The organism is Defluviimonas aquaemixtae, assembly GCF_900302475.1.
In the GTDB taxonomy this organism is placed as follows: domain Bacteria; phylum Pseudomonadota; class Alphaproteobacteria; order Rhodobacterales; family Rhodobacteraceae; genus Albidovulum; species Albidovulum aquaemixtae.
The window spans coordinates 1,387,690-1,441,164 of record NZ_OMOQ01000001.1 but is presented as its reverse complement, the minus strand read 5'-3'; the positions used below and the strand labels follow the sequence as shown (position 1 = coordinate 1,441,164).

60 protein-coding genes and 1 tRNA gene (2 of these 61 cut by a window edge) are annotated in these 53,475 nt (G+C 62.1%); 31 read left to right on the top strand and 30 right to left on the bottom strand.

Annotated elements, in window-relative coordinates:
- The 3 genes in view from DEA8626_RS07110 to DEA8626_RS07100 are tightly spaced (at most 7 nt apart) and all read right to left on the bottom strand, a layout consistent with a single transcriptional unit that may run on beyond the window.
- Nucleotides 1-399: the 5' portion of a hypothetical protein gene (locus DEA8626_RS07110; RefSeq protein WP_108852311.1), read on the bottom strand. Its footprint begins 351 nt before the window's first position; the window shows 399 of its 750 coding nt (coding positions 1-399); the start codon lies at nucleotides 397-399; the stop codon falls past the left edge of the window.
- 7 nt (nucleotides 400-406) lie between these two features.
- Nucleotides 407-1,690: a type II toxin-antitoxin system HipA family toxin gene (locus DEA8626_RS07105; protein WP_108852310.1), complete on the bottom strand. Its 1,284-nt coding sequence runs from the start codon at nucleotides 1,688-1,690 to the stop codon at nucleotides 407-409.
- Complete coding sequence (locus DEA8626_RS07100; RefSeq protein ID WP_108852309.1) at nucleotides 1,680-2,021, bottom strand: helix-turn-helix domain-containing protein; 342 nt, start codon at nucleotides 2,019-2,021, stop codon at nucleotides 1,680-1,682. Before DEA8626_RS07100 ends, DEA8626_RS07105 begins: the two co-directional genes overlap by 11 nt.
- Before the next feature lie 463 nt (nucleotides 2,022-2,484).
- Here DEA8626_RS07100 and DEA8626_RS07095 point away from each other — a divergent pair, with 463 nt between their 5' ends.
- Nucleotides 2,485-3,294 (top strand): type IV toxin-antitoxin system AbiEi family antitoxin domain-containing protein, encoded by an 810-nt coding sequence (locus DEA8626_RS07095; protein WP_108852308.1) that lies wholly within the window; start codon nucleotides 2,485-2,487, stop codon nucleotides 3,292-3,294.
- Nucleotides 3,287-4,744: a nucleotidyl transferase AbiEii/AbiGii toxin family protein gene (locus tag DEA8626_RS07090; protein ID WP_108852307.1), complete on the top strand. Its 1,458-nt coding sequence runs from the start codon at nucleotides 3,287-3,289 to the stop codon at nucleotides 4,742-4,744. The genes DEA8626_RS07095 and DEA8626_RS07090 overlap by 8 nt, the downstream gene beginning before the upstream one ends.
- A gap of 4 nt (nucleotides 4,745-4,748) precedes the next feature.
- Here the strand turns inward: DEA8626_RS07090 and DEA8626_RS07085 are convergent, their stop codons facing one another.
- Together DEA8626_RS07085 and DEA8626_RS07080 are read right to left on the bottom strand one after the other, a co-directional pair.
- The gene (locus tag DEA8626_RS07085; protein ID WP_108852306.1) at nucleotides 4,749-5,960 is read right to left on the bottom strand and encodes a toll/interleukin-1 receptor domain-containing protein; all 1,212 of its coding nucleotides are present in this window, start codon (nucleotides 5,958-5,960) and stop codon (nucleotides 4,749-4,751) included.
- Nucleotides 5,961-6,205: 245 nt separating this feature from the next.
- Entirely contained in the window at nucleotides 6,206-6,712 is a 507-nt protein-coding gene (locus DEA8626_RS07080; protein WP_108852305.1) for a nuclear transport factor 2 family protein, read from the bottom strand.
- A gap of 28 nt (nucleotides 6,713-6,740) precedes the next feature.
- Here DEA8626_RS07080 and DEA8626_RS07075 point away from each other — a divergent pair, with 28 nt between their 5' ends.
- The 3 genes from DEA8626_RS07075 (at nucleotide 6,741) to DEA8626_RS07065 (ending at nucleotide 8,592) form a co-directional block, all read left to right on the top strand.
- Nucleotides 6,741-7,292: a GNAT family N-acetyltransferase gene (locus DEA8626_RS07075; RefSeq protein ID WP_108852304.1), complete on the top strand. Its 552-nt coding sequence runs from the start codon at nucleotides 6,741-6,743 to the stop codon at nucleotides 7,290-7,292.
- A gap of 321 nt (nucleotides 7,293-7,613) precedes the next feature.
- Nucleotides 7,614-8,105, top strand: a complete 492-nt coding sequence (locus tag DEA8626_RS07070; protein WP_219929169.1) for a response regulator — start codon at nucleotides 7,614-7,616, stop codon at nucleotides 8,103-8,105.
- 253 nt (nucleotides 8,106-8,358) lie between these two features.
- Nucleotides 8,359-8,592 (top strand): hypothetical protein, encoded by a 234-nt coding sequence (locus DEA8626_RS07065; RefSeq protein ID WP_108852302.1) that lies wholly within the window; start codon nucleotides 8,359-8,361, stop codon nucleotides 8,590-8,592.
- 53 nt (nucleotides 8,593-8,645) lie between these two features.
- On the opposite strand, the gene DEA8626_RS07060 is transcribed toward DEA8626_RS07065, so the two are convergent.
- The 5 genes from DEA8626_RS07060 to DEA8626_RS07040 form a co-directional block, all read right to left on the bottom strand.
- Complete coding sequence (locus DEA8626_RS07060) at nucleotides 8,646-8,912, bottom strand: hypothetical protein (protein ID WP_108852301.1); 267 nt, start codon at nucleotides 8,910-8,912, stop codon at nucleotides 8,646-8,648.
- A gap of 3 nt (nucleotides 8,913-8,915) precedes the next feature.
- A complete protein-coding gene (locus DEA8626_RS07055) occupies nucleotides 8,916-9,158 on the bottom strand; it encodes a hypothetical protein (protein WP_108852300.1) in 243 nt (80 codons plus the stop codon).
- Between the two features lie 11 nt (nucleotides 9,159-9,169).
- Nucleotides 9,170-9,892 carry a vWA domain-containing protein gene (locus DEA8626_RS07050; RefSeq protein ID WP_146188843.1) on the bottom strand — a complete coding sequence of 241 codons (723 nt, stop codon included), beginning with the start codon at nucleotides 9,890-9,892 and terminating at the stop codon, nucleotides 9,170-9,172.
- 63 nt (nucleotides 9,893-9,955) lie between these two features.
- Nucleotides 9,956-10,471, bottom strand: a complete 516-nt coding sequence (locus tag DEA8626_RS07045; protein WP_108852298.1) for a J domain-containing protein — start codon at nucleotides 10,469-10,471, stop codon at nucleotides 9,956-9,958.
- Complete coding sequence (locus DEA8626_RS07040) at nucleotides 10,471-12,099, bottom strand: type IV secretory system conjugative DNA transfer family protein (RefSeq protein WP_108852297.1); 1,629 nt, start codon at nucleotides 12,097-12,099, stop codon at nucleotides 10,471-10,473. Before DEA8626_RS07040 ends, DEA8626_RS07045 begins: the two co-directional genes overlap by 1 nt.
- 207 nt (nucleotides 12,100-12,306) lie before the next feature.
- Here DEA8626_RS07040 and DEA8626_RS07035 point away from each other — a divergent pair, with 207 nt between their 5' ends.
- The 5 genes from DEA8626_RS07035 (at nucleotide 12,307) to DEA8626_RS07015 (ending at nucleotide 16,274) form a co-directional block, all read left to right on the top strand.
- Nucleotides 12,307-13,053, top strand: a complete 747-nt coding sequence (locus DEA8626_RS07035) for a hypothetical protein (protein WP_108852296.1) — start codon at nucleotides 12,307-12,309, stop codon at nucleotides 13,051-13,053.
- Nucleotides 13,040-13,408: an ankyrin repeat domain-containing protein gene (locus DEA8626_RS07030; protein ID WP_108852295.1), complete on the top strand. Its 369-nt coding sequence runs from the start codon at nucleotides 13,040-13,042 to the stop codon at nucleotides 13,406-13,408. Before DEA8626_RS07035 ends, DEA8626_RS07030 begins: the two co-directional genes overlap by 14 nt.
- A 42-nt stretch (nucleotides 13,409-13,450) precedes the next feature.
- The gene (locus DEA8626_RS07025) at nucleotides 13,451-13,639 is read left to right on the top strand and encodes a hypothetical protein (RefSeq protein WP_108852294.1); all 189 of its coding nucleotides are present in this window, start codon (nucleotides 13,451-13,453) and stop codon (nucleotides 13,637-13,639) included.
- Between the two features lie 691 nt (nucleotides 13,640-14,330).
- A complete protein-coding gene (locus tag DEA8626_RS07020) occupies nucleotides 14,331-14,681 on the top strand; it encodes a plasmid mobilization protein (RefSeq protein ID WP_108852293.1) in 351 nt (116 codons plus the stop codon).
- A 12-nt stretch (nucleotides 14,682-14,693) separates the two neighbouring features.
- Nucleotides 14,694-16,274, top strand: a complete 1,581-nt coding sequence (locus tag DEA8626_RS07015; RefSeq protein WP_108852292.1) for a relaxase/mobilization nuclease domain-containing protein — start codon at nucleotides 14,694-14,696, stop codon at nucleotides 16,272-16,274.
- Nucleotides 16,275-16,289: 15 nt separating this feature from the next.
- On the opposite strand, the gene DEA8626_RS21025 is transcribed toward DEA8626_RS07015, so the two are convergent.
- Nucleotides 16,290-16,442, bottom strand: coding sequence for a hypothetical protein (locus DEA8626_RS21025; RefSeq protein ID WP_181366377.1), 153 nt, complete (start codon nucleotides 16,440-16,442; stop codon nucleotides 16,290-16,292).
- Nucleotides 16,443-16,600: 158 nt separating this feature from the next.
- On the opposite strand from DEA8626_RS21025, the gene DEA8626_RS07010 reads away from it, so the two are divergent.
- Together DEA8626_RS07010 and DEA8626_RS21020 are read left to right on the top strand one after the other, a co-directional pair.
- On the top strand, nucleotides 16,601-16,909 hold the full coding sequence (locus tag DEA8626_RS07010; protein ID WP_108852291.1) for a cyclic-phosphate processing receiver domain-containing protein: 309 nt from the start codon (nucleotides 16,601-16,603) through the stop codon (nucleotides 16,907-16,909).
- Between the two features lie 68 nt (nucleotides 16,910-16,977).
- On the top strand, nucleotides 16,978-17,130 hold the full coding sequence (locus DEA8626_RS21020; protein ID WP_181366376.1) for a hypothetical protein: 153 nt from the start codon (nucleotides 16,978-16,980) through the stop codon (nucleotides 17,128-17,130).
- 110 nt (nucleotides 17,131-17,240) lie between these two features.
- Here the strand turns inward: DEA8626_RS21020 and DEA8626_RS21235 are convergent, their stop codons facing one another.
- The 4 genes from DEA8626_RS21235 to mepK form a co-directional block, all read right to left on the bottom strand.
- Complete coding sequence (locus tag DEA8626_RS21235) at nucleotides 17,241-18,011, bottom strand: hypothetical protein (protein WP_146188842.1); 771 nt, start codon at nucleotides 18,009-18,011, stop codon at nucleotides 17,241-17,243.
- Between the two features lie 19 nt (nucleotides 18,012-18,030).
- Nucleotides 18,031-18,951, bottom strand: a complete 921-nt coding sequence (locus DEA8626_RS07005; RefSeq protein ID WP_245890846.1) for a LamG domain-containing protein — start codon at nucleotides 18,949-18,951, stop codon at nucleotides 18,031-18,033.
- Nucleotides 18,935-19,219, bottom strand: a complete 285-nt coding sequence (locus tag DEA8626_RS20815) for a hypothetical protein (RefSeq protein ID WP_146188841.1) — start codon at nucleotides 19,217-19,219, stop codon at nucleotides 18,935-18,937. The genes DEA8626_RS07005 and DEA8626_RS20815 overlap by 17 nt, the downstream gene beginning before the upstream one ends.
- A gap of 599 nt (nucleotides 19,220-19,818) precedes the next feature.
- On the bottom strand, nucleotides 19,819-20,388 hold the full coding sequence (gene mepK / locus DEA8626_RS07000) for a peptidoglycan L,D-endopeptidase MepK (protein ID WP_108852289.1): 570 nt from the start codon (nucleotides 20,386-20,388) through the stop codon (nucleotides 19,819-19,821).
- A gap of 324 nt (nucleotides 20,389-20,712) precedes the next feature.
- Here mepK and DEA8626_RS06995 point away from each other — a divergent pair, with 324 nt between their 5' ends.
- Genes DEA8626_RS06995 through DEA8626_RS06980 form a run of 4 tightly spaced genes read left to right on the top strand, consistent with a single transcriptional unit; the run spans nucleotide 20,713 to nucleotide 24,950 of the window.
- Nucleotides 20,713-22,329 (top strand): L,D-transpeptidase family protein, encoded by a 1,617-nt coding sequence (locus DEA8626_RS06995; RefSeq protein ID WP_108852288.1) that lies wholly within the window; start codon nucleotides 20,713-20,715, stop codon nucleotides 22,327-22,329.
- A 47-nt stretch (nucleotides 22,330-22,376) separates the two neighbouring features.
- Nucleotides 22,377-23,498, top strand: coding sequence for a UDP-3-O-(3-hydroxymyristoyl)glucosamine N-acyltransferase (gene lpxD, locus DEA8626_RS06990; protein ID WP_108852287.1), 1,122 nt, complete (start codon nucleotides 22,377-22,379; stop codon nucleotides 23,496-23,498).
- Entirely contained in the window at nucleotides 23,482-23,745 is a 264-nt protein-coding gene (locus DEA8626_RS06985) for an acyl carrier protein (RefSeq protein ID WP_108853357.1), read from the top strand. Before lpxD ends, DEA8626_RS06985 begins: the two co-directional genes overlap by 17 nt.
- The gene (locus DEA8626_RS06980) at nucleotides 23,742-24,950 is read left to right on the top strand and encodes a beta-ketoacyl-[acyl-carrier-protein] synthase family protein (protein WP_108852286.1); all 1,209 of its coding nucleotides are present in this window, start codon (nucleotides 23,742-23,744) and stop codon (nucleotides 24,948-24,950) included. Before DEA8626_RS06985 ends, DEA8626_RS06980 begins: the two co-directional genes overlap by 4 nt.
- A 153-nt stretch (nucleotides 24,951-25,103) precedes the next feature.
- On the opposite strand, the gene DEA8626_RS06975 is transcribed toward DEA8626_RS06980, so the two are convergent.
- Nucleotides 25,104-25,739 carry an invasion associated locus B family protein gene (locus DEA8626_RS06975; protein WP_108852285.1) on the bottom strand — a complete coding sequence of 212 codons (636 nt, stop codon included), beginning with the start codon at nucleotides 25,737-25,739 and terminating at the stop codon, nucleotides 25,104-25,106.
- A 431-nt stretch (nucleotides 25,740-26,170) separates the two neighbouring features.
- On the opposite strand from DEA8626_RS06975, the gene DEA8626_RS06970 reads away from it, so the two are divergent.
- Both DEA8626_RS06970 and DEA8626_RS06965 read left to right on the top strand, forming a co-directional pair.
- Nucleotides 26,171-27,715, top strand: a complete 1,545-nt coding sequence (locus DEA8626_RS06970; protein WP_245890788.1) for a helicase HerA-like domain-containing protein — start codon at nucleotides 26,171-26,173, stop codon at nucleotides 27,713-27,715.
- Between the two features lie 175 nt (nucleotides 27,716-27,890).
- The gene (locus tag DEA8626_RS06965) at nucleotides 27,891-30,311 is read left to right on the top strand and encodes a CAP domain-containing protein (protein ID WP_108852284.1); all 2,421 of its coding nucleotides are present in this window, start codon (nucleotides 27,891-27,893) and stop codon (nucleotides 30,309-30,311) included.
- Between the two features lie 13 nt (nucleotides 30,312-30,324).
- Here DEA8626_RS06965 and DEA8626_RS06960 read toward each other — a convergent pair whose 3' ends face one another.
- The 4 genes from DEA8626_RS06960 to DEA8626_RS21570 all read right to left on the bottom strand — a co-directional run bounded on the left by DEA8626_RS06960 (nucleotide 30,325) and on the right by DEA8626_RS21570 (nucleotide 34,322).
- A complete protein-coding gene (locus tag DEA8626_RS06960; protein WP_108852283.1) occupies nucleotides 30,325-31,629 on the bottom strand; it encodes an HlyC/CorC family transporter in 1,305 nt (434 codons plus the stop codon).
- 63 nt (nucleotides 31,630-31,692) lie between these two features.
- On the bottom strand, nucleotides 31,693-32,634 hold the full coding sequence (locus DEA8626_RS06955) for a site-specific tyrosine recombinase XerD (RefSeq protein ID WP_108852282.1): 942 nt from the start codon (nucleotides 32,632-32,634) through the stop codon (nucleotides 31,693-31,695).
- Nucleotides 32,635-32,638: 4 nt separating this feature from the next.
- Nucleotides 32,639-34,201: a hypothetical protein gene (locus tag DEA8626_RS06950; RefSeq protein WP_245890787.1), complete on the bottom strand. Its 1,563-nt coding sequence runs from the start codon at nucleotides 34,199-34,201 to the stop codon at nucleotides 32,639-32,641.
- Complete coding sequence (locus tag DEA8626_RS21570; RefSeq protein ID WP_281261495.1) at nucleotides 34,188-34,322, bottom strand: hypothetical protein; 135 nt, start codon at nucleotides 34,320-34,322, stop codon at nucleotides 34,188-34,190. The genes DEA8626_RS06950 and DEA8626_RS21570 overlap by 14 nt, the downstream gene beginning before the upstream one ends.
- 195 nt (nucleotides 34,323-34,517) lie before the next feature.
- Between DEA8626_RS21570 and DEA8626_RS06945 the strand changes: the two genes are divergently transcribed.
- Both DEA8626_RS06945 and aroB read left to right on the top strand, forming a co-directional pair.
- Complete coding sequence (locus DEA8626_RS06945; protein ID WP_108852280.1) at nucleotides 34,518-35,066, top strand: shikimate kinase; 549 nt, start codon at nucleotides 34,518-34,520, stop codon at nucleotides 35,064-35,066.
- Nucleotides 35,063-36,178: a 3-dehydroquinate synthase gene (aroB, locus tag DEA8626_RS06940; protein WP_108852279.1), complete on the top strand. Its 1,116-nt coding sequence runs from the start codon at nucleotides 35,063-35,065 to the stop codon at nucleotides 36,176-36,178. The genes DEA8626_RS06945 and aroB overlap by 4 nt, the downstream gene beginning before the upstream one ends.
- A gap of 167 nt (nucleotides 36,179-36,345) precedes the next feature.
- Here aroB and DEA8626_RS06935 read toward each other — a convergent pair whose 3' ends face one another.
- Both DEA8626_RS06935 and ssb read right to left on the bottom strand, forming a co-directional pair.
- The gene (locus tag DEA8626_RS06935) at nucleotides 36,346-36,981 is read right to left on the bottom strand and encodes a cysteine hydrolase family protein (RefSeq protein WP_108852278.1); all 636 of its coding nucleotides are present in this window, start codon (nucleotides 36,979-36,981) and stop codon (nucleotides 36,346-36,348) included.
- Between the two features lie 36 nt (nucleotides 36,982-37,017).
- Nucleotides 37,018-37,482, bottom strand: a complete 465-nt coding sequence (gene ssb, locus DEA8626_RS06930) for a single-stranded DNA-binding protein (protein WP_108852277.1) — start codon at nucleotides 37,480-37,482, stop codon at nucleotides 37,018-37,020.
- A 251-nt stretch (nucleotides 37,483-37,733) separates the two neighbouring features.
- On the opposite strand from ssb, the gene DEA8626_RS06925 reads away from it, so the two are divergent.
- The 5 genes from DEA8626_RS06925 (at nucleotide 37,734) to DEA8626_RS06905 (ending at nucleotide 40,745) form a co-directional block, all read left to right on the top strand.
- On the top strand, nucleotides 37,734-37,988 hold the full coding sequence (locus DEA8626_RS06925; RefSeq protein WP_108852276.1) for a PepSY domain-containing protein: 255 nt from the start codon (nucleotides 37,734-37,736) through the stop codon (nucleotides 37,986-37,988).
- A gap of 52 nt (nucleotides 37,989-38,040) precedes the next feature.
- Nucleotides 38,041-38,628, top strand: a complete 588-nt coding sequence (locus tag DEA8626_RS06920; protein ID WP_108852275.1) for a cytochrome b/b6 domain-containing protein — start codon at nucleotides 38,041-38,043, stop codon at nucleotides 38,626-38,628.
- Nucleotides 38,628-39,116, top strand: a complete 489-nt coding sequence (locus tag DEA8626_RS06915; protein ID WP_245890786.1) for a helix-turn-helix transcriptional regulator — start codon at nucleotides 38,628-38,630, stop codon at nucleotides 39,114-39,116. The genes DEA8626_RS06920 and DEA8626_RS06915 overlap by 1 nt, the downstream gene beginning before the upstream one ends.
- Nucleotides 39,117-39,204: 88 nt before the next feature.
- A complete protein-coding gene (locus DEA8626_RS06910; protein ID WP_108852273.1) occupies nucleotides 39,205-39,813 on the top strand; it encodes a lytic transglycosylase domain-containing protein in 609 nt (202 codons plus the stop codon).
- Between the two features lie 98 nt (nucleotides 39,814-39,911).
- A complete protein-coding gene (locus DEA8626_RS06905) occupies nucleotides 39,912-40,745 on the top strand; it encodes a polyphosphate kinase 2 family protein (RefSeq protein WP_108852272.1) in 834 nt (277 codons plus the stop codon).
- Between the two features lie 5 nt (nucleotides 40,746-40,750).
- Here the strand turns inward: DEA8626_RS06905 and DEA8626_RS06900 are convergent, their stop codons facing one another.
- Complete coding sequence (locus tag DEA8626_RS06900; RefSeq protein WP_108853355.1) at nucleotides 40,751-41,047, bottom strand: putative quinol monooxygenase; 297 nt, start codon at nucleotides 41,045-41,047, stop codon at nucleotides 40,751-40,753.
- Nucleotides 41,048-41,282: 235 nt separating this feature from the next.
- Here DEA8626_RS06900 and DEA8626_RS06895 point away from each other — a divergent pair, with 235 nt between their 5' ends.
- Together DEA8626_RS06895 and DEA8626_RS06890 are read left to right on the top strand one after the other, a co-directional pair.
- Nucleotides 41,283-41,543, top strand: coding sequence for a hypothetical protein (locus DEA8626_RS06895; RefSeq protein ID WP_108852271.1), 261 nt, complete (start codon nucleotides 41,283-41,285; stop codon nucleotides 41,541-41,543).
- Nucleotides 41,544-41,664: 121 nt separating this feature from the next.
- Nucleotides 41,665-42,834 (top strand): M24 family metallopeptidase, encoded by a 1,170-nt coding sequence (locus DEA8626_RS06890; protein WP_108852270.1) that lies wholly within the window; start codon nucleotides 41,665-41,667, stop codon nucleotides 42,832-42,834.
- A gap of 189 nt (nucleotides 42,835-43,023) precedes the next feature.
- Here DEA8626_RS06890 and guaA read toward each other — a convergent pair whose 3' ends face one another.
- The 5 genes from guaA to DEA8626_RS06865 form a co-directional block, all read right to left on the bottom strand.
- Nucleotides 43,024-44,583, bottom strand: a complete 1,560-nt coding sequence (guaA, locus tag DEA8626_RS06885; RefSeq protein ID WP_108852269.1) for a glutamine-hydrolyzing GMP synthase — start codon at nucleotides 44,581-44,583, stop codon at nucleotides 43,024-43,026.
- A 109-nt stretch (nucleotides 44,584-44,692) separates the two neighbouring features.
- Entirely contained in the window at nucleotides 44,693-45,748 is a 1,056-nt protein-coding gene (gene ocd, locus DEA8626_RS06880; RefSeq protein WP_108852268.1) for an ornithine cyclodeaminase, read from the bottom strand.
- Nucleotides 45,745-46,671 (bottom strand): arginase, encoded by a 927-nt coding sequence (rocF, locus tag DEA8626_RS06875; RefSeq protein ID WP_108852267.1) that lies wholly within the window; start codon nucleotides 46,669-46,671, stop codon nucleotides 45,745-45,747. Before rocF ends, ocd begins: the two co-directional genes overlap by 4 nt.
- Nucleotides 46,672-46,808: 137 nt before the next feature.
- Nucleotides 46,809-47,273, bottom strand: coding sequence for a disulfide bond formation protein B (locus tag DEA8626_RS06870; protein ID WP_438502433.1), 465 nt, complete (start codon nucleotides 47,271-47,273; stop codon nucleotides 46,809-46,811).
- The gene (locus tag DEA8626_RS06865) at nucleotides 47,264-47,842 is read right to left on the bottom strand and encodes a YqaA family protein (RefSeq protein ID WP_108852265.1); all 579 of its coding nucleotides are present in this window, start codon (nucleotides 47,840-47,842) and stop codon (nucleotides 47,264-47,266) included. Before DEA8626_RS06865 ends, DEA8626_RS06870 begins: the two co-directional genes overlap by 10 nt.
- 139 nt (nucleotides 47,843-47,981) lie before the next feature.
- On the opposite strand from DEA8626_RS06865, the gene ypfJ reads away from it, so the two are divergent.
- The 4 genes from ypfJ to DEA8626_RS06845 all read left to right on the top strand — a co-directional run bounded on the left by ypfJ (nucleotide 47,982) and on the right by DEA8626_RS06845 (nucleotide 51,790).
- Entirely contained in the window at nucleotides 47,982-48,827 is an 846-nt protein-coding gene (gene ypfJ, locus DEA8626_RS06860) for a KPN_02809 family neutral zinc metallopeptidase (protein ID WP_108852264.1), read from the top strand.
- Nucleotides 48,828-48,878: 51 nt separating this feature from the next.
- Nucleotides 48,879-48,962 (top strand) — tRNA-Leu (locus DEA8626_RS06855).
- Nucleotides 48,963-50,222: 1,260 nt separating this feature from the next.
- Nucleotides 50,223-50,939: a Hint domain-containing protein gene (locus DEA8626_RS06850; protein WP_108852263.1), complete on the top strand. Its 717-nt coding sequence runs from the start codon at nucleotides 50,223-50,225 to the stop codon at nucleotides 50,937-50,939.
- A gap of 233 nt (nucleotides 50,940-51,172) precedes the next feature.
- A complete protein-coding gene (locus DEA8626_RS06845) occupies nucleotides 51,173-51,790 on the top strand; it encodes a Hint domain-containing protein (protein ID WP_245890785.1) in 618 nt (205 codons plus the stop codon).
- A 4-nt stretch (nucleotides 51,791-51,794) separates the two neighbouring features.
- Here the strand turns inward: DEA8626_RS06845 and DEA8626_RS06840 are convergent, their stop codons facing one another.
- Nucleotides 51,795-52,388, bottom strand: coding sequence for a nucleotidyltransferase family protein (locus tag DEA8626_RS06840; protein WP_108852261.1), 594 nt, complete (start codon nucleotides 52,386-52,388; stop codon nucleotides 51,795-51,797).
- A 112-nt stretch (nucleotides 52,389-52,500) separates the two neighbouring features.
- A protein-coding gene (locus DEA8626_RS06835) for a GcvT family protein (protein WP_108852260.1) crosses the window boundary here: on the bottom strand, nucleotides 52,501-53,475 show its end. The gene runs 1,452 nt beyond the window's last position; the window shows 975 of its 2,427 coding nt (coding positions 1,453-2,427); the start codon falls outside the window, past its right edge; its stop codon occupies nucleotides 52,501-52,503.

The following is a 53,475-nucleotide window of genomic DNA, read 5'->3' as shown; positions in this document are numbered from 1 at the left end:
TTTTTGACCATCCAACCAATGCCGCGTTTCTTCGATCAGCGTCTCGTTGATGTCCGAGGCGGGCGCACCGCCCGCGAATTGTGGATAGCGGGTGACAAGCCTGATCTTGAGTTCTTGCCTGTCCTTGTTTGGGACAGGCGAAAACGAGCTGTGATCGCACAGCTCCTTGATGATGCGATACTGCTGCGGGCCGTCGAACGCCATCAGGTTTTCGAGCAACGCCTGGCGCTTGCTCGACGATTCAGGCGGGTACATGGGGTGGGGCAGTTGTACATCATATTCAGCGGCGTAAGCTGCGGTCTCGTCGATGATGACACGCCCGGTCAAGCCGCGTTTAGTATCACCTAGGATCCTGGTTGCGTACTGCAGGAAGGTTGACGGGATTTTTTCGTCGAACATGGTTGGCCTATTGGTTTTTCTGGAGCTCTAGCCGGAAACCGGGATAGGCAAAAGCCGTGCTGATTGTCTCGCAGTCTATTTCGGGGACGCCTTCGCGGCGGGCGGTTTCGTACCAGGTTTCTTTGACCCGCTCCTCCATCGCGTCGATGATCGCAGCCGCCTCCTCGGGCTTGAGGTGGAAGCGCGCGCATTGCGAGAGCATGTTCTCTGCGTTTGCGTAGCGTCCGAAGTCACCGCACGTCATGGCGAGGTCGCGCCTCTCCAGGCTGATCGGCATTGAAGGTGTCAGGTCGTAGGCAGGCGAGAGCTTCCAGTCCTTGTCCCTGGCGATCACCGCATGGTTGCGCGGATGATCGTCGGTGTTCGAGATCAGCGAGTTGAATACCATACGTCTGAACAGTTCTGCGGCGTCGTCCTTCGGCTGTGAGCTGATGCGCCGCAACTCTTCCGCCAGCAGCACATATGACCAGCGTTCACGATGTTGGTGGGTGTCCTCGGTCCGCAGGATTGTGAGCCCGCTCATCATGCGGGCGCGCAAATATCCTTTGTCGCTTTGCTCTCGGTCAAAGCGCTTGACGAGAAGCACATCGCGTCCCGCCACAGTGACGATGCGGCTTTGCGCCGTTTGGACGTTGCTGGCGCGCGCAAGCTCCAGCATCGCGTGTTCGACACGTGCATAGTTCCATTTGTCATCAGGCCTGTTGAATTTAGCGATCCACAGGCCGTCCTCGTCTTCGACGACGGCCTTGGGACGGGCACCGCCCATCGATGTGCCGATCAACATCAGGTCTTCCACCTGTCCGGCCTCGGGGCCGTCCGGCACTTCTTCATCTGCGATAATCGCATCTGCGAGCCGGATCAGTTTTTCCAGATCGAGCGTCTTGTTGAACTTTCTCTGCGGGGCAGGCGGCTTTGGCCCCAGACCGAACCCGAGCGCGCCGGCCCGGTCATCGGGCGCATAGAGCAGGTAGTCGATCTCACCGAGCTGGGGCAGCCCTGCATGTTTTTCGATGACGCGTCGCCCCCAATAGTCCGGCCCGGCATCGCGCAAGGCTCCGAAGACGCCTTTGAGGGCCGTGGTCTGGTAAGTTATACCTGCAAGTTTGAGTTCGATCGGGTCAATCGGGACGGCGTCTGGGTTGTCCAGGTAGCTTTTTCCGTAGACGAAGCGCCCGACCGGCACCCCTGTCCAGTCCGGCTCCAGTACGAAGCGTCCGGCAGTTACGAAACTGTTTGTCCCGGACAGCGTAATGTAGACAAAGCACTCGGTCGCTCCGGACTTAGAAGTCATTGTCGAGCCCTTTGCCGCTTCGGGCGCGTTCACGGCCGCTTAGCTGATCGAGCGCAAGCCCCTCTCTGTCGGTTAGGGGATCGGCAAGGTCACGAAAAGGCCGTAGCAAGTCATAGGCCCAAAGCAAGGCGGCGTAGACAGCCATGCCGGTTGCCAGCTTGCCTTTCTCCGCATCCATGACGGCGCGCGGACCCGTGCCGATCTTTTCGGCGACCTGCTCGATCGTCATGTTGCGCCGGAGCCTTGCCGTGCGCAGGTTCCGACCCAGGCTATCGATTGCCTGTTCGACTTCGTAGGGCGGGGCTTCCACAAGAAGGTTCTTTCTCGCCATCTGCTTTGTATAACCTCTTATCGTTTTTAAAGTGCTTTCTAAAGCATACACAATATTGATGTCTCAGTCAACTCATATGCCTTATATAGCACGTTAAATGCATTTGACGGCTATATATGGCAGTAAAGGCGCTGCTGAAAGCATCTGGCGAGTAGAATCCCGATCCGCAAGCGCAAAGTAACGTTTTCTGATACCTTCTGCAGGTAAATCCGGCACGTCCTACAATGCTCTCCTGTTGAAGCCGGGGCGGTCGAGTCCTAGCTTTGCGTGGTTTTGGCCATGCAGCAGCCTGTTCTTGTGCAGGGGGCTTTGAACGTCGCCAGCTAGCAGCACGCTTGGTACATCGTATTATATAAAATTCGCGAAATTAATGAAATTCCCGGTATGTGAGCAACTATAGTGTGGATATACAAATCTACATTAAATTCCTGTTTTTCGCGAATTTATGTTATTATGTTATAGTATGAACGATTCGCGAACATCACTGCCGCGAGGCCGCGCGCGCCTATCTGCCGTTATTCAGGCGGCGGGCGATGTCGTGCGCATTGAAGACGCCGTTCAAGCCCTTGATATTACACGAACACAGGCGGCCAAGCTTCTCTCACGCTGGACGGAGCAGGGCTGGTTGCGCCGCGTCGGAGCCGGAGCCTATGTTCCCGTCCAGCTTGATCTTCTCGAAGCGCGCCAGGTCGTGCAGGACCCGTGGATTCTGGTGCCGACGCTGTTCAGTCCCTGCTACATCGGAGGCCGGACCGCAGCAGAGCACTGGGATTTGACCGAACAGATATTCCGCGATGTGCTGGTCTACACCGCCCGCGCGATACCCAGCCGCACTGTTGAACGCCAGGGTGCGATCTTCACGCTGCGGCATATCAAGGAAGAGCTGATCTTCGGCACCAAGACGGTGTGGCGCGGTCATACGCGGGTTGCCGTGTCCGATGTCCACCGCACGATCATCGATATGCTGGCCGATCCCACTGTCGGCGGCGGCATTCAGCATGTCTCGGAATGCTTTGCGAACTATCTCCAGCGCAAGGACGCCGATCCCCGCGCGCTCATTGAATACGCCTTGAAGAACGGCAACGGCGCGATATTCAAAAGGCTCGGTTTTCTGGCCGAGCGTCATGAGAAGGGGCGCTATATAGCGCGCGAAGCGGCGCGGCACCTGACCAAGGGTCATGCCAAACTCGACCCGTCCCTTTCCTGTCCGCGTCTTGTTACGCGCTGGCGGCTCAGGGTGCCGGAAAGCTGGGCGCAGGAAAAACATGATTGATCGCCGCGAAATCCTTGATCTCGCGGCAACGCTGAGCCTCACACCGCATGTCGTCGAAAAGGACTATGCGCTTGGCTGGGCGCTTGCGGGAATATATGCGCACCCCGAGCTTGCGCCGAGCTGGGTCTTCAAGGGCGGGACATGTCTTAAGAAATGCTATTTCGAGACTTACCGGTTCTCCGAAGATCTCGACTTCACGCTGAAAGACGAATCCCAGCTCGATGAGGCCTTTCTTCGGCGCGTGTTCGGCGAAATCGCAGAATGGATTTACGAACAATGCGGTCTTGAATTCCCAGCCGACCTGCAGCGATTTGATATCTTCACCAACCCGCGCGGGTCTATCAGCTGCCAGGGCAAGCTGGCCTATCGCGGGCCGGTATCGCCGCGCTCACCGCCGCGCATCAAACTCGATCTGACTGCAGATGAGCGGCTGGTGCTTCCGCCTGTGCAGATGCCGATCTTCCATCCATACAGTGATGCGCCGGATGGCGGCTTCACTGTATTGGCTTACGCCTATGAAGAAGCGTTCGGCGAGAAGGTGAGGGCGCTTGCCGAGCGTACCAGACCGCGCGATCTCTATGATGTCATTAACCTCTTTCGCAACACTGAGGCGCGGCCCGCCGCTGCTGTGTTGCTCGATGTGCTGCGCCAGAAATGCGAGTTTAAAGGGATACAGGTCCCGAAGCTTGGTGATCTTGCAGCGCACCGCGGCGATCTCGTAGGCGCATGGGGCCAGATGCTCGAACATCAGTTGCCGTCGCTGCCGCCGGTCGAGTCGTTCTGGGACGCGCTTCCGGCCTTCTTCGATTGGCTGCTTGGCGGCGCTGCGGCACCGGCACCTGCTGCCTACCAGCTTGGACGGGGCGAGACGGTCATTCGCGAGCGCACCCTGCGTATTCCGGTCGGCGGACGAGCACAAAGCCATCTTGAGGTCATTCGCTTTGCAGCAGCCAACCGTCTGTGCGTCGAGCTTGATTACATGGATGAGCGCGGACGGCGCAGATCCCGTTTGATCGAACCATACTCGCTGCGGCGCACGAGCGAAAACAACATTATCCTGCATGCCTGGAATATCGACAGCGACGGCCATCGCAGCTACCGCGTGGACCGGATTCAGGGCGCGCGCACAACAAACCAGACTTTTGCGCCGCGTTATGACGTGGAGCTGACGCCGAGCGGGCCGGTTTCTATTCCGCAGATCGAGCGGCGGTCCGGCGATAGCGCGGGTGGGGGCTGGGGCGCGACACCGGTGCGTCCGGCACGCGCGCCGCGCCGCGCCGTGCGAACGACCAGCAGTTTCAGCTCGGGTCCGACCTATGTCTATCAGTGCGGCATGTGCGGGAAGAAGTTTAATCGCAAGACGATGGACGGGCGGCTGAACAAGCACAAGGCCCCCGGCGGGTTCCCGTGCGGCGGTCGCATGGGATTTCTGGTTGATACGAAATATTAAAGCCTTAGCGCCTGCTTTTGAGAAAACGTCTTAGTTCATCCGGTTTGCCGACGATGCGGTGCAGCTCGAATTCACGATTGCCGATCACTTTGTAGTCAACGAGCATATCCCGCTCGAACAGGTACGTGGCCGCAGGATTGAGCCTGCGCGGTTCCCAGCCGTACAGCTCCGCGATCGCCTTACTTTCGGCAGGGAAATCATCGTCATTCATGACGTCTGCCGCGAGTTTCAGGGCATCCTCGCGCGGGTCCCAAGGTTTCCAGTGGCGGTCGAATTCCGTGAACAGCGATGCCTTCACCAGGGCATGAATCTTGGTGTCCTTGAAGAAGCCGGAAAGCTCATAGAGCGCGTCCCTGGTATCATCGATCGTCAGGCCGCTCGCTTCAGCCAGCGGTTCAACGTCGATCATCGGATCGGCGAAACGGCCATACTTGGTGTTTTCAACAAAGTAACGCGCAACAGTGTTGGCCGCCGCCGAGTAGCCGGTCTGTGTCGCTGCATCCGCCGCCTGAGCGTGCGGTGATGGGCCGAGCCGGGGCTTGCGGCTGATCCCGTGGATATCATTGATAAGCTGCGTGATGTCCTCATCAGCCTTGATCTCCGGCGCGTGCATGCCGGAAAGCAGCGGCGGCAGATCCAATGCCGCCAGCTTGTAGCGCACCGGCATGAAGCTGCATTCATTCCTGAGCCTGCGAACAAGACCGGCATCCATCTCCTGATTGACCCACGGCTTTCCAACTGATTGCGGGGTCAGCAGAACAAGGAAATGTGTGCATTCGCCGAGACCTTCATCGATCTTCTGGCGAAGGCTGTCGCCGGTACGGATGCACCAGCGGTCCCACCAGGTCTCAATCCCGCTTGACTGAAGCTTGTGCGCAATTCGCTCGGCCAGCTCGGAATCGTCCGAGGCATAGGACAGAAAGGCGCGCGGCGGTCCATCGGTTTGCCGGTCCTGCATCTCCTCATCTTCGCTCTCAAGGCCAAGGCGTTCGCGGACGAGTGCAATCACTTCCGGTGAGCCCTCGACATGGAATTGCAGGTTATCCAGGTCATCGCCGCGCACAACCACCGTCGGGAACTCGCCGGTCTGCGGGTCGCGTACCGCGCCGACCTTCTCCCTGATTTGTGCTTCAAGGCTTTCCAGTACGGCCTGCATGATCGCATCGCCGATATTGCCGGGACGAATCCGTTTTCCATTCAACTCGAAATGTATCATCTGCCCGCTTCCATGCGCCGCTTCTACCAAATAATCTAGCCTTCTGGCGGCGGACCACAAGATATCGCCCGGAGGTTATGCACGGAAATCCAGCCTCGTGTTCTGTGTTTCGTCGTTTTCGTGCATTGCGCGTCCTGCGTTCAGGACTGGGCTCTGGTAGACCAAGACCGCTTTTCACGGTCTCGGCCCTGCGGCTTCGATCCCTCGCGCTCGGCGAAGGCTACCAGCCTGATTTTCTTCAGAGTCTATTGCCGGTCGTAACCGCCACTGTGGTGATAGACGGCCAGCCAGCCATCGCCGTTATTCGCATACACGGTCGTGTTAATGGTGTCACCGGAGTGGGTTTCTCCCATAAGCAGGACTTCCGAAGCGGTCAGGTAGGTCAGGATGAGCACGTCATCCCCGACTGCTTTGAAGCGCGGGTCCTCAAGTGTTGCGCTCATAAGCTGGAAACCATCGCTCAGAACCGTCTCGCGCACATCGGCGATCGAGTGATAGCCGGAAGAGTCGACCGAGACACCTTCCGGGTCGATGGATTTTCCCCATTCCTCGCTATTGCCGTCCTTGAGCATCAGGCATTCGACCATCTCAAGTCTCAGAACTTGGCGTTCATCCTCATTGTAGTCCTCGGGGTTGAGCCCGAAGGCAGCAAAGACGCTGTTGATATCCTGAATGTCAGTTTGAGCGAGCGCGACGCCTGCGCTAAAATTGATGAGCGCACAAGCGGTTGCTGCGCAGAAGAGTTTAAACATTTCCTGTTCCTCCGGATAACGAGGCGCGATGGCCCGGCAACAAAAGAATACTACAAGCGGCGAGATGGAGACAGAACGACTCCGGCTCACACCGCTAATGATGTCCGATGCCGATGATCTGCACGCGATCTGGACGACGCCCGAGGTGCGGGAATATCTTTGGGACCACCGTGTGCTTACCCTCGCCGAAACGCGCGAGATTGTTCAGCGCAGTCAGAAACTGTTCGCCGGTCAAGAGTGCGGTCTTTGGACGATCCGCCAGCGCGGCGATGCCGCGCTTCTTGGCTTCTGCGGCCTATGGCCGTTCGAACAGGACCCGCTTCCGGAACTGCTCTTCGGACTTTCTTCCTCACAGTGGGGGAAGGGCATTGCCTTTGAAGCATCAAGCGCAATTCTTGATCACGCATTCCAAGTTCTCGGCTGGGAGTATGTCCCGTCAAGTGCCGATCCGGGCAATCAGCGATCACATCGGTTGCTCGCGCGTCTCGGGTTTTCACGTTGCGAGTGTGACCACGCTGAAAGCGGGGCCATCGCCTACAGCTTGAACAACCCTGCAATGGCGCATGCCGAGACCGCCTAGCACACTGCCTTTGTGCTGAGCGCTTCTAAGCCGTCTCCACTGTCCATTTTCGAAAGTTCTGGTTGCGAACCGGCGGGGACGGCGTCCGGTCAAGACGAGAGAACGTCTATGGACAGCATCGCTCTCTCGTTGCCCGCATCTTGCTCAAAGTGTTATAATGAAAGAGTAATTCTGTTTCGGGTCAGCCAAGAATTGGCTCGGCCTGACAAAAGGCCCGACGAGCAACGGCGTCACACGCGTGCTGGCAAGTGAATCGCCGGTATTGGGCCACGCAGCCGCCGACTCGTCGGGCTTGTGATTTTGAATGATCAGGAGCTTTGTGTGCCGTTTGATTTTAGAAACTTATCAGTGCTCGTCGTTGAAGATACCGCACCGTTGCGGAGAATGGTCGAGTCCATCCTCGACACGATGGGGGTCGGCACCATCTATTCAGCCGCTGACGGTCAGACAGGCTACGAGAAATTCAAAAGATGCAATCCCGACATTGTCCTCGCGGACTGGCATATGGCTCCGGTAAACGGGATCGAGCTCACCAGAGTAATCAGAAATGATCAGATGTCACCCAATCGCATGGTGCCGGTTATCCTGGTCACTGGATACAGTGCGATCGAGCGCGTTTCTGAGGCTCGCGATTCAGGCATTACCGAGTTCATGGTCAAGCCGTTCTCTGCAAACGATCTGGCAAAACGCCTTGCATATGTCATCAACAGGCCGAGAGATTTTATTGATTGCAGCGACTACTTTGGACCTGACAGACGGCGCAAGACCGATGCGGGATATAATGGACCGCTCCGACGGGAAGCCGACAATTAGCACTAATCGATTCCTTTGATCTGTGTTTTCGGTTTGTATTCGTGCTGTCGGTCTTCTCGGCTCTTCCCAAGGTTTCGTTTCAATAAGCCATGACGCTTACGCAGGGCGCGGCGTCATGCAACCGGCTGCCCGCTCCATTCGCTACGCTCCCGTGTTGCCAGTTCCCCGCCGTGGCGGTGCACGCCGCCTGACACGCCCTGACGTGCGGTGCAGGTCATCTTGAAACGAAGAAACCTTGAAAAGGAGAAGACCAATGAAACGCACGAACAAAAAACAGCAAACCCCCGAAGCCAAAGCCCCGGCCATGATCGCCTACCATGTTCCCGATCGCGAGAACGCTCCCTGGACCCGCATCGGAGCCGCTTGGGATCACAAAGACGAACGCGGCTTCACCCTGCAGCTCGATCTGGTCCCCGTCGCCGCTGGCCGCGTCGTCCTGCGGGAATACGATCCCAAGATGATCGAAGAAGAAGAGAGCGCTGAATAAGCGCTCTCCTAACCCACGCCGCAGCCGGTCGGTTTCGCCGACCGGCTGTACTGCTAGAGCGGGATGTCACCATCGACGGGCGGGATCCCGATTTTTCTTGTCCTGCCATCATCACCGCGCACATGGCGCGGATGGATGACCAGCGCGGGCAGGAGCTGCGGCAAATCTTCCGCATCCTTTTCGCGCGCCATCTCGTGATTGAGCGCGCCATTGAGCAGCGCCTGAAGATAGGCTTCGGCGCTCTTGATCTCGCAGCGCTCGGCTTGCTCTACGGCAAAGCCAAGCGCCCGATAGTCCAGATGAAAAGTCACAAGGGGCATGGCTCAGTCTCCCGGGTAGTCGTCTTCGTGCCAGACCCCGCCGCCGGGATCGGTCACGAATGTCGGGCTCAAATCTTCCTTCGGGCGGTCCTCTACGCGCCATCGCCTGTTGCGAAATTCCTGTGCAAGGTGCTGGCGTAACAGCTCATCGATCCAGGCTGCCGCGCTTTCGAAACCATTCGCCTGCGCGAGGCCAGTCATGGTTTCCATGTCTTTGTCGCTTAGGTCGATCACGATCTGCGCCATCACAATTCTCCTTATTTGTTCGGCGGACCGCTCAGCAGCAGCCGCACGTTCTTGTTCCGGATGCGTTTGACGCCCTTGCTCCCGCCGCTCGTCAGAAGCGCGACGCCCTCACAAAGATCGGAAAGCGGCAACTCGTCTCCGAACCGGGCAAACTTGCCATCCGTGATTTCGGCAAAGGCTGAGAAGGCCCGCGCCGCTTCCGTACCTTCTCCTTCGAGGAAGGCGAAGACTTTGATACCGGCGGACTTCAGCTGTTGCGCGAGCGGCTCGACGTCCCCCGGCCCCTCTTCATACGCATCACCGATCAGGATGATCGCTGATGCGGGCCCGGCTTCGTCCTTTTCCAGGAACCGGGCCAAAGAGGGAAGGATGTCTGTAAAGCCCGGCCTGCAGCTCACTTCGGCCATGCGCCGCGCTACGATATCGGCACTTTGTTCCCATCCGAGATCGGAGACCTCTCCGCCGCCGAAATAGACGATCCGCAGTTTCGTCGAGGGCGATCCCGCCAGTGACTCGAACATTCGGGCCTGAATTATTTGTGCTTCTTCCCAAGTTGCCGATCGACTGCCTGTCGCATCGATGACGAAGCCGATCTTCGCCGCAAGCCGTGCTTCACCATGTGAGCGCAGGCGCTGTATCGCACGCGCAAAAAGCTGAGCGCGGCTTTTTCTGTCTGGTTTTGGCCGGTAGTTTTGCCATTTGCGTGCTCCCGTATTTGTCTTGCGTTGCTGCATCCAACATCGGATCAGGCGGAGATTTCCGGAAGATCACGAGCTGGTCACGCGGGGGGGCGCCGCCTAGTTCCAGCCGCGAAAACCCCTGATGAGCTCCCGCGCCTCATTGACCGCAATAGTCTGCGCGGCGCTGCCGCCCGCATCGGGATGGGCGCGCCTGATCATTGCGCGGTAGGCGCGCTTCAACCCGTCCGGCGTGCCATCCGGATCGAAGCCAAGGAGCGCGCAGGCCGCGCCGTAGGCTGCGTCAATGTCTTCTGGCTCATCGGGATCTACGTCGTCCTCATCGTCTTCTTCTGACGGCGGACCGCGCGCGAGCTCAACGATCAGAAACCAGCCCAGAAGAATTGCGGATTTCATGACGTGCAGAATGAAGCGTAGCGGCGCGATGACGATCCGGAAGAACAGCCAGCCAAGAACGAAGAACACGCCCTTTAATATCGCCAGCAGCGCGATCACGATGCATTCGATCAGAAAGCACAGCAGGTAACCGATGAGCTCGATGATGATCGGGCCGAACTCTGCGATGACGAAGCAAAAGATCAGCCAGATCACAATGATGCCAAACAGCGTGTCCATCACACCGCTCCGCCGAACAGATGCCACAGGCCAAGACCCAGAGCGGCGGTGATCATGCAGGCGGCCAGCGGGTGCGGGGCCATCCACCAGGCCAGCATGTAATAGATGCGGCCCCACAGCGAAGCGAGCTCATCGAAACTGTTCGGATCAGGCGTCCGGCGAATTAAGTACGGGTTGTTGTGATAGCGTCCGCGAAAGCGCGGCTGCTTCCAGTAGGGCGTTTTCTTCAGGACCAGCGGCCACATCCTGCCCATCAGGACAATCTGCTCGCCGCCAGCGGTACGCAGCAGCTCTTCCGGCATGATCAGCGGCCTTGCTGTATGCGAGACCGAGATTTCACCGCGGGCGTTCCTGGTCTCGGTCTTGATCGTGCTCTGGCCGATCATCTGGCTCAGGATTCTTGCCGAGTAGTGATCCCCGACGCCAAGCACCTGCAAAAGCTCGCAGTTGCTAACAATCGCCTGCCAGTCGTTACCATAGATGCCGTAGACCTGGGCAAGGCTCTGCCAGATCGTCCAGAAGCGCACATTGTACTTGCGCAAAGTTGCAAGCCAGGTGGCAAGCCGCTTGATCTGCCCAAGAGCCGCCGCTTCGTCGATGAGAAAGAGCACTTTGTGCCGCGCGTAGGGCTTGCGCTGAAGCGTCAGGACCGCGCAGGCCATCGCAAGCCGCGTGATCGCCGCATGGCTCTCGATATATTGTAGTGGCATGACGACACTGATGACAGCGCCCTTACGGCCCGCGCCGGTGCCCTTGAGCATGCCAAAGTCAACATCATTGCCGCTCAGCGTTACCCGCACCTGCGGATCGGCAAGAAAGGCAAGGTCCTGCTGGATCGTGGACATAATCGCCGAAAACTCTTCGGGGGACTGTGCCTCGGTCCGCTCCAGCCTGTTCGCTTCAAAGGCGGTCAGCCTCCCGCAGGCAGGATTGGCCTTCATCGCGGCAATCAGCGCATCCCAGCCATCGGCATCCGCGTAGGCATAGTCATAGAGCGTGCCGATATTCTGGCGCTCTGCCGGTTCGCTCGTCTTGATATGGACGATCATCGCGCGCTTCGCGCTGGTCGCGGCGTCCTTGAAGTAGGAAGTATTGCCGCCTTCGTTCGCCTGACGCGGTGTCAGCATTTCTGCGATGAGCAGCGCATCGGCGGCAAAGCTCGGGGCGGCGGGATCGATCGCCGCAAGCGGATTGAAACCGTGCGCGGGCAGCGCATAGGGGGCTTCGGTGAACATGGCGAACGGATTGATGCACCGAAAGTTCATGCCTCCGCGCCGCCATGCCTTGCAGGCGGTTGCAGTGTTTTCGCCGCCGGGATCGACGACGAACAAAAATTTCTGCTCAAGAAGGTTGGGCAGGATCGCCGATGTACCCTTGCCGCAGCCGGTCACGCCCACGCTCAGCGCATGCGCGCCGTTGTAGCGGACGGCAAGGCGACCTTTCCAGTCGCCGACATAAAGCCCCTGCGATCCGAAAAGCTTTGCGCGAAAGGCTTCCCACACGGTGCACCAGCGGGCCGCGCCGTGCGTGTCTGCCTTCTTGCCATCAAAGCGCCAGGCCAGCAGCGCAGCCACTGTGACAAAGGCGGCTCCTGCGATGATCCAGCTTTCTACTTGCGAGAAGTCCATCACTATTCTCCTGCTTGCCCGCAGCGATGCGGGCCTTATGGAGAAACTGGCGGCGGCAGGGCTGGCGCTGAAGATCACGGACAGGTCACGCCCCGCCCAAGGCTGATGAGGCGCTGATCACAGGCTGGTCACGCCGTTCCTTTGGGTTGACCTGCGATGCTCACTTTCTGATCATGGAGGCGCGTATTTGCGGAGATAGCCGCTGTCATGGCTGAAGATGACATTCCGATCACTTTTGATGTCGAGCACCGGGCACAAATCCGGGCAGCAATCAAAGCCTATATGAAGGCGAACAGGATCGGCGTGCCGACCCTGTGGGATCGTCTCAGCATTGCCGATCCGAAGAAACGTGAAATTTCCTTGCCAACGTTGCAGCGCTTTGTACGCGGAACGCATCATACCGCCGACATGGTTGTCGAAATGTGCGTGCACTTACTGCGGGCAGAAGACTTCCCGGTCGCTCCCGAAAGCCCTGCTTTGAATTTTGGTCCCGCGCTCGCGCGGTTCCACGGTGCGGCGGAAACTGATCACGTGCCGATCAAGGCCGCGCTGCGTGAGGCTCTGACAGGCACGTATCTGGAAGTGCGCAGCCGGGAAGCAGCGCAGGACGGGATCAGGCTTGAATTGACGATCACAACATCAGAAGACGAGCGCTTCATGATCGCAGACGAGATCAACCGGACCGAAGCCGGCTTTTCCTTGTCCGAACATGAAGGCGCTTTGATCGTGAGTGGCGGGCTTGTCTACATCGCGCTGCGCGACAAGCTGACCGGCTCCCCGAAATCCTATTATCTGGAGCGGCTCAAGGCTCATGAGAGCTATCCTGGCACCTATCTGCGCGGACACGTTATCGCCGAAGCGGGCTTCCGCGTTGTGGATGATAAGGACAGCACGATCAGCAGGGCAGAACCGATCCTGATCGAATCCGGGAGGCCGAGCGATGCTGTGGATTGAGACCGACGAACAGAACAGGCCGATTGCCCTTGATCGACCGCGCTACGCCGCAGACGACATGCTCGCTGCGGCGCGCCGCGCCGACACCGGGAGTGTTCTCGCGGCGCTCGCACGCGGCGAAGACGTAAACATGACCGATGAGCAGACCGGGCTTTCGGCGCTTCACCTGGCGGTGGCTTCGAACAACATAGAGCTGACCAAAGCTCTGGTCGAAGAGCATGGCGCGGCATTCTTCGCCGATGGCTTCGGGCGCTGGCCGAGTGTGATTGCCGCTGAAATGGCAGGCGTCAGTGATGAGCTGTCAGACTACATCGTTCTTGCCGAAGCGCGATTCATTGACGCTCAGAGCAAATGACAAGCGTGATCCGGCGATCACAAAGAACAGAAGGCATTTGCCATGTCCGAGCCAGACAAATTTTCCTATCACGAAGCCCTGCACATGAGCAGCTTTTTTGCCCGTGCCGTGGAAGAAGAACTGGTCGATCATCCGGCTGTTCAGGCGCACCCCGAATGGCAGGCCCTCGCGGAAAAAGCGTGCGAAGCGCTTAATGATCTCTACCAGGCCATCGGGAAGAAAGAAGATTAAGAACCGCGAGCCGCGTGATAACGCGGCGAGCACGCCAGTGAGCGTGACCAGGATTTGACCAACGCACTGAAATCATGCACTATAACCCGCACTCACCGTGGGTTTAGGCCCATTGGTTAAGGCTTCGTTAATATCCCCAATGTCATAATGGAATGAGAGGCCGTTAAGGTCGAATACAAGATGTGCGCGGTGAGACCGCGCCATCTTGGCAAGGGGGCGCTACCGCCCCCCGTTGCATCCCCCAGCTCAGCGGCACCATCAGGCATCGAGCCTTTTCGTGCCGCTTGCGGCGTACCCGCCTGCAGCTCTGAGCAAACGGTCCGTGACCAGTTTGTGAGCTTCAGCATTTGCACGCCGCAGCCGATCTTCTTCGAGGGACTCAGAAGACCGGGCAGGGGGAGAAGTCTCTCTCCCCACCACACCGCGAAGCGCGAACAGCGCGTGCGGAACACGCGCCGCCCGCGGCGCGGTAGTGGCCCCCATAGACCAGGGTTTTCGCACCCTGGACCACGACCAAAGGGAGATTTCGCTCTCCCTTTAGAAACCCATCGACCAAAGAGCCTTCGCGCCCTTTGGAAACCTGATGAGGGGATGCCGATCCCCTTCAAACCCCGGCCACCGTTTCGCTGGTGGACCACGAGCAGGGAGGCTCCCTGCACGGCAAATGGTGAAAGGAGCGTGAGCGAACAGTATGGCGCGCAGCGGCAGCGAAAAAAGACAGCGCAAGACCACGCTCAGCGCGCGGTTCAATGACGCTGAAGCCGCTCTTGTCAAAGAGCGTGCCGCCCGTGCAGGCGTGCCTGTTGCCGCTCTGATCCGCCATGCCGTACTTGCCGAAAAGCCGCTCCGCAAATCCCGCACACCGCCGCTTGATCGCAAAATTGCGGCGCAGTTACTTGGTCAGCTAGGCGTTCTGGCGACGGCTTTGCGTGAGGCTTCTGTAGGAAACGATCGCACTGATGATGCGATCATCGACGCTGCCCATCAGGACCTTTCCGAAATGCGCGCCGTGCTCTTCGAAGCGCTTGGGCGCAGGCCGTGAGGAGGGCGCGTCATGATCCTCAAAGGCAGCCAGCGCGCGAACGGATCGGATCTCGCCATCCACCTGATGAACGGCTTTGATAACGAGCGCATCGAGATCGCCGAACTGCGCGGCAGTGTCGCCGATGATCTCTACGGCGCGTTTGCCGAGTTTGAAGCCGTTGCCGCTGGCACCAAAGCCGACAAATATCTCTACAGCCTGTCCATCAACCCGCCCGAGCCGTTAACGCGTGATCAATATCTCGAAGCGATCGCCACCATCGAAGACCGGCTCGGGCTCGGAGGGCAGCCACGGGCCGTCGTCTTTCACGTCAAGCCGGACGAAAATGGCATTGGCCGCGAGCACTGCCATGTCGTCTGGTCGCGGATAGACTTGGAGGCGATGAAAGCGATCCATATGAGCCATGACAAACGCAGGCTGATGGATTGCGCGGTTGAGCTCGCCCATCGCTTTGATCTGGAATTGCCGCCCGGTCTCAAAGCCTGGGAGGAAAAACGCTACGATACCCGCGAAAAGCTCGATCCGACGCTGGCCGAAAAAGCGCAGCAGGATCGCACTGGCATTACCCCGGAAGAGCGCCGCGCAGAAATTACGCAGGCTTATGAGCAGGCCGATAGCGCTGAAGCCTTCCGCGCCGCGCTTGAAGAAAAGGGCTATGTCCTTGCGCGCGGTGATCGGCGCGGCTTTGTCATCGTGGACCGGCAGTGCGATGTGCACAGCCTTACCCGCTATATCAAAGGCCACAAGGCCAAGGACATAAAAGCCAAGCTCGCAGGTCTCGATCGGGACGCGCTGCCGTCGGTCGATGAGGCAAAAGACCTGGTCCGGAAGCGCGGCCAGGCAATGGGTGAAGGCAAAGGTGAAAATACCGGCAAAGCTGAAGAACATCAGGCAGAGCTCGCGCAAATGCGAAAAGCCCTGGAGCGTCGGCTTGCTGACAAGCAGGTGCGCAGGCAGGCTTCAATCAATGGCAGAGAGCAGGAGCTACTCACTCGCCAGCAGTCAGAACGCATGGCGCTTCATGCCGCCCAGCTTCGGGAGGGCAGGGGACTGATCTTTCGGGCGCGGCGGGCCGTTGCCGGTTTGATCGGTAAGACGCCAGGACTGCGCTCGGTTCTCGGGCCGATCCAGAAGCTCACTCATCTCGATCCCGCGCAGCGTCAAGCCGCAGAACGGGAATCGCTTGCCCGCCGTCATGAGCGCGAGAAGCTCGACATTGCCCGAAGCCGCCGGATGGCGCAGCGCCTTGGCATACGTGAGCGTCAGGCGCTGGAACGCCGGATGAAGAGGGCAGAGCTGAAAGCAGAAAGCTTGGAGCAGCAGCTCCGGCAGGACTTCTTCGAAGCGGCGCGGGACCGGCGCGTCAAAACATCAACGGACATGCCGCAGGGCAAACTGTCCGAGGCCTTCAATGATGCGGGCGAGTTTGCCGAAGGGCTGGAACAGGCGCGGGCTGCCGATCTGGAAGACGAGCAGGATAAGAAACGCGCCCGCACCTGGAAACAGCGCGCTAAAGAGCGGCGGCGGGGTAGGGGCCGTGGATTCCAGAGTGGTAGGCGCGGTGGCAAAAGTTTCCGGCGCGACGACGACTAGCGCCCTTTGCGGCGATTACTTCTTCTTGCCGCGCCCTGTATCTCCGCGTCCCGGATTGGGGATCGACTCTTTCTGCGTCGTGTTCGGATGCTTGTCCGCGTATGACTTCTTCACGAATTTTCCGGTGGTCGAGCTACGGTAGTCGGTATGGCTCTGCTTCTTTGCCATGATTTCTGTCTCCATCGATAAGCGATACCACATATATGGGAACCGATATCAGCCGGCACAAGATGTATGACAGCAAAAAGGCGTGACCAAAAGCGAGCAGGATCGGTGCTACCTATTTCTGCATTGTTTTTCGGCCCAACATGGCAGGATAGTGAGCCATGCGCGTCTTTCTTGATGATATACGGATGACACCGGAAGGTTGGGTGCGGGTTTACTGGCCGGAGCAGGCTATCGCCCTACTTGAAACCGGTGATGTCGAATTAATCAGTCTCGATTACGACCTCGGCGATGCCGAGCGTGGCACCGGAATAGACGTGCTGGTTTGGCTTGAAGACGCCGTTCGCGAACGCGGGTTTCATCCGCCAGAGATCCGCGTTCATAGCGATGACCGCCTTGCGCGGATCAAGATGCAGATGATGGCAGATTCGATCATGAGCGAAGGTAGCGAACGCCAGGACAAACCGTGACCAGCCTGTGATCAGGACAAATCGGTCCTGATATCCCATGCTCACCTCATCAAAGTGGGAGCAAAATCATGAAACTCACTATCGCCGAAAAAGAACTGATCGACGGCATCAATCAGCGCGCAGCCAATGCCGCCGCCATGTATAAGGCATGCAAGCAGAACGCGCGCAACGCGAGCACTATGGCGGAAAATGCCGGTGCAGAGTTAGGCGAAACCATTTGAGCTACTTTGCAGAGGAGGAACAAGAAGGCGCCCAGACTTAACTGTTTGTGATTGCGGGTGGTTATGCTTGGCCAGATAGCGATCTAGGACTCATCATTATCTCTTGGGCATTATGGGTTCACAAAGCAAATGAGATATTTGGATTGGGAACAGATAACGGTGGAGTCGTTCCAGCGTACTGCTCCAGTGCCGTTTTCATACCCTTGTTGCCCCTGATAGGAGTTTGTGTTGTCAGACCAGTCGTTGCAGTGGTTTGAATTCGCTGTAGTCCCCCAAAGTGATGTCGAGTTGTTTGCGAAATTCGTCCAGTATCTATGGGCAGTAGCGTTATCGAATGTGTTGGAGTCAGCCCAGTCAGTCGTATAGCCGGGTCCGGCACCATTCGAGTCGGTCACGAACGCCGAGCCTCCGACGGTTGTGCTTCCGGAAACGGCGAACTTGTATGTCGTGTCCGCTTCCAAGTTCTGACAAGTTGAACTATCGCAAAGCCACGCTTTAACTCGCGCCGATGTTAACGTGCCCGCTTCAGTTTTTCCTAGCCAGTTGTTGCTCTGCAAGTTGCTAAGGCAAGTGCTGTTCGCACCGCTTAGGCCACTCAGGTTTCCGTCGTAAGTAGTACTACTGATAACAAAATATCCGATTCCGCTGCTACTCGGACAAACCCAACTTGAACTGTCGCAGAACTCAGCGCAGGTTGTGCTGCTGTTGTATCGAATAGCACCTTCGATCGTGCCGTCGCACGTACGGCTGTCATAGCCAGGTATGATCGAGCCGCCAGGATCACCACCGCCACGCAAATCGGCAGCCGTCTGAGCATGAGCCGCACTGATGATTTGGGGAACGACAAAACCAAAAAACAAAATAAGAAAAGAAATTCGCATCATCACCACCTTGCTTTGTTTACCCCTCCCAATTCGCCCAACTTGAGCCGTTATAGATACTAAGAATTTCGCTGTTACTGAGAACGCGATCGTAAAGACGAAAATCATCAATCCCGCCGTCAAACTCTGTACTGCTTGGATGCGAAGGCGGCTGGCCAATGCCTTTGTCATTGCCGCTGTCGTCAATCGTGCCCCCACTGCCACCCGTTTGTGTGGCATAGCTGACCTCACTGCCATTGACGTATATTTTGATAGCTGCCGATGACAGGTTCCCATCCCAGGTTGCCGCAACATGGGTCCATGTCCCCGTTGCCACGTAGCTGGAATTCGAGTCGCTTTGCGGTTTTGTTCCCCCTGTGCTGAAGACGTAAAACCTTAGGCCGCCGTTGTTCAAAACGTAAAAGGTGTAACCAGAGCCGCCAGAATTAGTGGTCGTTGCAAAAATCGTTCCGGCATTTCCAAATCCATAGTCTGTAAGAGATTCCGGCCTGACCCACGCTGCAATGGTTAGCGGGCCAAGATTGTCAAGGCTCGTGTCTGACCCAAGGTTGAGGTAGTTACCGTCTGCATGTTCGAGGTCGAATGCGCTATCAATTTGTCCGGTCAGCGTGTCGATGTTACCCGTACCCTGCCAAGCACCATCGTTTGAGCCAACGCTATCGTATGCTGTGCTTCCGCCTGCGCTTTCATCAAGTTGCCAGTGTCCGATGAGACCATCCGTGGGTTCGGTGCTGGCGCAAACTTCAACCTTGCCCGAACTGCTATTGTATCGCATTGCCCCCGTCAGCAAACCACTACAGGATCGGCTGTCATAGCCCGCGATAATCGAACCGCCATTGGGGCCGCTTGCGTCAAGAGACATTTGTGCCTGCACCGTGAACGCCGGAACACAGAGCAATGCAATCAGTGTTATTAGCAGCAGACTATTTCTTCGCATCATCACCTTGTTGCTTCTCAAAATAGCCCTGCGCACCGGCATCGACGATAGTCCCGCCATAACGAATACCGTTGCGCACATGCAGCCCATCGCTTTTCAGCACAGCACCGAGTTCGCCATCCACGTAGAATCGAATTTCATTAGTCTCGCCGTCTTCTTCTATGCGGGTATCCGCTTTACGGTCAGCCGCAGATAATTGCTTCGTCTGTGCGAACGCACAAAGCAGGAGTACTGTTAGTAACGTAGACAAAAAAATTACTGGAATTCGCATAAGAACCTCTCAAAAAACATAACAGTTACAGCTTATTAAAAAGAATAATAGTAATACCGCATATTATAATCAATTTCTCTTAAGTTAATATGAACAGCTATTTTCTCTTGCAATTACTCCGCCTGCACACAGACATCAGCGTGCAAATACTCGATCTCATTGAACGCTTAGCTTTTTGCTTTATGATTTTAGAAGTAAGGACCGTGAAGGCTCAGATTCACCAGGGAAGCAGCACTGCGCCGGTTCTCCTCGCATCCTCGCCCCTGCTTTGGTGTGGGCGAGGATGGCTCCGGGGAAGCGGCTTTCAGCCCGCTTGGGACAATTTTGGGACACTCAGCAGCCGATTCAGGCGACCTGCAGCGACATATGGCGACGGTTAAGTCTATGATATTATATAAAAACGCCGTGATTTCAGAGGCTTGAGATAGCCCTCCGAAGGCAGAGGTCACAGGTTCGAATCCTGTCGGGTGCGCCAATGATTCAGCAATTTGAGCCGGAATCCCCAGCGCGCGACGCCGGACCACCTGCAAGATCTGCGCGCAGGCAAAAGAAAAGGCGCCTCGCGGGGCGCCTTGCTCTGTGACTTAAGGTCGTTCCTGTCAGCTGCCCCAGGAGCGGACCGGACCGCAATCCATATGAACGAAGTTCGACCGGCTGTATTTGCCGACGCCTCCCGCCTCGCAGGCAGCGGCGGCGCGGAACATTTGCGAGACCGAACGCGACCGGAGCCTGAGGTCTGCGGCCTGCGCACTCATGTGCAGCGAGTTCTTCGCGACACCGCGCGAGCGCGAGCGCAGAAGCGCGTTGGTCTGCGGCGTGCGGTAGCCAGAGAGAAGCATGTAGGGCTCGCCCACATCCAGAAGGCGATGCGCGGCCGCCGCGATGTCGATCGTGCGCGCATCGATCGTCCTTGTCGCGTCCGACCGCCAGTCGCGCATGAAATAGGTGATCTCGTTCATGGCCTCGGGGATGTACTTCCCCTCGATCCAGTAGATGGTGTCGATGCTTTCCCCGGTACGGCCCGAATACATGCGGATGCGGCGGACATCGCCCGCCCCGCGCAAGAGTCCGAAAGCACTGGAGCAGGTCGGCGCCGCCGCCACAGCGGTCGCCGCAAACGCCCCAAGAAGTCCACGCCGAGTGAAGCTCAAGGTTGAGTGATTTGTCATGGCAATACGCCTGTCCCGTAGCATTTCGCCGCCTTATCAGCGGCTTGTTCTGTCGATGTCCCCAAGTGCTGACTTCTTATGGCATAAGACGATTCCGTCGCCAACGGGCAATTGTCCGCTGAAAGGATATTGTGCCGTGATCGGCGAAATGCCGCTGATCGAGGTAAAGAGGCCCGTGAGCAGGGCAGAGATCGCTTGCGCTGTTGCGCTGCTGCATCAGGCGCGGGGCGGCTCACGCCGAACTGGCCCTATCGTGAATGGACACCAATCCACAAATCCCTGACACTGGTTAATCAGGGAACGGGTAAAGGTGCAGAGGATTTCATGACGGCAGTATTGGTGCGGCCGAGCTTTGTCGGAACGGTAATTTTTAAAGTCCTTACCTTCGTTGGCGTGTGGGTCATCCTGGCTCAATCCGCTTTATCGTCTGATCTCGCCTTCCGTCAGGCGGCAGCCGAGGAACTTGCCTCAACACCCGCCCTTGCCGAGTTCTATCGCGAACGGGACTATGCGCCGCTCTGGACCTCGTCGGCTGACACAGAGCGCCGTGCGGCGCTCTTCCGGGCGCTGGCGATGGCGCCTGAACATGGGCTTCCCGCCGAACGTTATGACGCCGAGGGCCTGAAAGCCGCCTTCCTCTCACTCGCCTCGGAACGCCAGCGGGGCCGGCTTGAGGCCCGTGTGACGAAATCTTTCATCACTTATGCCGAGGACATGCAGTCGGGCGTTCTCGATCCCAGGCGCGTGGACAGCGGGATCGTTCGCGAGGTGCCGAAGCGCGACCGGCTCGCGACAATGCGCGCGCTGGCGGCCTCTGACCCGTCGGCCTATTTCGGTGCATTGCCGCCCCAGATGCCGCAATACGAACAGCTCCGCCGTGCCAAGATGGACCTCGAACGGTTGATCGAGCGCGGCGGTTGGGGTGAAACGGTGCATGCCAAGACGCTGCGCCCCGGCGACACCGGGACCGAGGTGATCGCGCTCCGCGACCGGCTGATCCGCATGGGGTATCTGGCGCGAAGCGCGAGCGCGGTGTTCGACGGCGAGATGCAGAAGGCCGTCCAGCGGTTCCAGATCGACCACGGACTGCACACCGACGGGATCGCAGGCGCGGGCACGCTCGCCGAGATCAATGTCGGCGCCGAGCGGCGGCTTCATTCCGTCGTCGTGGCGATGGAGCGCCTGCGCTGGATGAACGGCATATCGCTCGGCCGCCGCCATATCTGGGTCAACCTGCCGGATTTCAGCGCCAAGATCATCGATGACGGCAAGGTCACGTTCGAGACGGCGACCGTCGTCGGCATGAACGAGCATGACCGCCGAAGCCCTGAATTCTCCGACTTGATGGAGCATATGGTCATCAACCCGACCTGGAACGTGCCCCGCTCGATCACGGTCAAGGAATACCTGCCGATGCTGCAGAGAAACCCGCGTGCCGTGGGGCATCTGAAGATTGTCGACCGGCGGGGCAGGGTGGTAAGCCGCGACGGCACCGACTTCCGGCAGTTCACGGCGCGGAATTTTCCGTTTTCGATGTCGCAGCCGCCGTCGGAGCGCAATGCATTGGGGCTGGTGAAGTTCATGTTCCCCAACCGCTGGAACATCTACCTGCACGACACGCCGACGAAGTCGCTGTTCCAGAAGGAGGTCCGGGCCTTCAGTCACGGATGCGTCCGTCTCGGCTCGCCGTTCGATTTCGCCTATACGCTTCTCGCGCGGCAGACCGACGACCCGAAGGGCGAGTTCCACCGTCATCTCAGGACGGGGCGCGAAACGACGGTTCTGCTGAAGCAGCCGGTACCTGTACACCTCGTCTATTTCACCGCCTGGCCCGACGCGCGTGGCGCGATCGAATTCCGGCGTGACGTCTATGGCCGCGATCAGCGGATTTTCGAAGCACTGATATCGGCTGGGGTGGTCTTGGACGCGCTTCGGGGATAATGCTCTCCACGGGGTGACGAAGCCCCGCATCGGATCTGGAAGGCAGTATGTCCCACACTGTCGGGGAAATCGCTGAAGCGCTCGGCGCGGCGGCCGAGGGCGATCTGTCGCTGACAGTCTGCCGCGCGGCAGAGCCCGCGACGGCGGGGCCCGAAGATCTCGCCCTTGCAATGGACAAGAAGTATGCGAACGGCTTCGCCAATAGCCGCGCACGTGCGGCTGTTCTTTGGGAAGGTGCCGATTGGCGGGCGCTCGGGCTCGCCGCGGCGATCTTCGTTGCCAGGCCGCGTGTCGCCATGGCGGGCGTCACGCGCCAGCTCGATCCTGGCCCTGACATCGCGCCGGGGATCCATGCGACGGCCATCGTCGCATGGGACGCCGAGGTCGCGGCCGATGCGGCGGTCGGCCCCTACGTCATCATCGGCGCGCGCGTGCGGATCGGTCCGGGCGCGCGGATCGCGTCGCACGTCACGATCGGCCCGGACACGGAAATCGGCCCGGAGGCGCTGATCCACGCGGGCGCAAGGATCGGAGCGCGGGTCAGGATAGGAGCGCGCTTCATCTGCCAGCCGGGCGCTGTCATTGGCGCCGACGGTTTCTCCTTCGCCACGCCCGAGAAGTCCGGCGTCGAGGAGATCCGCGAGACGCTGGGCGAACGCGCCGAGATCCGGGCGCAGAAGTGGCTGCGTATCCATTCGCTCGGCGGTGTGGAGATCGCCGACGATGTGGAAATCGGCGCGAATGCGACAGTCGATTCTGGAACTATCCGCGCGACCGTGATCGGGTCGGGCACCAAACTCGACAACTTGGTCCATCTCGGTCACAACGTGACGGTCGGGCGCGACTGCCTTTTCGCGGGACAGACCGGCATCGCCGGGTCGGTCCGGATCGGCGACCGCGTCATCCTCGGTGGCCAGGTCGGTGTCTCGGACAACATCTTCATCGGCGACGACGTGATCGCAGGCGGCGGCACCAAGATCCTCTCGAACGCGCCGGCGGGCCGGGTCCTGCTGGGCTATCCCGCGATCAAGATGGACAGCTACATCGACGCCTGGAAGCAGATTCGCCGCCTCGGCCGGCTGGTCGACCAGGTCGCGGAGCTTCGTGCCGCTGTTACACGACTGGGCGTAGGAGAGCAGAATGGAAGAAGCGATGACGACGAACGTTAGGGACCAGGTGATCGCGATCATTGCCGAACAGGCGGTGCTCGACGTTTCTCAGGTATCGCCCGAGATGAGCCTCGAAGACCTTGGCATCGACAGCCTCGGCCTCGTCGAGTCGATCTTCGCGATCGAGGAGGCGTTCGACATTTCGGTGCCGTTCAACGCCAACGAGCCGCAGAAGAACGAGTTCGACATCTCGTCGGTGTCCGCCATCATCCGCGCGGTCGAAAATCTGGTCGCCGAACGGGCATGAGGCGCGTCGCCATCACGGGCGGGGGGACGATCAACGCGCTCGGTCACGATGTCGCATCGACCTCTGCCGCGATGCGCGAAGGGCGCTGCGGGATCGGACCGCTGGACATTCGCGACGTGGAGCGGCTGTCGATCCGGATCGGCGGACAGGTCCGAGACTGGGAAGCCGAGACGCATTTCAACCGCCAGGAACTGGCGCTCTACGACCGCTTTACCCAGTTCACGATGCTCGCGGCCCGGCAGGCAATCGAACAGTCGGGCCTGGTCTTCGGTGAACGGCTGTCGGCCGAGTCCGGAGTCGTCCTTGGCACCGCCGGGGGCGGCGTCAACACCTGGGACGAAAACTACCGCGCGGTCTACGAGGAGGGGAAGAACCGCGTGCATCCCTTCGTCGTGCCGAAGTTGATGAACAACTCGGCCGCCTCCCATGTCAGCATGGAATGGAATCTGCGCGGCCCGTCCTTCACCGTGGCGACCGCCTGCGCCTCGTCCAACCATGCGATGGGGCTCGCCTTCCAGATGATCCGCTCGGGCATGTCACGGGTGATGGTCACCGGCGGGTCGGAGGCGATGCTCTGTTTCGGCGGCGTGAAGGCGTGGGAAGGCCTGCGCGTCATGTCGAAGGATGCCTGCCGCCCGTTCTCCGCCAATCGCAACGGCATGGTGCAGGGCGAGGGGGCAGGCGTCTTCGTCTTCGAGGAGTGGGATCACGCGGTCGCGCGAGGCGCCGAGATCCTGGCCGAGGTGGCCGGCTTCTCGATGACATCGGACGCCGCCGATATCGTCATGCCGAACCAGGCGGGCGCCGAACGCGCGATCGCTGGCGCGCTGGCCGATGCCGGGCTGGCCGCGGCCGACGTGGGTTATGTCAATGCCCACGGCACGGGGACCGCGGCGAACGACAAGACTGAATGCGCCGCCGTCGCGCATGTCTTCGGACACCACGCGAACCGGCTCTTGATCTCGTCGACGAAGTCGATGCACGGCCATCTGATCGGCGGGACCGGCGCGGTCGAGCTTCTGGCCTGCCTCATGGCGCTGCGCGAGGGCGTCGTCGCCCCGACCATCGGCTACGAAGAGCCCGATCCTGAATGCGCGCTCGATGTGGTTCCGAACACCGCACGCGAGGCGAAGGTCTCGGCCGTGCTCTCGAACGCCTTCGCTTTCGGCGGGCTCAATGCCGTAATCGCGCTGAAGAAGGTCTGAAGCGCGTCGCGCCGGGCGGGATTCATCGTGGGATCGGGCCGGCGCCTGATTGCTCCGCGCCGGATCGATGCTGCGTTTAGCTGGCCCGAAACGGAAATGCGCTGCCCGGCCCGGGCAGCGCTGCTAACGAGCTTTGGTGACCTATGTCCCGCGTCATTCCTGCTTTTGCGGCAAAGTCTTCGCAAGCGACGCGAAGCCTGCGGTAAAGCCGGCAAGCGAGATGTCGACGTCCACGGTCCTAGTCGGGTCGGCAACCGGTACGACCGAAATCACCGCGACCTTGCCCTTGCGGAACCCGGCGAGGTCCTCGGCCGTGAAACCCACCCTCGCGACGCACCCAACCTCGGTGCAGAAGGTGAACGGATAGCGCTTGGTCTGGCCGCCGTCGACGGTGATGTTGAGCTGTTGGGTCAGAAGCGTCTCGAGCGGCGTGATGACCGTCGCGCCCGCCGCCGCCTCACCGCCTTCGGGCAAAGCGAGGATGCTGATCTCGGAGATCGGCTGCCCGCTCTCCCTGTCCTTCAGGAGCTGATAGAGCTGGCACGGATCCGAGCCGTCGTCGGTCCTCACACAGCGCAGTTGCCAGTCGCCATGCGTCTCGGCGACATAGGGCTCGCCCATACCGTCAGCGGGGGTCGTCGCAGGGTCTGCCGGCGCCGCTTCGGTTTGCTCGGTTTCAGTCGCGGCGCTTTCGGGTGCTGCCGTGTCCTGCGACGTATCCTGCGCGGCCAGAGGGCCCGCAGCAAGAAGCGCGAGGGCGAGCGTCAGGTGATTGGGGAATGCGGCCATGTGTCCTTCCATTGAGCCTTTGGGGGTCTGATCGCGCTTTAGCATGGCCTCGGGGGAGTGTCAGCGGCGAAACGCGCCCAATCCGGCCTCAGCGGCATTCCGCGCACGTTCTGACGCGCGCCCATTTCACAATAAAAAGAAGGGCCCAGCGAGGGCCCTTCCCAGAATCTTGCTCCCTGTCGGACAGGCCGACTTACTCATTGGTGCGAACGCTATTCAGTTAGCATCTTCGCGTCAACAGGAAATATTATCCGTCCCACAAATTTGATTTTGCTCGGAAAAAAGCCGCGCCCGGAAGGCGCGGCCAGTCTGACAGGGAGGAAGTAACACTCAGGCGAAAGCACACCCGCCCGCCTGCAATCAAGACTGGCATGCCAGAGTTAAGATTGTATTGTGCCTGCGAAACCTGAGGAGAAAAAAAGGGGGGCGGTGTGCTGACCGAGAAGGGGATTTACGCGGGCGGCGGCGGGGAGGGACACGCTGCGCCTCAGGAACTGCTGTTGAAATACGGGAACCGTCACGGGCTTATCGCCGGAGCGACCGGTACCGGCAAGACGGTCACCCTGCAGATATTGGCCGAGAGCTTTTCGGCCGCCGGCGTACCAGTCTTCCTGTCCGACGTGAAAAGCGACCTGGCGGGGCTTGCCGTGGCGGGCTCGACCGAGGCCAAGCTCCATGACGCCTTCATGAAGCGCTGTAGCACCATAGGCTACGAGCTTGAATACCAGTCGTTTCCCGTCGCCTTCTGGGACCTCTTCGGCGAACAGGGCCACCCGATCCGAACGACCGTAACCGAGATGGGGCCGCTGCTTCTCGCGCGCCTCATGGATCTGTCCGAGGCGCAGGAAGGGGTTCTGAACATCGCGTTCCGGCTCGCTGACGAAGAGGGTCTGCCGCTTCTCGACCTCAAGGATCTTCAGGCGATGCTCGTCTGGATCGGGCAGAACGCCGACGAGATCAGCCTGCGATACGGCAACGTCGCCACCGCCACGATCGGCGCGATCCAGCGCCAGCTCCTCGTGCTCGAGAACCAGGGCGGCACGCGGCTTTTCGGGGAACCGGCGCTGGAGCTGGCCGACATGATGCGGACCGCGCCGGACGGGCGGGGGCAGATCAACATCCTCGCCGCCGACAAGCTGATGGGCTCGCCGCGGCTCTACGCGACCTTCCTTCTGTGGCTTCTGTCGGAGCTTTTCGAGGAGCTGCCCGAGGTCGGCGACCCCGACAAGCCGAAGTTCGTCTTCTTCTTCGACGAGGCGCATCTTCTCTTCGACGACGCGCCCAAGGCGCTCGTCGACAAGGTGGAGCAGGTCGCCCGCCTCATCCGGTCGAAGGGGGTTGGCGTCTATTTCATCACCCAGAACCCCGCCGACGTTCCCGACGACATCCTCGGCCAGCTCGGCAATCGCATCCAGCACGCGCTGCGGGCCTTTACAGCGAAAGACCAGAAGGACCTCGCGCGCGCGGCACAGAACTACAGGCCCAATCCGCGCTTCGACACCGAAACCGCGATCAAGGAGGTCGGCATTGGCGAGGCGGTGACCTCGTTTCTCGAAGCCAAGGGCGCCCCAGGAATGGTCGAGCGCACGCTGATCCGCCCGCCGTCGAGCCGGCTCGGCCCCATCGGCGCCGACGAGCGGCGGGCGGCGATCGCGGCCTCGGGGTTAGATGCGAAATACGGCGCCACTGTCGACCGCGACTCGGCCTTCGAACGGCTGCAGGCGCGCGCTGACAGCGCCGCCAAGGCCGCCGCAGAGGCCGAGGCCGAAGAGGAACGCATGGCCGAGGAACTGCGCGAACTGAAGCGCGCGCGCCGCTATGACGGCGCCGAGTCCAAGCGGACGAGTTCGCGCCGCTCGTCGCGCAGCGACAGTGTCGCCACTGCCTTCGGCAAAAGCCTCGCACGGCAGCTCGGCACGAAGACGGGCCAGGCGCTCGTCCGGGGGATTCTCGGCAGTCTCTTCAAGTCCCGATAACGTCCTCGGATCGGCAACCATTCGCCCAAAATCGGCGGGCTGTCGCCCGTCCCGCAACAGCACCCCGCGGACGCCACGGAATGGCCATGTTTTGCCACGTAGTGGTGCTAAGCAGCGCCGCAGCCGGAGGCTCTCTCGCCTTGGCGGCGTTCAGATTGGGTGAAGGAGTTGGGTCATGGCATTGACCGCGCAAGAGCAGTACATGCTCGAACTGATAAATCGTGCACGACTGGATCCGAACGCGGAGGCGGCGCGACTCGGGATCGGTCTGAACGACGGCCTTGCGCCGGGCACGATCTCGTCCGCCGCAAAGCAGGTTCTCGCGCCCAATTCCGCGCTCGAGACGGCGGCGACGGGTCACTCGCAGTGGATGTTGGCCAATGACACCTTCAGCCATACCGGCGCCGGAGGGTCCGGGGCCGACGACCGGATCGAGGCCGCAGGCTACGCGTCGTCGGGCTTCTGGTGGGGCGAAAACCTTGGTCAGTACCTGACGACGGGCACGATCAACCTCAATCAGGTGACGGCTGATCTGCACGAAGGTCTCTTTCTCAGCGAAGGGCATCGGCAGAACATCATGCGCGACGTGTTTCGCGAGGTCGGTATCGGGATCGAAACCGGCACGTTCACGACGAACCAATCCTACAATGCCGCGCTCGCGACGCAGAATTACGGACAGATCGGCAGTGCCGTGTTCCTCACGGGTGTCGCCTACACCGACAGCGACAACGACGACTTTTACTCGATCGGAGAAGGCGTCGCGAATGTCAGCTTCCAGATCGGCGGCAGCACCGCTCAGACCGCCTCAGCGGGCGGCTACGGATTGTCGACAAGCGCAGGCGCGGCCGTTTCGGTGACCGTCACGCAGGGCGGCTCGGCCTCCGCGGTGACGGTCGATCTCTCGGCGGGCAACGTGAAGCTCGACCTCGTCGACGGATCGCTCTTCCGTACGTCCGGCAATCTGACACTTGTCTCAGGCGTTGCGGATGCCGAACTTCTCGGGGTGGGGAACCTTTCACTGACGGGCAATGGCCAGAGCAACACGCTCCTGGGCAACAAGGGAAGTAACACTATTGATGCAGGCGGCGGCAATGACGTCGTCTACGACAGGGGTGGAAACGACAACGTCGATCTTGGCGACGGTAACGACACGGTGATCGTCGGAACCGGTGCCGACACGCTGGCCGGCGGCAACGGCATCGACAACATCAGCTATTTCGGCTCGACGAGCGGCGTGAACGTCGATCTCTTCAACAACTCGGTGTCCGGCGGCTGGGCAGCCGGCGACTCGATTTCGGGCTTCGAGCGCGTCTACGGCTCCAATACCGGCAACGACATCCTGAAGGGCACGAACGGCGCCAACTTCCTGCGCGGCTATGGCGGCAATGACATCGTCTACGACAGGGGCGGTGACGACAACGTCGACCTCGGCGACGGCAATGACACCGTCCTCGTCGGCAACGGCGCCGACACGCTGATCGGCGGCAACGGCATCGACAACGTGAACTACTACTATTCCTCGGGCGGGGTGAACGTCGACCTGCTGACCAACGCGCTGTCCGGTGGCTGGGCGGCCGATGACACGATTTCGGGCTTCGAGCGCGTCTACGGCTCCAATACCGGCAATGACATCCTGAAGGGCACCAACGGCGCCAACTTCCTGCGCGGCTATGGCGGCAATGACGTCGTCTACGACAGGGGCGGTAACGACAACGTCGACCTCGGCGACGGCAATGACACGGTGATCGTCGGAACCGGTGCCGACACGCTGGCCGGCGGCAACGGCATCGACAACATCAGCTATTTCGGCTCGACGAGCGGCGTGAACGTCGATCTCTTCAACAACTCGGTGTCCGGCGGCTGGGCAGCCGGCGACTCGATTTCGGGCTTCGAGCGCGTCTACGGCTCCAATACCGGCAACGACATCCTGAAGGGCACGAACGGCGCCAACTTCCTGCGCGGCTATGGCGGCAATGACATCGTCTACGACAGGGGCGGTGACGACAACGTCGACCTCGGCGACGGCAATGACACCGTCCTCGTCGGCAACGGCGCCGACACGCTGATCGGCGGCAACGGCATCGACAACGTGAACTACTACTATTCCTCGGGCGGGGTGAACGTCGACCTGCTGACCAACGCGCTGTCCGGTGGCTGGGCGGCCGATGACACGATTTCGGGCTTCGAGCGCGTCTACGGCTCCAATACCGGCAATGACATCCTGAAGGGCACCAACGGCGCCAACTTCCTGCGCGGCTATGGCGGCAATGACCAGATCGACGGACGGGCAGGGAACGACAACATTGATGGCGGTGCAGGTGCAGACACTCTTACCGGCGGAACCGGCGCGGACCACTTCGTCTTCGACACTGGCTACGGTGCCGACCTTGCGACCGACTTCTCGCTGGCCGAGGGCGACAGGCTCCTGCTCGACGACGATCTATGGGCAGGGACACTCACAACGACCGAGATCGTCAATACCTTCGCCTCGGTCGTTGGCACTGATGTGCGGCTCGACTTCGGCGGAGGCGACGTCCTGACCCTCGTGGACCTGGCAGATACCGCGGGACTGGAGTCACACATCATCATCGTGTGAGGCGGCGACGCTGTCACAGCGGCCGGATCTTCAGCCGGGTGATGCGATTCTCCTTCCGCGCGAGCACCTCGAAACGGAAGCCGTGGAACGAGAAGACCTGGCCCTCTGCGGGGATCATCTGGGCTTCGTGGATGACGAGACCGGCGATGGTATTGGCCTCGACGTCGGGCAACGACCAGTCGGTCGCCCGGTTGAGATCGCGGATCGTCATCGCGCCGTCGACGACATAGTCGCCCGCATCGGTCCGCTTCAGCGGATGTTCGGCGTCGAGGTCGAATTCGTCGGTGATCTCGCCCACGATCTCCTCGATGATGTCTTCGAGTGTGATCAGGCCGCGCAGGTCGCCATATTCGTCGACCACCAGTGCGAAATGCGTGCGCCGCTTGAGAAACTCGCGCATCTGCTCATCCAGGGGCGTTGTCTCGGGCACGAAGTAGGCGGGCTTGGCGACCGACATGATGTCGAGATCGCGGATTGAGGCGAGGTTGCCATCCTCGCCGCGCACGGTCTTTTCCACGGCACGCAGAAGATCCTTCGCGTGAATCACGCCGATGATGTTTTCGCGCTCCCCACGATAGACTGGAAGACGCGTGTGGGGCGAGGCGAGCACGGTCGATAGGATGCGGTCCGGCTCGGTCTCGGCGTCCATCATCTCGATCTGGCTGCGGTGGCGCATGATTTCCTCGACCGTCCGATGCGAGAGATCGAGCGCGCCGAGGAGGCGGTCGCGGTCTTCCTTGTGGACCGCGCCCTCCGAATGGCCGAGGGCGAGCGCACCGACAATCTCGTCCCGGAATGAAAGGATGTGACTATCGGGATCGGTCTTGACGCCGAAGAGCATCAAGAGGCCCCGGACGATTGCGCGCACCAGGGTCACGATGGGCGCCAATACGAGGATGACGACGCGGATGGGCTGTGCCACGCGCGCCGCGGCGGATTCGGGCACCGTGATCGCGTAGGTCTTGGGCAAGACCTCGGCGAAGATCAGGACCAGTGTCGTCATTACGAGCGTCGCGACCGCCACTCCATTCGCGCCGAAAAGCTTCGAGAACAGCGCCGTGGCGAGCGCTGCGGACAGGATGTTGGCGACGTTGTTGCCGAGTAGGATCGCGCCGATCAGCTTCTCGCCGTCCTCCGTCACCTCCAGCGCAAGTTCAGCGCCCCGACTGCCCTTGTCGGCCTGCGCCCGGAGTTTGCCGCGCGAGGCTGCTGTCAGCGCAGTCTCGGACCCCGAAAAGAACGCCGACAGCATGAGAAGCGCGAGGATAGCCCCCGCAGTGAGCCAGAATGCCCCGTCGATCAGGGTTGTCGTTTCCATCGATGCATACCTTTCGTTCCACCCCTTATGTGCGCGGCGCGGATCGCCTGCAAGATGGCCTGCCTATGGTTCGCGGACATCGCGCGCGAGCGGGTGGTGATCGAGGACCAGTGCCTTCAGCCGCTCATCGAGTACGTGGGTATATATCTCGGTCGTCGAGATGTCGGCATGGCCGAGAAGTGTCTGGATCGCCCTCAGATCGGCACCGCCGGCCAGAAGATGCGTGGCGAAGGCATGGCGCAGGACATGCGGCGTGACCCGGTCGGGTGCAATCGCGGCTGCGGCGGCGAGGTCCTTCAGGATCGCGTGAAACGCCTGCCGGGTGAGATGGCCAGATGCACCGCGCGCCGGGAACAGATGGCGTGCGGGAGACATGCCGCGCTCGAGGCGCGCCCGTTCCTCGGCGGCGTCACGAATCGCGAGCCAATCCTGCAGCGCCGTGCGGGCGGGGCCAGATAGCGGGACCATCCGGTCCTTGCCACCCTTGCCCGTCACCATCAGCATCCGTGGGTCGCCGCGCGCCGCCGCGACCGGCAGACCCACGAGTTCCGAGACGCGGAGCCCCGTGGCGTAGAGGACCTCCATCAAGCATATGTTGCGGGCCCGCTCGACAGGTGTCCGCCCGCTTTGCCGCGCGGCGTCGAGCAGCGCCTCGACCTCCTCGATGCTCAGCACCTTGGGCAGCCGCTTGGGCTTTGCGGGACCGGCAATGCGGATCGCCGGATTGTCACGCCGCCAACCCTCGTCATAGGCGAAGCGGTAGAGCTGGCGGATCGAGGACAGGCGCCGCGCCCGGGTTGCGCGCGAAAGTCCCTCTGCCTCGCAGCAGATGAGGTAGGTTTCGATCTCATCCTGCCCGGCTGTTTCGAATCCAGAGCCCTCGCGGGCAAGCCACGCGGAGAAATCCTTCAGATCACGCCCATAGGCCAGAAGCGTGTTTCGCGCCGCGCCAAGCTCTGCCGCCTGCGCATCGAGAAAGGCCGATATCCAGCGCTCCTCCGCCACCGGATCAGCCGCGCCGTTCCAGAAGGACGAGTTCGAGCGCCGCGCGCCGCGCAGTTGTCTCGAGTCCGACGTGGCGGAGCAGAGCCAGCCCGTCCGTCACTTCGCGCAAATCGCCGCGCGCGCCTTCGGTGATCCGGTCAATCGACTGCAGGAGGGCCTCGCCCATCCGGTTTTCCTCGATCAGCGCGGCGGAATCGGCATCCGGGCTGGGTCCGGGCAGGAAGGCCGCGTGGATCGCGGCGCCCATCTGGTCGGGCGGCGTCGTCCGTTCGGCATCGCCAAGCGCGAGGCCGATCAGGAACCGGTCATCGGTGCCCTGCGGCCGGTGTGCCCGCGCGACCGCTTCGTAGCCCGGCGAAAGAAGGCCGATCCGGAAGGCAAGCCGGCCGGTTTCGCCTTCGAGGCCAAGCCCGGCGAGCCGCGATCCGAAGATCGTCGCGAAGGGCACTTCGAGCTCGCTCTCCACCATTTCTTCCCAAGCCTCCCGCAGAGTGCGCGCGACGCCATCGCGATCCTCGTCGGCGAGCGCGCGGTCGATCGTCTGCACGACCTTCACGCGTTCCCAGACGCCTCCGGAGGCCGCAGGCCTGCGTTCGGTGTAAAGGCCGAGAAGACGGTTGGGCTCGATCGCGCCAGTGCGCGCCAGCCGCTCAGCCGCCTCGAGACGCGTCTTCCAGCCGGCGTTGGAGCGAAGGTCGGACTGGGCGAAAGCGACCGGAAGCGTCGTCGTGGACAGCGGCTGCCCGATGGCCTCCATCAGCCGCAGGACGAGCGGCGAGGGGCGCGGCGGCATCGGCAGGTCGGGCGCACCTTCCGCAAGTTCGGGATCGAGGAAGCGTTCGAGAAGCGGAACCATCTCGGGCTCCACGTAACCGAGCGTTTCACCAGTCCGAAGCGAGAGGGCCGCAGCGTTCCAGTCGCCGCCACGCGCGAGACAGAAGACACGGGCCGGAAAAGTCGGAGCGACCTCAGGCGTCTTGCGCATCAGATCGCAGGCGCGGTCCTCCTCACCAAGGAGGAGCGCCACGTCGAACCAGCGGCGGAAGGTTTCGGGCTGCTGTTCGTCGATGCGTTCGAGAAGGGCAAGCGCGGGATCGAGCGCGCCGAGATCGAGAAGCTTGTCGACGCGGGCGAGGAACAATTCGCCGCGCCCGTCAGAATCTATCGGCGGGGAGAGCTCGGCGACAAGAACCGCCATGAGAAGCGACTGCAGCGCGGGCAGCGTGTCCACCCCTTCGGCCCGGATGAGGCGGGCAAGGTCGGCAGAGGTGCTGGTGCCCCAAAGATTGCGCGGCAGGCCGGTGGCGGATACCGGTACGAGCCCCAAAGCATCGAGCGAGGGGCCGTCGATCGACATCGTCGTGATTGGCTGATGGACCACACCGGGCGCAACCGGCGGCTCTATCGTCGTGCCGGGGGGAAGGGGTTGGGCCGTGGGCGTGGCGATGGAGTTCGACAGCCAGTCGATTGCGGACATAGGCCGGTCGCCGTCCACGCCCTGAGCACTCAGTGTCGGGGCGATGACGAGAACCAACACCGAAAGGAGCGCTACCCTACCTGTCAACATTCAGCTCAACCGGCTCTACGACCTCGCTGCGATTGGGCGTCATGTCGCCCAGATATGCATAGCCCGCGAGGCCCACGAACCCAAGAAGCGCCAGAAACAACACTGCCTTGATCAGTCTCACCATCTCGTCCTGCCGTCTGCTCTGTTTATTATGCTCTCTTAGTGCCGCCGCGCCCGCCACGTCATGCCCCGGAGAGGACGGCGCGACGATTATATATGGCAATCTCGTTGAGTTCACGCCATTCAGGGGAGAAAGTTTTCCGAGTGGGCAGGGGCCCGCCGCGGCAGCACCGACGGCCACGGCCGAAAGGACGGAGTGACGGAAGGGCGACTGCAGAAGACCGTGGCCCTTGTGGGCATGATGGGGGCGGGCAAGACGGCCGTGGGAAACGCGCTCGCGCGGCTTCTCGGCGTGCCTTTCCTCGATTCCGATGACGAGATCGAGCGTGCCGCGAACATGACCGTCACCGAGATATTCGCACGCGACGGAGAGGCTTTCTTTCGGAACCGCGAGACCGAGGTTCTGAAGCGGCTTCTGGCCGGCCCGCCCTGCATCCTGTCGACAGGCGGCGGCGCATTCCTCTCGGCCCGCAATCGTGATGAGATCGCGCAGAAGGGCGTGGCGGTCTGGCTCAAGGCGGATCTGGATCTTCTCTGGAGCCGGGTGCGCCACAAGACGACGCGGCCGCTTCTGAGGACGCCCGATCCCAGGGGCACGCTCGCCCGGCTTCTGGAGGACCGGGAGCCCCTGTACGCGCTGGCCGGTCTTGTGGTCGAGGCCCGGCCCGCCTATTCCGTCGAAGACATGGCCGGCAAGGTGATTGAAGCGCTGGCCGAGCGCGCCGACATTTTGGAGACCCGATGACAGAGGCGACGGATACGGTCCGGGTGGAGCTTGGCAGCCGCAGCTACGATGTGCGGATCGGCGCGGGTCTCATTGGGCGGGTTGGGGTAGAAATCGCACCGCTCCTGCAACGGCGGCGCGTCGCGGTGCTGACGGACGAGACGGCTTCGGCGCTGCATCTCGAGGCGCTGCGGACCGGACTCGGCGACGTGTCCATGTCGGCGCTCGCCCTGCCAGCGGGCGAGGCGACAAAGGGCTGGGCGCAGTTCTCCCGCGCAGTCGACTGGCTGCTTGCCGAGAAGGTTGAGCGGCGCGACCTAGTCGTCGCCTTCGGCGGCGGGGTGATCGGCGACCTCGCCGGCTTCGCCGCCGCAGTCCTCAGGCGCGGCGTGCGTTTCGTGCAGATCCCGACAACGCTTCTTGCTCAGGTCGACAGCTCGGTGGGGGGCAAGACGGGCATCAACTCGGTCCACGGAAAGAACCTGATCGGCGCCTTCCATCAGCCGTCGCTTGTACTTGCGGATATCGACGTGCTGGGCACGCTGCCAGCCCGCGACTTCCTGTCGGGCTATGGCGAGGTCGTGAAATGCGGGCTTTTGGGCGATGCAGAATTCTTCGCCTGGCTCGAACAAAACGGACCTGCGCTCGCCGCCGGAGACCTTGCGGCGCGACAATACGCCGTCCGCCGGTCGGTGGAGATGAAGGCGCGCATCGTCGAGCGGGACGAGACCGAACAAGGCGACCGGGCGCTGCTGAACCTCGGCCACACCTTCTGTCACGCGCTCGAATCCGCAACCGGCTATTCGGATCGGCTGCTTCATGGCGAGGGCGTCGCGATCGGTTGCGCCCTGGCCTTCGAGCTGTCGCAGCGGCTCGGCTTGTGTTCGCAGGAGGCGCCGAGCCGGGTCAGGGCCCATCTGAAGGCCATGGGCATGAGGACCGATCTTGCCGACATTCCGGGCGAACTGCCGGGGGCGGAGGCTCTGATGACGCTGATGGCGCAGGACAAGAAGGTGATCGACGGCAAGCTCCGCTTCATCCTCGCGCGGGGCATCGGTGAGGCGTTCGTCGCGGATGACGTGCCGGGTGGCGCGGTCCTGGCGGTTCTGGGCGAGGCTCTGGCGCTGCGCTGACGCCCGCGCTGGCGGCGCGGTCGGTCAGTTTCGCGGAGCGGCTGCGGCGCAAGACCCCCTCTCGTCGCCGGCCGTCGGACGGCTCCTCGGATGCTTCCGGCGCAGGTATTTGAAGCCAATATGAAACAGCGGGCGTTTCGCAGCCGAACGTGGCGCGGCCACGATCGTCAGGAAGCGAACGCGGTGCGCAGCTCGTTTGTCGTTGTCATGATCGCGTCGCCCAGGAAGCGCATGTTCTGAAGCGCGCGTTCGCCTGCCTCGGCGTGGCCGTGGCCGCAGGCGTCCTCGATCACGATCGGGATGAAGCCGAGGTCCGAGCCGTGGCGCACCGTCGGCGCCAGCCCAATCTCGGTCGCGATGCCGCACAACATGAACGAGGTGAGGCCGAGATCGCGGAGCGCCATCGCCAAAGGCGTCCCCTCGAACGCCGACATGGAGATCTTGTCGAAGATCGCCTCGTCCTCGCGCGGGCCAAGTTCGTCGGCGAGCGCGAAACCCGGGCTGTCGCGCAGGAACCAGGGCCGGATGTCCTCCTGGCGCTCCAGCCGCTGCCAGTGCATCGCCTGGCGCCGTTGAAAAACGCCGGCAAGCTTTGCGGGCAAGGACATGTGGCGCAGGAAGAAGACCGGGTGGCCGCGTTCGCGCGCAAATGAGAGCACATCGAGCACGCGCGCTAGCACCTCCGGCCCGTGGGGGAGCTGTGAAAGGATGCCGGCCTGCATGTCGTAGACGACAAGCGCCGCGCGCGCGGGGTCGGCCGTATCCTCAAGCGTCCGGGGAATGCCGAGTTCGCTTAGTGTCATCGCTTTGCTCCCGCGCCATCTGCGGGGGCGAGTCTGTCAGAACGGTATCTCGTCGTCCAGATCGGCGCGGCTGCCGCCGCCCTGGTCGCTCGACGAACCGCCGCCATACCCGCCGGAACGGTCGTCTTCATAGCTGCCGCCGCCTTCGCTGCGACCGTCGAGCAGTGTGAGTTCGCCGCGATACGGCCTGAGCGAGATTTCGGTCGTGTAGCGGTCCTGCCCGGACTGGTCCTGCCATTTCCGGGTTTCGAGCTGACCTTCGATGTAGATCTTTGAGCCCTTCTTCAGATACTGCTCGGCGATCTTGACGAGGTTCTCGTTGTAGATCGCCACGCGGTGCCATTCGGTGCGCTCCCGCCGTTCGCCGGTATTGCGGTCACGCCATGTCTCGGAGGTGGCGAGCCTGAGATTGCAGACCTTGCCGCCGCTGGGAAAGTTGCGCACCTCCGGATCGGCCCCGAGATTGCCGATCAGAATGACCTTGTTCACCGATCCCGCCATGCCGGGTACCTCCTCGCGATTCTCGTTTGCCCCGTTAGACCATCCGGTGCCGGTCAAGAAAAGCGCTCATGGTTAAGATTCCCATAATTCGCGCCGGGCGGCGTCGGCGGGAAGCCGCGTAGAACTCCGGTTGCAGGCAGAGCGGATCGTCGCCCTTATACCGCCGGTTCAATGGCGGGCGGCGCGCAGGTAGGGCAAAGCGGGGCGAGAGGTCGCGGCAGCCCCGCCGCGGCACGACACCGGAGACGGACATGACCCGACAAACGACCTTCGCCTTCGCTACGCTCCTCGGTCTCGGCCTCGCGCTGCCGGCGATCGCGAGCGACTTGCCCGACGCCGCCACCCAGGCAAAGATCACCGAGAACCTCGCTGCCGAGGGCTACGAAGTCCGGAAAATCGACACCGAGGACGGGATGATCGAAGTCTACGCCGTCAGGGACGGCAAGATGTACGAACTCTACCTAGACGAGGATCTGAAGGTCGTCCGCACGAAGGAAGGAAGCTGATCCGACGGAACGCGCGGCGGCGGAGACACTGCCGCCGCGACGGAGGGACATGATGTCACGGATTTATGTTTGGGACCCGTTCGTGCGGCTCTTTCACTGGTCGCTGGTCATCGGCTTCACAGCCAATGCCTTTCTCAACGACCCTGAAGGCAAGCCGCACGAGTATCTCGGCCTCGCTCTGGTCGCCCTGGTCGCTCTCAGAATCGTGTGGGGATTCATCGGCCCGCGCCACGCGCGGTTCGCCGATTTCCCGCCATCCGCCAAGGCCGCGCTCGGTCAGCTGACGGAAATGGCGACGAGGCGCCGCCACGCCCATCGCGGCCATTCGCCGCTCGGCGCGCTCATGATCTACAACCTGATCGTCACCATGCTCGTCATTGGCGCGTCCGGCTACATGATGACGACGCTCGCATTCTTCGGTGTCGGCTGGGTCGAGGACCTGCACGAAGCGGCGGTGACCTGGGCGGAAGCCTCAATCCTGTTCCATCTCGCCGGCGTGGCGTGGGAAAGCCGAAGGCTCGGGATCAATCTTCCGAAATCCATGCTGACCGGCTATAAAGCGTTGCGGGCAGGCGGGCAGTGTGAATGGCAGGTCGAAGAGCAAGAAAGCGCGGTATCGGTCTCGCGGTTCTCGCCCTGATGGGCCTCCAGACCATTGCGGCGATCTTCTTCGTCGGCGACGTGGTGACCGACTACTTCGATGAAACAACATCAATATGGAATCGACCGCATCTGATGCTCGAAGCGCTGGCCAATGTCGGGCTGATCGGCGGACTGGTGGTCGAAGCGTTGTTCCTGACTCACATCCTGCGTCGGCACGCCCGCGCCGAGCGTGCGCTTTCCGTGGCCTCGGGGGCGCTCCAGGACGTGATGGAGGAGTATTTCTCGGAATGGCACCTGACGCCTGCCGAGGCGGACGTCGCGAACTTCACGATCAAGGGATGCTCAATCGCCGAGATCGCAACGCTTCGCGGTTCGGCCGAGGGCACAGTCAAGACGCATCTGAACTCGATCTACCGAAAGGCCGGTGTGAGCGGGCGAAGCCAGCTCGTGAACCTGCTCGTGGAGGAGCTATTCCACGCTCCGCCGGCGGGCGATCTGGCGCTGCCCCGAACCGCAGCCTCGTAGCCAGGAAGCGGTGTACCCAGGACTGTTCAGCGCGACGAAAAATCGGCTATAGTCCTCGCGGGTGAGAAAAAAGCCGGGCGAGGGACCGATGAGAAAGCCCATAGCAGCATTTTTGTCCGCCGCGGTGACGCTTGCGGCAAGCGGTTCTGCACCGGCGCGCGCAGAGGGTCTGGTCTTTTCCGGCGGGGCCACGTCCCGGCTGGCGATGTTCCGCAAGCAGACGCAGGTCCTCGATACGCGCGCCGCGACGCAGTATTCCGCTTCGTCACGGCTCACGCCGAACGGCAAGAAAGGTGCGGAGCCAACCGCGATCCCAAGCTATTCGGGGCGCTACCGGGGCCTCTATCTCGGCGCCGCGAAGGAGGCGGCGCGGCGGCACGGGATTCCAGAGGACCTGTTCCTCAGGCTCGTCCAGCAGGAGAGCGGCTGGAATCCCACGGCGGTCTCGCACAAGGGCGCGCGGGGGCTTGCACAACTCATGCCGGCGACGGCGCGGAGGCTCGGCGTGAACGCCGAGGATCCGCATGACAACCTCAATGGCGGCGCGCGATACCTGCGGATGATGTACGACCGGTTCGGCAACTGGCGGCTCGCGCTTGCGGCCTACAATGCGGGCCCCGAGGCGGTCGTACGGCACGGAGGGGTGCCGCCCTATTCCGAGACCAAGGGATACGTGCTCGCAATCCTCGGGAGCTGACGCGTCCGGTAGAGCGCCATGCCGTGCATCTTGTTTTCTGCTAGGCTCCTTCGAGGGCGGCGCGCGTAGTGCGCGGCGCGGAACGACGGGGCCGTGCGATGTCCGCAAAACCGCGCAGCAAACCGAGGCTCGCCGACGCCGACATGTCGCGGAAAATCGGCAAGGCGGCTTATCTGAAGAAGCTGGCCGCGCTTCAGCGCCGGATGGCGCAGATCCAGCATGCCTATTTGCGCGGCGGCGCCTCGGGTGTGATCGTCTTCGAAGGCTGGGACGCAGCCGGCAAGGGCGGGACGATCCGACGGCTCTCGGCCGCGCTCGATCCGCGCAGTTTCAAGGTGTGGCCGATCGGCGCGCCCCGCAACTACTACATTCAGAGGCACTACCTCCTGCGCTTCATGGAGCGGTTGCCGCCAGCGGGGGCTATCTCGGCTTTCGACCGGTCGTGGTATGGACGGGTCCTTGTCGAGCGCGTCGAGGGGCTCACGCCCGAACACCGCTGGCAGGCGGCCTATCGCGAGATCAACGAGTTCGAGCGTCTCCTGATCGACGACGGCGTCCGTGTCGTGAAGCTTTTCTTCCATGTCACGCCTGAGGAACAGCTCGCGCGCTTCGAGGAGCGGCTCAGGAACCCGATGAAGCGCTGGAAACTCACTTACGAGGATTTCCGCAACCGGGACCGCTGGGACGATTACGCGGCGGCGATCGACGAGATGTTTGCGCGGACCTCGACCAAGGCCGCGCCTTGGCATCTCGTACCCGCGAACGACAAGAAGAGCGCGCGGCTCGATGCGATCGGGCACATCGCGGACCGGCTGGGCAAGGGAGTCGATCTTGCGTCGGAGAAGCCGCATGATGGCGTACTCGATGCGGCGGAGAAGTATCTCGACCTCGATGACGACCTGGTCGCGAGTCTGCGCGGGCGAACGGAGTGAGCCGGTCAGCCGCCGTCGCGCGGTTCCTCGCGGATCTCGTAGTCGCGCGGAATTCCTTTCGTAGTGCGCCCCCAGACTGACGCGGCCGCACGGGCCCGGTGCGCGTCAAAGGCGGCGCGGTCGCGGAAAGCCTCGGTCACGGCGAAGCGGCAGGGGTCAGCGTGAGAGCGCAGGACCTCGAATCTGAGGCAGCCGAGTTCGGCGCGGGTTAGGCGGATATGGTCGGGCAGGAGCATTGAGACCCGATCGGCCTCTTCGAGGCTGCGGGCGATCAGGAAGCCTCTCAGGGTCACGCGGGCCATGGAGGCGACGATAAGGCAGCCGTGACGGGCTGAAAAGTCTCTGTGTCCCGGCCCTTTCGCGCGGTTTGTTCGCTCGGCCGGAAACAGGGTCAAGATCAGAAGCAATCCTCTTTGCCGACAGAGCCGATTTCGACCCAGCGAGAGCCCCGCCGCATCAACTTCTGAACACATAGATTGCTCCAAAGAGCCGGGCGTGAGACCATTCGCACACACACATTCAGCAGGGGGTACTGTCATGCCGAAGCTAATCGCCACGCACGAAGTCGATGACGTCGCCCATTGGCTTGCCTCTCCAAAACGCGACGAGGTCTTTGCCGGCCTCGCCAAGGACCTGACGACGTTTGTACTCCCGGGAGACTCGAACCGGGTGGCACTGTCCATGGATGTCGCCGACATGGATGCACTCGATGCCATGATGAAGAGCGACAGGGGTGCAGAGGCCATGAAATACGATGGGGTGCGTCCCGAAACCATCGTGATGTACATCGAAGGATAGCCAAACGCGCGATACGGGACATTTGATCTATCCCTGGATTCAAAGACTGCCCGATCTCAAAGCGCAGACGCGTTTTTGAGAGCGCCCGCGCGGATCAACTCAACAGGAGAGCACCCGCGACATGAGCGACCGATCCGCGGAAGGGCAAGTCCCTTTTGACCACAGGCTGGCTGATGAATTGATGGAGAGCCACCAGCTGGATCTCCTCATCGTCAACTCCAAGCACAATGTTCGATACCTTCTTGGCGGGTACGAGTTCTTCTTCTTCTTCCAGTCGATGGAAGCCCTTGGGCATTCCAGATATCTGCCGCTCGTCATCTATGTCAAAGGACGGCCGCAGGACGCCACCTACGTTGCAAGCGTCATGGAGGCCTGGGACCATGCGCTGCGGCCTTTCTGGACGCCACACGTGGACCTTGTCAGCTGGGGTACGATGGATGCCGCAGGCGCCGCAGTGAAGCGCGCGAAAGCCTGCGGACTTTCGAAGGGGCGGATCGGAATTGAACCTGCATTTCTTCCGGCAGACGCCATGGACCTCCTCTCGGACGGACTTCCCGATGCGTCATTCGGCGACGCGACCCCGGTTCTCGAGCGTCTCCGTGCGGTCAAGCGGCCGGACGAATTATCGCTCTTGAAGAGGGCATCCGAAGACATCGTAGGAGCGATGGTCGCAACCGTGGAATGGGCCGGGCCGGGCACGACAAAGAACGAAATCGTCAATCGGGTGCGCCTTGAGGAAACCCGACGCGGCCTCGGGTTCGACTACTGTCTTGTTACGATGGGAAGCGACCGCAACCGAGCCCCGTCCGATCAGGCCTGGCAACTGAGCGAGAGCATGTCGATCGATTCAGGCGGCAATCTCGACGGCTATATCGGAGACCTTTGCCGAATGGCGGTGCTGGGTGAACCTGACGGCGAACTTCGGGACCTGCTTGCCGAGGTTGATGCGACGCAGCAGTCCGTATTCTCGCACATTCGCGCCGGAGCGATCGGTCGCGACCTTCTTGAATACGGCAACAAGGTTCGGTCTGACGGACCAAACAGGGAATACACCGATCTTGTCATTCACGGAATGGGCCTTGTGAGCCATGAGGTGCCTTTCATCATGTCGAACCGTATCTACGATGGCATCGACTGCGACCTGGCGCTTGAGGCCGGAATGGTTCTTTCGGTCGAAACCACGATGGCGCACCCGGCCCGGGGTCTTGTGAAACTGGAGGATACGGTCGCAGTGACCGCCGACGGCGGCGAAGTGTTCGGCGACGCGGTCAGGGGCTGGATAAGCCGGTAGGAACAAGCCGAACGGGTTCGCCTGTTCCGCGAGGTCTGCTTCCTGAACACTGAGGCGATGAAGACTGCACTTGACCCCGGAGCGGACCATCGCTGTTTGACGTCTCGGATGATGATCGCAGGACGATCCTAGTGCGCGGACCTGAATGTAGACCGCCGCTTCGATGTCGCGCCTGGGTGAGGTGCGCGCTCACTCCATCTCGATCGTGCCGGGGGGCTTCGAGGTCACGTCGTACATCACCCGGTTGATGCCCTTGACCTCGTTGATGATCCGGGTCGCGGTCTCGCCGAGGAAGTCGTGCGTGAACGGGTAGTAGTCGGCGGTCATGCCGTCGACGCTGGTGACCGCGCGCAAGGAACAGGCGTAGTCGTAGGTCCGCCCGTCGCCCATCACGCCCACCGTCTTCACCGGCAGGATCGCGACAAAAGCCTGCCAGATCTCGTCGTAAAGCCCGTGCTGGCGGATCTGGTCGATATAGACGGCGTCCGCTGCGCGCAGGATTTCGAGCTTCTCGCGGGTGATCTCGCCCGGGCAGCGGATGGCGAGGCCGGGGCCTGGGAAGGGGTGGCGGCCGATGAACTTCTCCGGCAGACCGAGCTCGCGGCCGAGCGCGCGGACCTCGTCCTTGAAGAGCTCGCGCAGGGGCTCGACGAGCTTCAGGCCCATCTTTTCCGGCAGGCCGCCGACGTTGTGGTGCGACTTGATCGTGACCGAGGGGCCGCCGGAGAAGCTCACGCTTTCGATCACGTCGGGATAGAGCGTGCCTTGCGCGAGGAAGGCCGCGCCGCCGACCTCGTTGGCGTGTTTCTGGAAGACGTCGATGAAGAGCCTGCCGATGCTCTTGCGCTTCACTTCGGGGTCGGAGACGCCTTCGAGCGCGCCGAGGAAGAGGTCGGCCTCGTCGGCATGGATCAGCGGGATGTTGTAGGTGTCGCGGAACATGGTCACGACTTCCTCGGCCTCGTCGAGCCTGAGGAGCCCGTGATCCACGAAAACGCAGGTGAGCTGGTCGCCGATCGCCTCGTGGATCAGGATCGCGGCGACCGAGGAGTCGACGCCGCCGGAGAGGCCGCAGATGACCTTCTGATCGCCGACCTGGGCCCGGATCTTCTCGATCGCGTCCTCGCGGTAGGCGCCCATCGTCCAGTCGCCGGTGAAACCGGCGAGGCGCACGAAGTTCTCGTAAAGCTTCGCGCCTTTCGGTGTGTGGTGCACCTCGGGGTGGAACTGGACGGCATAGAAATGCCGCCCGGGGTCGGCAGTGATCGCGAAAGGAGCGTTGGGCGAGGTTCCAAAAACCAAAAATCCCGGTGCGATTTCAGAGACATGGTCGCCGTGGCTCATCCAGACCTGTTCACGCCCGTCCGCGAACCAGCCGTCGAGGAGCGGCAGATTCGCCTGCGTCGGCGTGACATAGGCGCGGCCGAACTCGGCGGTTTTGTGGCCGCGTTCAACGCGGCCGCCGAGGCAGTGCATCATCACCTGCTGGCCATAGCAGATGCCGAGAATCGGCACGCCGAGGTCGAAGACCGTCTTCGGTGGCATGGGGGCGCCGTCGGCGAAGACCGAGGCGGGGCCACCGGAGAAGATCACCGCCTTCGGCGCGAAATCCTTCAGGAAACCGTCGGTGACGTGCTGAAACGGGTGGATCTCGCAGTAGACATTCAACTCGCGCAGCCGGCGCGCGATAAGCTGCGTGACCTGGCTGCCGAAATCGATGATGAGAAGGCGGTCATGGGCATGTGTCATGGCGGCGGAATAGGGGTTTGCCCGGCGCCGCGCAAGAGCGTATGCCGCCCGGGCGGGGGCGCTGCCCCCGCACCCCCGAGGTATTTGAGAACAGAAGAAGACAGCAGGATCAGGCGGCCTTCGCTTTGGCCCTGAGAAGCATGCCGTACAGATCGCGCGGATCGTCGGGGTCGGCGATCATGTCGAGCGGTTCGCTGTAGGGCAGGACCTGCAACTGGTCATGGATGTAGCGCAGCGCCGAGAAGTCCTCGATGGCGAAGCCCACGCTGTCGAAGAGCGTGATTTGGCGGGCATCGGTGCGGCCCATGGCACGGCCGGTGATGACCTGCCAGAGCTCGGTGACCGGATGGTTCCGATCGAGCTGCTGGATTTCGCCTTCGATGCGGGTCTGGGGCGGGTATTCGACGAAGATCGAGGAACGCAGAAGGATATCCCTGTGGAGTTCGGTCTTGCCCGGGCAGTCGCCGCCGACGGCGTTGATGTGAACGCCGGAGCCCACCATGTTGTCAGTCAGGATGGTGGCGAGCTGCTTGTCAGCGGTGCAGGTGGTGATGATCTCGGCACCCTCCATCGCCTCTTCCGCATTCGCGCAGGCTGTGAGGTTCAAGCCCGAACCTGCAAGATTCGTTTCGCATTTTCGCGTTGCGACCGAATCGACGTCGTAGAGCCGGAGATGAGTGACGCCGCAGATCGCTTTGAAGGCCAGCGCCTGGAACTCGGCCTGAGCACCGTTGCCAATCATCGCCATGGTCGTGGCGCCCCTGGGGGCGAGATGCTTCGCCGCGAGCGCCGACATCGCGGCGGTGCGGAGCGCCGTGAGGATCGTCATTTCGGTCAGGAGGATCGGGTAGCCGGTATCGACCTCGGCCAGAAGGCCGAAGGCGGTGACGGTCTGCAAGCCCTCGCGCGTGTTCTTCGGATGGCCGTTCACATACTTGAAGCCGTACATCTCGCCATCCGAGGTGGGCATAAGCTCGATCACCCCCACATCGGAATGCGAGGCCACGCGCGGGGTTTTGTCGAAGCTTTCCCAGCGCCGAAAATCGGCCTCGATATAGTCGGCGAGGTCCGTCATCACGCGTTCAGGGCCGAGATGAAGAACGAGCTTCATCATGTTGTCGACGCTGACGAAAGGCACGATATTGAAATCACCGGACTGGGTCATCCGAAGCTCCGCGTCGGGCGGTCGAAGACCTTGCGGCCCATGAGCGAGCCCACGAGTTCCACCATCAGACGCGCGGTTCGGCCGCGTTCGTCGAGGAAGGGGTTGAGCTCGACGAGGTCGAGCGAGGTGACGAGGCCGCTTTCGTGCAGATGTTCCATCACCAGATGCGCCTCGCGGAAGGTCGTACCGCCAGGGACGGTCGTGCCGACGGCGGGCGCGATGCCGGGGTCGAGGAAATCGACGTCGAGCGAAACGTGCAGCATCCCGTTCTCGGCGCGCACCTTATCGAGGAATTCACGCAACGGGGCGACGATGCCGCGTTCGTCGAGGACGCGCATGTCGCAGATTGTCATGTCGGTCTCTAGAAGGCCCGCATGTTCAGCGGTGTCGACCGACCGGATGCCGTAAAGGCAGATGCGCTCGGCCGGAACGCTGGCGGGGAAGGGCGGGAAGGCGTCAAAGCCCGATCGGCCGGCGATATAGGCGACGGGCGTGCCGTGGAGGTTGCCGGTCTGCGTGGTGAGCGGTGTGTGATAATCGGAATGCGCGTCGAGCCAGAGGACGAAGAGCGGGCGGCCCTGTTCGGCGGCATGGGCGGCCACGCCCGCGACCGAGCCGAGCGACAGCGAGTGATCGCCACCCAGGAAGATCGGGACGCCCTCGGACATCGCCGCGGCGCCGGCCATTGCCAGCGCCTTGGTCCAGGCGACAGTTTCGGCCAAGTGATGCACGGCGGGGTTTGGGCAGTCGTGCTCATCAAGCTCCGCCAACGCCACGTCTCCGTGGTCGATGACCGGGTGGCCGAGCTCGCTTAGGCTCTGCGCGAGGCCCGCGACCCGGTAGGCGGCCGGGCCCATCAGGCAGCCTTCGCGCTTCTGGCCGGTGTCGATGGGCGCGCCAATCAGGATGCAGGTCGATTTCATTCGTCTCTCCGTTAGCCGTCGCCTGGCGCAGTCTTTCCTCGGATCGCGTCGAAGGGAAGCGTCGCTTTTCGCGGCGGGGCCGCGGATGCCGGCGAAATGCACGGTCGGCGCGCCAATCTGACGAAACGAGCCTGGCGTCAGGCAGCGCGGCGCGCGGCGGCGATCCAGATCGCCGCGAGCGCAAAGGAAAGAACCGCGTTCCACGTCGCCATGGAAAGGCCCGCGAACGCCCAGGCGACCTCGTCGCAGCGCACGAGCGGGGCTTCCATGATCTGGTTCAGAAGGTCCTCGGCGGAGCCCTGGAGATCTCCGCTTGCAGTACAGGTGTCGGGGCCCGGCCACCAGAGCCGCTCCACCCCCGTGTGATAGATTCCAATAGCGCCCGACACGGCCGCCGCCAGCGCGCCCGCCCAGGCGAGTACCGGCAGCGACGCCAGAATTGCCACCGCGCCAATCGCGATGGCGGCACCGTGCGGCCAACGCTGCCAGATACAGAGCTTGCAGGGCGCATAGCCCATGGCCTGGAAGACGAACGCGCCGATGAGCAGCGCGGCAGAGCCGGCCGCGGCGATCAGGATGAGGCGTCGGGAGGTCACAGGTATTTCACCAAGGCGAAGCCGCCGATCAGGAGGACCATGAACAGCGTGAACATAAGCCCGAGCCGCCGCTCGATGAAATCACGGATCGGTGCGCCGAATTGCCACAGAAGTCCCGCCACCACGAAAAAGCGCAGGCCCCGCGCGACAATGGCCGAGACGATGAAGACCGGCAGCGACAGACCGGTCCAGCCCGACATGATGGTGATCACCTTGAAGGGAAAGGGCGTGATACCCGCGAAGAGGACGGCCCAGGCGCCATATTGGTTGAAGCGCGCGGCGAAATCTTCGGCCGCATGCGTCTTGCCATAGAAGTCGAGGATCGGCTGGCCAACCGCCTCCCACAGGACCGCGCCGATGAAATAGCCGAAAAGCCCGCCGAGCACCGACGTGACGAGCGCGACCGTCGCGACGACCCAGGCGCGCGAGGGCCGCGCGATGATCATCGGGATCATCAAGACGTCGGGCGGGATCGGGAAGAATGAGCTCTCGATAAAGGACACGACTCCGAGCGCCCTGAGGGAGCGCGGATGATCGGCGAGCCGCATCGTCCAGTCGTAAAGTGCGCGGATCATCTGAGCCTGCCCGAAATGCCCCGCGCCCTTAGGCCATGCGCGCGCCGCGCCGTCAAGCGGCTGAGGGCTTTGCCCCGCCCATCGGGCAGGGTATCGTTCCCGAAGTGTGTGCAATCCCTGACTGTGGAGGGTGACGATCATGAAATGGCGTGGGCGGCGCGGCAGCCGCAACATCGAGGACCGCAGGCGGGCAGGCGTGGGCCGCGCGGGCGGGATGGGGCTCGGCGGCGTGGTCCTCGTGCTGGCGGTCGGCTATTTCCTTGGCATCGACGTGACGCCCTTCCTCGGCGGCGCGCCGCAAGGCGGCAGCATCCAGGGCACCGATCTGACCGAGGCGGACGTGCAGGCGGGCGAGTTCGTCTCGGTGACGCTCGCCGATACCGAGGAGATCTGGGCCGACATCTTCCAACGCGAACTCGGCCGGGCCTACGATCCGGCGACGCTGGTCCTGTTCAAGCAGGTCACCCAGTCGCCCTGCGGCGGCGCCTCGGGCGCGACGGGGCCGTTCTATTGCCCGCTCGACGAGAAGGCCTATCTCGACACCGATTTCTTCGTGACGCTCGATCAGCGTCTGGGCGCCGGGGGCGACTTTGCCGCGGCCTATGTCATCGCGCACGAGATCGCGCATCATGTTCAGAACGAGCTTGGCATCCTCGGCGAGGCGAACAATATCCGCCAGCAATCGAGCCAGGCGGAATCGAACGCGATCTCGGTCAGGATCGAGTTGCAGGCCGATTGTCTATCGGGCGTCTGGGCACGCCATGCCGAGGCGCGGTTCGGCTCGCTCGAGCCAGGCGACGTGGCCGAGGCGATGAATGCGGCGAAGCAGATCGGTGACGACACGCTCCAGAAGAACGCCGGTCAACGGCCGATGCCGCATACCTTCACGCACGGCACATCCGAGCAGCGCCAGCGTTGGTTCGCGGAAGGCTACAAGGCCGGTTCGGTCGGCGCCTGCGACACCTTCGCGGCACAGGATCTCTGATCGCCAGACGCTTGTCAGTCCCGCGCGGTACGGGTAGACCGGCGGGACGTGGCCCGAGTGGCGGAACGGTAGACGCAGGGGATTCAAAATCCTCCGCCGCAAGGCGTGCGAGTTCGACTCTCGCCTCGGGCACCACGGTACTTTCGGCGCGGCTGACGCGGAGGCTCCCGAATCGCGTCGCATTGCGCTGCGCCTGCGGCGCGCGCGGTCGAACAATCGTCCTCTGTGGGCGCGTTTGATGACAGGGCGGAGACCAGGCGCATCACGCCATAATCTCACCATTTTTCCGCATAGGCGGGCGCTGGAGAGCAGTGCACCGTTTCCGGTTTGAGAACGCTCACCTGTCGAAATGGTCAAGACGCGGCGCACCGCATCGGGGCAGCCATGATGGCTGCGACCGGTAGCGCATTGAAATCGTATGAGAGGGCAGTGAGCGACCTGTCTGATATTGGAAACAGTGCCGTGGTAAGCCGGGTCGCTTTCTTCCACGCTGCGCAACAATCCCACGATGGAAGACGCCCAATTCGGTCACTTTCTCCTTCCCGCATAGGCCGGCGCGCAGTAGATCTGAATCGCCCCTTGAGGGCGTAGTTGGTGGCTTGGGTTGGGTGACGGGTCCTCCGCCAACCGCGGAGTAGGGACTGCGAGCGGCGGAGGAACACCCGAATTCCAAATGGCGCGGACCGAAGTTCCGCCACAGCGGATCCGGAAATGCTGCGTTTCCGGATGCTTGACGATATTTTTTGTCCGCGCACACCTGCGGACCGGGCATTGAGTAGGCGATTGACGCTGGGTGTGGGCGACGAGGGGTTGGGTATTTGGCGATCGACGCAGGTTGCGAGTTCGGCGGCAGACGCACACTTCCAGAGGTGCGCATCCGGGGGCCCCGCGCGCCGCAAGGAATTCACACGCGACGCGGAATTGCGGGGCGCGACGACGGCCTGCCCGATCCCTCCTGCATGAACGGATCTAGGACACCCGACGGCTTTCGCGCAAATTGCGGCTCTGAGAGATGCCGCAGGATGCCGGATGTCGCGGGCAAGGGCGGCGCTTCTTTCGACTGGAACGGGTCCAAGGGGCTACCAGTTCCGGGGCGAAAGGCGCCGCCCTGACGAACATTGCTGCGGCGCGTTCTGAAAGGGCGCCGCTCGGTCGTCGCTTTCTGCGGTCGGCATTCAGGAAAAAATGCGGCCTAGAGTCTGGACAGCGAGCGTTGCGTTGGGTCAATCTTCTCTCCGCAAGACCGCCTGTGCAGCCGGTTCGTCCGAAAGCTGTCCGCGGGGCCGGGGGCATGGTTGCGTTGCGGCCCTGACACGGGCAACCCGAGGCAAGTGGAACGGCTCGGACCGGCCAGCGTGAACCTGACTGAGCGTGGCCAGGACTTGCGAGGAAGAGATGAGCGAGACAACTGCGGCAGCCATGACTGACGATGCGATTCTCGCCGATGCCGCGGCGCTCAGGTTTGTCTTCGCCGATGAGGACGAGCGGTCCGGCCGCGTCGAGATGCTCGACGGTGACGATCGCATTGCACGGCGCGACGAGATCAATACACTCTCCCGCTCGATCCCGTGCTTCACGCCCGGCACCCATCTTGCCACGCCACAGGGCGAGGTTCCGGCGGACACAGTGAGACCCGGCGACCGGCTGATCACCCGCGACAACGGCGCCCAGAAGGTCCTCTGGTGCGGCCGCGTCTGCTACGGCTGGCGCGCGCTCGGGCTTAACCCGCTCCTGCGGCCGGTCCGCTTCGCGTCGGGTTCGCTTGGCAACGGCCTGCCCGAGCGCGATCTGACCGTGTCGCCAAACCACCGGATGCTCTTGCGGCAGGAAAACGCCGAGATGCTCGTCCCAGCGGCTGACCTCGTCGGCCGGCCGGGCATCGGGCGGATCACTCCGCGCGAGGTCACCTACCTTCAGATCTTTCTGCCCAGGCATGAAGCCGTCCTGTCAGATGGTGTCTGGAGCGAGAGTTTCGAGGCCGCTCCAGGCGACATCAGCCGCCTGTCCGAGAGCGATCGGACCGCACTCGCCGAAGTCGCGCCCGAGCGGTCTGCGGCAGAAGCGCTGCGCCCCGCGGCGGCGGCAGGTGCGCTGGAATCGATCCGGCCATAGATTCAATCACCGGTTGATGTTACGTTACGTTTACTGAAACCGGTGGCTGAAAAGCCTTATTCATATGGCTAGAATGTCGCGGTGCGGCCTTAATGCGGCCCAAAACGGTGACTACTCAATTCGCGTGTGTACAAGTGACCCCGCGTTCGAATGTTAGGGAGATTCAGTCGGTGCGTTATCAGTGTGATCTCAGTTCGGGCAGGACGCCGGCATCAGAGCCGGTGGAAATGTCCGTGCGATCTTCGGCAGCGGCGCCAGTCGCCGCGCCGCACACACCCTGCTTCACCGAAGGCACTGAGATCGCGACGGATTGCGGCGCGGTCCGGATCGAGGACCTGCGCGTCGGCGACCGGGTTCTGACGCGCGACAGTGGCTACCGTCCGATCCGGTGGATTGGTGCCCGGCACTTCGACGAGAACCAGCTTGCGGCATTCCCCGAGCTTCGTCCAATGACGATCCGCACCGGCGCGCTCGGCGCTGGCGTGCCCGAGCGCGACCTGTCGGTCAGCCCGCAGCACCGGATGCTCGTCACCGCGTACGGGCAGGATGAAGAGAATACCGAGGTTCTGGTCGCTGCCATCGATCTGGCCTGCGCACGGACCTCGGATGAGCGCAGCGTGACCTACTATCATATTCTGTTCGATGCCCATGAGGTCGTCATGGCCGACGGCGCCTGGAGCGAGAGTTTTCTGCCTGGGGCAGAGGCGCTTGGCGGGTTGCATGCGGCGCAGCGCGACGAGATCCTGACGATCTTCCCCGAGCTGCGGCATCCCCACGGCATTGCCGCCTACACCCCCGCGCGCCATTGCCCCGCGCCCGACGAGGCGGCCCCACTCGTGAACGCAGCCTGACCGGCTAGCGTCGGTCGCGCCAGGCCTGCCAGTCTTCGGGCGTATCCAAATCGATCACGGCATTGCGGCCGGATAGGGCGCAGAAGCGCACGTTTTCCTCATCAAGAATCACGCGGCCGCCGCGATCTCCGGTCAACACCGACATTTCCTGAAAGAGACGTCTCGGAAAGATCACCGGATGGCCCTCGGTGCCGTCCTCGGCCGTGGCCCGGACAGGCCGGGTGGGATCTTCGGCGAAGACCGCAATCAGCTTACCCAGATCCTCGGGCGTGACATCCGGCATGTCGGGCAGGAGGACCATGAGCCCCTCGACCGGTCCGACCGCGCGGGCGCCTGCGCGCAGGCTCGCCGCCATGCCGTCGTGGTAGTCGCCGATCTCGAGCGCGCGCACCGATAGCCCCATGAGCGCGGTCCGCCGCGCCGGCAGCATCGGACCCGAATTGGGCAGTGTCACGATCACCTGCGCGCCGGTTGCCTTCGCCATTGCTGCGGTCCGCCTGAGGATCGGCTCGCCGTCGATCTCCATCAGGAGCTTGTCGGCCCCCTGCATTCGGCGCGATGCGCCAGCCGCCGGGATCAGTATGGCAAGCTCGCTCATGCGGTGCCTCTCCAGAAGGCGGGAACACCCGGGCACTCCCACCGGCTATTCCCGGGTCTACTATCCCCGCCGAGGGCGCATGGCGCAAGCCGGGTTGCCGTGGGGGACGATTTCAGCCGCGCATCCGCGCGCCGTCGGCGTCCCAGAGCGGACCGTCGATCATGCGGGCCTTGCGGCGGGATCCCAGTATCTCGATCTCGACCTCGAGTCCGGGCTTGATCGCCCCGTTCGGCACGAAGCCCATGGCGATCGACTTGCCGGTCCAGTGCGAAAAGCCGCCCGAGGAGCAGAAGCCCACGACGTCATCGCCGATCCAGATCGGCTCGTAGGCCACGACGTCGGCATCCTCGGCCTCGACAACGAAGGGGCAAAGACGGCGTTTGGGCCCCTCTGCCTTCTCCATCAGCGCCACCCCCTTGCCAATCCAGTCGGTGGGCTTGTTCCAGCGGATGAAGCGGTCGATGCCGGTCTCGCCAGGGAAGTAGTCGGGGCTGAACTCCCGTGCCCAGGAGCCGAAGAGCTTATCGAGGCGCAGGCTCATCATGGCGCGCATGCCGAAGGGGCGCAGGCCAAGATCCTTGTCGGCCTCCCAGAGGGTGTGCCAGAGCGACCGCTGGCTCATGAAATCGGTGAAAATCTCGTATCCCAGATCGCCCGTGTAGCTCACGCGCTGGACGAGGCAGTCGGCCATGCCGATGGTCATGCGCTTGGCGTCCATGAACCTGAATGCCTCGGCGGAAACGTCGGCGCGGGTTGCGCGGGACAGAAGCTCGCGCGCGTTCGGGCCGGCGATCTGGAAACCGGTCACGCGGTCGGAGACATTCTCAACGGTGACGCCATCTTCGAGGTTCGCTTCGAACCAGCGCAGATGCTGATCCTGAGCACCGTAGGAGCCAGTGATGCGGAACTCGGCGTCGGAAAGACAGGTCACGGTGAAGTCGCCGATGATCTTGCCCTTCGGCGAAAGCATCGGGGTCAGCGAAAGGCGGCCCGGATTCGGGATCAGGCCTGCCATGATCCGGTCGAGCCACCCGCGTGCGCTCGGGCCGGTCACACGGAACTTGCCGAAGTTCTGCACCTCGTTGAT

Excerpts from the sequence above, each read along its gene's own strand:
- DEA8626_RS07105 (WP_108852310.1), bottom strand. The coding sequence starts at position 1,690 with ATGACTTCTAAGTCCGGAGCGACCGAGTGCTTTGTCTACATTACGCTG.
- DEA8626_RS07100 (WP_108852309.1), bottom strand. The coding sequence starts at position 2,021 with ATGGCGAGAAAGAACCTTCTTGTGGAAGCCCCGCCCTACGAAGTCGAA.
- DEA8626_RS07095 (WP_108852308.1), top strand. The coding sequence starts at position 2,485 with ATGAACGATTCGCGAACATCACTGCCGCGAGGCCGCGCGCGCCTATCT.
- DEA8626_RS07090 (WP_108852307.1), top strand. The coding sequence starts at position 3,287 with ATGATTGATCGCCGCGAAATCCTTGATCTCGCGGCAACGCTGAGCCTC.
- DEA8626_RS07085 (WP_108852306.1), bottom strand. The coding sequence starts at position 5,960 with ATGATACATTTCGAGTTGAATGGAAAACGGATTCGTCCCGGCAATATC.
- DEA8626_RS07080 (WP_108852305.1), bottom strand. The coding sequence starts at position 6,712 with ATGTTTAAACTCTTCTGCGCAGCAACCGCTTGTGCGCTCATCAATTTT.
- DEA8626_RS07075 (WP_108852304.1), top strand. The coding sequence starts at position 6,741 with ATGGCCCGGCAACAAAAGAATACTACAAGCGGCGAGATGGAGACAGAA.
- DEA8626_RS07065 (WP_108852302.1), top strand. The coding sequence starts at position 8,359 with ATGAAACGCACGAACAAAAAACAGCAAACCCCCGAAGCCAAAGCCCCG.
- DEA8626_RS07060 (WP_108852301.1), bottom strand. The coding sequence starts at position 8,912 with ATGCCCCTTGTGACTTTTCATCTGGACTATCGGGCGCTTGGCTTTGCC.
- DEA8626_RS07055 (WP_108852300.1), bottom strand. The coding sequence starts at position 9,158 with ATGGCGCAGATCGTGATCGACCTAAGCGACAAAGACATGGAAACCATG.
- DEA8626_RS07050 (WP_146188843.1), bottom strand. The coding sequence starts at position 9,892 with ATGCAGCAACGCAAGACAAATACGGGAGCACGCAAATGGCAAAACTAC.
- DEA8626_RS07045 (WP_108852298.1), bottom strand. The coding sequence starts at position 10,471 with ATGGACACGCTGTTTGGCATCATTGTGATCTGGCTGATCTTTTGCTTC.
- DEA8626_RS07040 (WP_108852297.1), bottom strand. The coding sequence starts at position 12,099 with ATGGACTTCTCGCAAGTAGAAAGCTGGATCATCGCAGGAGCCGCCTTT.
- DEA8626_RS07035 (WP_108852296.1), top strand. The coding sequence starts at position 12,307 with ATGGCTGAAGATGACATTCCGATCACTTTTGATGTCGAGCACCGGGCA.
- DEA8626_RS07030 (WP_108852295.1), top strand. The coding sequence starts at position 13,040 with ATGCTGTGGATTGAGACCGACGAACAGAACAGGCCGATTGCCCTTGAT.
- DEA8626_RS07025 (WP_108852294.1), top strand. The coding sequence starts at position 13,451 with ATGTCCGAGCCAGACAAATTTTCCTATCACGAAGCCCTGCACATGAGC.
- DEA8626_RS07020 (WP_108852293.1), top strand. The coding sequence starts at position 14,331 with ATGGCGCGCAGCGGCAGCGAAAAAAGACAGCGCAAGACCACGCTCAGC.
- DEA8626_RS07015 (WP_108852292.1), top strand. The coding sequence starts at position 14,694 with ATGATCCTCAAAGGCAGCCAGCGCGCGAACGGATCGGATCTCGCCATC.
- DEA8626_RS21025 (WP_181366377.1), bottom strand. The coding sequence starts at position 16,442 with ATGGCAAAGAAGCAGAGCCATACCGACTACCGTAGCTCGACCACCGGA.
- DEA8626_RS07010 (WP_108852291.1), top strand. The coding sequence starts at position 16,601 with ATGCGCGTCTTTCTTGATGATATACGGATGACACCGGAAGGTTGGGTG.
- DEA8626_RS21020 (WP_181366376.1), top strand. The coding sequence starts at position 16,978 with ATGAAACTCACTATCGCCGAAAAAGAACTGATCGACGGCATCAATCAG.
- DEA8626_RS21235 (WP_146188842.1), bottom strand. The coding sequence starts at position 18,011 with ATGCGAATTTCTTTTCTTATTTTGTTTTTTGGTTTTGTCGTTCCCCAA.
- DEA8626_RS07005 (WP_245890846.1), bottom strand. The coding sequence starts at position 18,951 with ATGATGCGAAGAAATAGTCTGCTGCTAATAACACTGATTGCATTGCTC.
- DEA8626_RS20815 (WP_146188841.1), bottom strand. The coding sequence starts at position 19,219 with ATGCGAATTCCAGTAATTTTTTTGTCTACGTTACTAACAGTACTCCTG.
- mepK (WP_108852289.1), bottom strand. The coding sequence starts at position 20,388 with ATGACAAATCACTCAACCTTGAGCTTCACTCGGCGTGGACTTCTTGGG.
- DEA8626_RS06995 (WP_108852288.1), top strand. The coding sequence starts at position 20,713 with ATGACGGCAGTATTGGTGCGGCCGAGCTTTGTCGGAACGGTAATTTTT.
- lpxD (WP_108852287.1), top strand. The coding sequence starts at position 22,377 with ATGTCCCACACTGTCGGGGAAATCGCTGAAGCGCTCGGCGCGGCGGCC.
- DEA8626_RS06985 (WP_108853357.1), top strand. The coding sequence starts at position 23,482 with ATGACGACGAACGTTAGGGACCAGGTGATCGCGATCATTGCCGAACAG.
- DEA8626_RS06980 (WP_108852286.1), top strand. The coding sequence starts at position 23,742 with ATGAGGCGCGTCGCCATCACGGGCGGGGGGACGATCAACGCGCTCGGT.
- DEA8626_RS06975 (WP_108852285.1), bottom strand. The coding sequence starts at position 25,739 with ATGGCCGCATTCCCCAATCACCTGACGCTCGCCCTCGCGCTTCTTGCT.
- DEA8626_RS06965 (WP_108852284.1), top strand. The coding sequence starts at position 27,891 with ATGGCATTGACCGCGCAAGAGCAGTACATGCTCGAACTGATAAATCGT.
- DEA8626_RS06960 (WP_108852283.1), bottom strand. The coding sequence starts at position 31,629 with ATGGAAACGACAACCCTGATCGACGGGGCATTCTGGCTCACTGCGGGG.
- DEA8626_RS06950 (WP_245890787.1), bottom strand. The coding sequence starts at position 34,201 with ATGTTGACAGGTAGGGTAGCGCTCCTTTCGGTGTTGGTTCTCGTCATC.
- aroB (WP_108852279.1), top strand. The coding sequence starts at position 35,063 with ATGACAGAGGCGACGGATACGGTCCGGGTGGAGCTTGGCAGCCGCAGC.
- DEA8626_RS06935 (WP_108852278.1), bottom strand. The coding sequence starts at position 36,981 with ATGACACTAAGCGAACTCGGCATTCCCCGGACGCTTGAGGATACGGCC.
- ssb (WP_108852277.1), bottom strand. The coding sequence starts at position 37,482 with ATGGCGGGATCGGTGAACAAGGTCATTCTGATCGGCAATCTCGGGGCC.
- DEA8626_RS06925 (WP_108852276.1), top strand. The coding sequence starts at position 37,734 with ATGACCCGACAAACGACCTTCGCCTTCGCTACGCTCCTCGGTCTCGGC.
- DEA8626_RS06920 (WP_108852275.1), top strand. The coding sequence starts at position 38,041 with ATGTCACGGATTTATGTTTGGGACCCGTTCGTGCGGCTCTTTCACTGG.
- DEA8626_RS06915 (WP_245890786.1), top strand. The coding sequence starts at position 38,628 with ATGGGCCTCCAGACCATTGCGGCGATCTTCTTCGTCGGCGACGTGGTG.
- DEA8626_RS06910 (WP_108852273.1), top strand. The coding sequence starts at position 39,205 with ATGAGAAAGCCCATAGCAGCATTTTTGTCCGCCGCGGTGACGCTTGCG.
- DEA8626_RS06905 (WP_108852272.1), top strand. The coding sequence starts at position 39,912 with ATGTCCGCAAAACCGCGCAGCAAACCGAGGCTCGCCGACGCCGACATG.
- DEA8626_RS06900 (WP_108853355.1), bottom strand. The coding sequence starts at position 41,047 with ATGGCCCGCGTGACCCTGAGAGGCTTCCTGATCGCCCGCAGCCTCGAA.
- DEA8626_RS06895 (WP_108852271.1), top strand. The coding sequence starts at position 41,283 with ATGCCGAAGCTAATCGCCACGCACGAAGTCGATGACGTCGCCCATTGG.
- DEA8626_RS06890 (WP_108852270.1), top strand. The coding sequence starts at position 41,665 with ATGAGCGACCGATCCGCGGAAGGGCAAGTCCCTTTTGACCACAGGCTG.
- guaA (WP_108852269.1), bottom strand. The coding sequence starts at position 44,583 with ATGACACATGCCCATGACCGCCTTCTCATCATCGATTTCGGCAGCCAG.
- ocd (WP_108852268.1), bottom strand. The coding sequence starts at position 45,748 with ATGACCCAGTCCGGTGATTTCAATATCGTGCCTTTCGTCAGCGTCGAC.
- rocF (WP_108852267.1), bottom strand. The coding sequence starts at position 46,671 with ATGAAATCGACCTGCATCCTGATTGGCGCGCCCATCGACACCGGCCAG.
- DEA8626_RS06865 (WP_108852265.1), bottom strand. The coding sequence starts at position 47,842 with ATGATCCGCGCACTTTACGACTGGACGATGCGGCTCGCCGATCATCCG.
- ypfJ (WP_108852264.1), top strand. The coding sequence starts at position 47,982 with ATGAAATGGCGTGGGCGGCGCGGCAGCCGCAACATCGAGGACCGCAGG.
- DEA8626_RS06850 (WP_108852263.1), top strand. The coding sequence starts at position 50,223 with ATGAGCGAGACAACTGCGGCAGCCATGACTGACGATGCGATTCTCGCC.
- DEA8626_RS06840 (WP_108852261.1), bottom strand. The coding sequence starts at position 52,388 with ATGAGCGAGCTTGCCATACTGATCCCGGCGGCTGGCGCATCGCGCCGA.